The sequence below is a fragment of the Methylosinus sp. DMC45 genome (assembly GCF_056313885.1).
The window spans coordinates 1-57671 of the sequence record NZ_JBQUZK010000061.1 but is presented as its reverse complement, the minus strand read 5'-3'; the positions used below and the strand labels follow the sequence as shown (position 1 = coordinate 57671).

At 63.3% G+C, this 57671-nt stretch carries 33 protein-coding genes and 1 pseudogene (1 of these 34 running past the window's edge); 11 read left to right on the top strand and 23 right to left on the bottom strand.

Annotation, left to right across the window (positions count from 1 at the left end; translation table 11 throughout):
• Both ACT53T_RS23030 and ACT53T_RS23025 read left to right on the top strand, forming a co-directional pair.
• Positions 1 to 303 carry the 3' portion of a sensor histidine kinase gene (locus tag ACT53T_RS23030; RefSeq protein ID WP_476163026.1) on the top strand. The gene continues 768 nt to the left of window position 1, outside the view, so only the last 303 of its 1071 coding nucleotides appear in the window; the start codon falls outside the window, past its left edge; the stop codon is at positions 301 to 303.
• 2 nt (positions 304 to 305) lie between these two features.
• Positions 306 to 959 carry a response regulator transcription factor gene (locus tag ACT53T_RS23025; RefSeq protein WP_476163025.1) on the top strand — a complete coding sequence of 218 codons (654 nt, stop codon included), beginning with the start codon at positions 306 to 308 and terminating at the stop codon, positions 957 to 959.
• A gap of 179 nt (positions 960 to 1138) precedes the next feature.
• Here the strand turns inward: ACT53T_RS23025 and ACT53T_RS23020 are convergent, their stop codons facing one another.
• From ACT53T_RS23020 to ACT53T_RS23010, 3 genes are all read right to left on the bottom strand, one after another.
• On the bottom strand, positions 1139 to 2902 hold the full coding sequence (locus ACT53T_RS23020) for a DEAD/DEAH box helicase (RefSeq protein WP_476163024.1): 1764 nt from the start codon (positions 2900 to 2902) through the stop codon (positions 1139 to 1141).
• 257 nt (positions 2903 to 3159) lie between these two features.
• Positions 3160 to 3504, bottom strand: coding sequence for a TIGR02300 family protein (locus ACT53T_RS23015; protein ID WP_476163023.1), 345 nt, complete (start codon positions 3502 to 3504; stop codon positions 3160 to 3162).
• 31 nt (positions 3505 to 3535) lie between these two features.
• On the bottom strand, positions 3536 to 3712 hold the full coding sequence (locus ACT53T_RS23010) for a cold-shock protein (RefSeq protein WP_476163022.1): 177 nt from the start codon (positions 3710 to 3712) through the stop codon (positions 3536 to 3538).
• A gap of 386 nt (positions 3713 to 4098) precedes the next feature.
• Between ACT53T_RS23010 and ACT53T_RS23005 the strand changes: the two genes are divergently transcribed.
• Positions 4099 to 4614 (top strand): YchJ family protein, encoded by a 516-nt coding sequence (locus ACT53T_RS23005; protein WP_476163021.1) that lies wholly within the window; start codon positions 4099 to 4101, stop codon positions 4612 to 4614.
• A gap of 117 nt (positions 4615 to 4731) precedes the next feature.
• Positions 4732 to 6669, top strand: a complete 1938-nt coding sequence (locus ACT53T_RS23000) for a CHASE2 domain-containing protein (protein ID WP_476163020.1) — start codon at positions 4732 to 4734, stop codon at positions 6667 to 6669.
• 9 nt (positions 6670 to 6678) lie between these two features.
• Here ACT53T_RS23000 and ACT53T_RS22995 read toward each other — a convergent pair whose 3' ends face one another.
• On the bottom strand, positions 6679 to 7452 hold the full coding sequence (locus ACT53T_RS22995) for a FecR family protein (RefSeq protein ID WP_476163019.1): 774 nt from the start codon (positions 7450 to 7452) through the stop codon (positions 6679 to 6681).
• Positions 7453 to 7495: 43 nt separating this feature from the next.
• On the opposite strand from ACT53T_RS22995, the gene ACT53T_RS22990 reads away from it, so the two are divergent.
• A complete protein-coding gene (locus ACT53T_RS22990) occupies positions 7496 to 8569 on the top strand; it encodes an aminotransferase class III-fold pyridoxal phosphate-dependent enzyme (RefSeq protein ID WP_476163018.1) in 1074 nt (357 codons plus the stop codon).
• Positions 8570 to 8578: 9 nt separating this feature from the next.
• Here the strand turns inward: ACT53T_RS22990 and ACT53T_RS22985 are convergent, their stop codons facing one another.
• Complete coding sequence (locus ACT53T_RS22985) at positions 8579 to 10042, bottom strand: sensor histidine kinase (RefSeq protein ID WP_476163017.1); 1464 nt, start codon at positions 10040 to 10042, stop codon at positions 8579 to 8581.
• Positions 10039 to 10716, bottom strand: coding sequence for a response regulator transcription factor (locus tag ACT53T_RS22980; protein WP_476163016.1), 678 nt, complete (start codon positions 10714 to 10716; stop codon positions 10039 to 10041). Before ACT53T_RS22980 ends, ACT53T_RS22985 begins: the two co-directional genes overlap by 4 nt.
• Positions 10717 to 11578: 862 nt before the next feature.
• On the opposite strand from ACT53T_RS22980, the gene ACT53T_RS22975 reads away from it, so the two are divergent.
• Positions 11579 to 13822: a TonB-dependent siderophore receptor gene (locus ACT53T_RS22975; RefSeq protein WP_476163015.1), complete on the top strand. Its 2244-nt coding sequence runs from the start codon at positions 11579 to 11581 to the stop codon at positions 13820 to 13822.
• Between the two features lie 37 nt (positions 13823 to 13859).
• Positions 13860 to 15101 carry a PepSY-associated TM helix domain-containing protein gene (locus ACT53T_RS22970; RefSeq protein WP_476163014.1) on the top strand — a complete coding sequence of 414 codons (1242 nt, stop codon included), beginning with the start codon at positions 13860 to 13862 and terminating at the stop codon, positions 15099 to 15101.
• A 574-nt stretch (positions 15102 to 15675) separates the two neighbouring features.
• Here ACT53T_RS22970 and ACT53T_RS22965 read toward each other — a convergent pair.
• The 7 genes from ACT53T_RS22965 to ACT53T_RS22935 form a co-directional block, all read right to left on the bottom strand.
• On the bottom strand, positions 15676 to 16182 hold the full coding sequence (locus ACT53T_RS22965) for an RNA polymerase sigma factor (protein ID WP_476163013.1): 507 nt from the start codon (positions 16180 to 16182) through the stop codon (positions 15676 to 15678).
• 758 nt (positions 16183 to 16940) lie between these two features.
• Entirely contained in the window at positions 16941 to 20228 is a 3288-nt protein-coding gene (locus ACT53T_RS22960; RefSeq protein ID WP_476163012.1) for an efflux RND transporter permease subunit, read from the bottom strand.
• The gene (locus ACT53T_RS22955) at positions 20225 to 23347 is read right to left on the bottom strand and encodes an efflux RND transporter permease subunit (RefSeq protein WP_476163011.1); all 3123 of its coding nucleotides are present in this window, start codon (positions 23345 to 23347) and stop codon (positions 20225 to 20227) included. Before ACT53T_RS22955 ends, ACT53T_RS22960 begins: the two co-directional genes overlap by 4 nt.
• Positions 23344 to 24534 carry an MdtA/MuxA family multidrug efflux RND transporter periplasmic adaptor subunit gene (locus ACT53T_RS22950; RefSeq protein WP_476163010.1) on the bottom strand — a complete coding sequence of 397 codons (1191 nt, stop codon included), beginning with the start codon at positions 24532 to 24534 and terminating at the stop codon, positions 23344 to 23346. The genes ACT53T_RS22955 and ACT53T_RS22950 overlap by 4 nt, the downstream gene beginning before the upstream one ends.
• Positions 24535 to 24771: 237 nt before the next feature.
• Positions 24772 to 25101, bottom strand: coding sequence for a PepSY domain-containing protein (locus tag ACT53T_RS22945; RefSeq protein WP_476163037.1), 330 nt, complete (start codon positions 25099 to 25101; stop codon positions 24772 to 24774).
• A 100-nt stretch (positions 25102 to 25201) separates the two neighbouring features.
• Positions 25202 to 27403, bottom strand: coding sequence for a TonB-dependent siderophore receptor (locus ACT53T_RS22940; protein ID WP_476163009.1), 2202 nt, complete (start codon positions 27401 to 27403; stop codon positions 25202 to 25204).
• A 166-nt stretch (positions 27404 to 27569) separates the two neighbouring features.
• A complete protein-coding gene (locus ACT53T_RS22935) occupies positions 27570 to 27983 on the bottom strand; it encodes a hypothetical protein (RefSeq protein ID WP_476163008.1) in 414 nt (137 codons plus the stop codon).
• A gap of 405 nt (positions 27984 to 28388) precedes the next feature.
• Between ACT53T_RS22935 and ACT53T_RS22930 the strand changes: the two genes are divergently transcribed.
• The 4 genes and pseudogenes from ACT53T_RS22930 to ACT53T_RS22915 all read left to right on the top strand — a co-directional run bounded on the left by ACT53T_RS22930 (position 28389) and on the right by ACT53T_RS22915 (position 31352).
• On the top strand, positions 28389 to 28862 hold the full coding sequence (locus tag ACT53T_RS22930; protein ID WP_476163007.1) for an adenylyl-sulfate kinase: 474 nt from the start codon (positions 28389 to 28391) through the stop codon (positions 28860 to 28862).
• 47 nt (positions 28863 to 28909) lie between these two features.
• Positions 28910 to 29908, top strand: a complete 999-nt coding sequence (locus ACT53T_RS22925) for a sulfotransferase domain-containing protein (protein WP_476163006.1) — start codon at positions 28910 to 28912, stop codon at positions 29906 to 29908.
• Positions 29901 to 30512 (top strand): annotated as a pseudogene (locus ACT53T_RS22920) (FAD/NAD(P)-binding protein); the annotation flags it as partial. The gene ACT53T_RS22925 and the pseudogene ACT53T_RS22920, both read left to right, overlap by 8 nt.
• 225 nt (positions 30513 to 30737) lie before the next feature.
• Positions 30738 to 31352, top strand: a complete 615-nt coding sequence (locus ACT53T_RS22915) for an FAD/NAD(P)-binding protein (protein WP_476163039.1) — start codon at positions 30738 to 30740, stop codon at positions 31350 to 31352.
• Between the two features lie 41 nt (positions 31353 to 31393).
• On the opposite strand, the gene pvdQ is transcribed toward ACT53T_RS22915, so the two are convergent.
• The 10 genes from pvdQ to ACT53T_RS22865 form a co-directional block, all read right to left on the bottom strand.
• A complete protein-coding gene (gene pvdQ, locus ACT53T_RS22910; RefSeq protein WP_476163005.1) occupies positions 31394 to 33781 on the bottom strand; it encodes a bifunctional acylase PvdQ in 2388 nt (795 codons plus the stop codon).
• 20 nt (positions 33782 to 33801) lie between these two features.
• A complete protein-coding gene (locus ACT53T_RS22905) occupies positions 33802 to 35469 on the bottom strand; it encodes a cyclic peptide export ABC transporter (protein ID WP_476163004.1) in 1668 nt (555 codons plus the stop codon).
• 48 nt (positions 35470 to 35517) lie between these two features.
• Entirely contained in the window at positions 35518 to 42711 is a 7194-nt protein-coding gene (locus ACT53T_RS22900) for an amino acid adenylation domain-containing protein (protein ID WP_476163003.1), read from the bottom strand.
• Entirely contained in the window at positions 42711 to 43769 is a 1059-nt protein-coding gene (locus tag ACT53T_RS22895; protein ID WP_476163002.1) for a TauD/TfdA family dioxygenase, read from the bottom strand. The genes ACT53T_RS22900 and ACT53T_RS22895 overlap by 1 nt, the downstream gene beginning before the upstream one ends.
• Before the next feature lie 49 nt (positions 43770 to 43818).
• Positions 43819 to 53889 carry an amino acid adenylation domain-containing protein gene (locus ACT53T_RS22890; protein WP_476163001.1) on the bottom strand — a complete coding sequence of 3357 codons (10071 nt, stop codon included), beginning with the start codon at positions 53887 to 53889 and terminating at the stop codon, positions 43819 to 43821.
• A gap of 40 nt (positions 53890 to 53929) precedes the next feature.
• Entirely contained in the window at positions 53930 to 54826 is an 897-nt protein-coding gene (locus ACT53T_RS22885; protein WP_476163000.1) for a cupin-like domain-containing protein, read from the bottom strand.
• A 136-nt stretch (positions 54827 to 54962) separates the two neighbouring features.
• Positions 54963 to 55187: an MbtH family protein gene (locus ACT53T_RS22880; protein WP_476162999.1), complete on the bottom strand. Its 225-nt coding sequence runs from the start codon at positions 55185 to 55187 to the stop codon at positions 54963 to 54965.
• Positions 55188 to 55197: 10 nt separating this feature from the next.
• Positions 55198 to 56589 (bottom strand): diaminobutyrate--2-oxoglutarate transaminase, encoded by a 1392-nt coding sequence (locus ACT53T_RS22875; RefSeq protein WP_476162998.1) that lies wholly within the window; start codon positions 56587 to 56589, stop codon positions 55198 to 55200.
• A 372-nt stretch (positions 56590 to 56961) separates the two neighbouring features.
• Positions 56962 to 57162 (bottom strand): hypothetical protein, encoded by a 201-nt coding sequence (locus ACT53T_RS22870; RefSeq protein ID WP_476162997.1) that lies wholly within the window; start codon positions 57160 to 57162, stop codon positions 56962 to 56964.
• Positions 57159 to 57515, bottom strand: coding sequence for a hypothetical protein (locus ACT53T_RS22865; protein ID WP_476162996.1), 357 nt, complete (start codon positions 57513 to 57515; stop codon positions 57159 to 57161). The genes ACT53T_RS22870 and ACT53T_RS22865 overlap by 4 nt, the downstream gene beginning before the upstream one ends.
• Positions 57516 to 57671: the final 156 nt, after the last annotated feature.

Genomic DNA, 57671 nt, shown 5'->3' with positions numbered 1-57671 from the left:
AACGCCATAGACTCCGTCGCACGAGCGCGCGCTGAGCCGCGCGTGTCGATAGAGGCGCGGCTCGCGGACGAAAAGCGCGTCGAGCTCATCGTCAGCGATTCCGGCCATGGCGTCGCGCCGGATCGGCTCGAGACGATTTTCGAAGCCTTTTACACGACGAAAGCGGATGGAACCGGCATTGGCCTCGCGATCAGCCGCTCGATCGTCGAAGCGCATGGCGGTCGGATTTGGGCCGCCGCCAACGCGGAGGGAGGCGCCGAATTTCATTTCCTCCTGCCGGGACGGAAGAAGAAGGGCGCGTGAATATGGCCGCCGATACGCGAGAAGCAGAGTCGCCGATCGTCTATGTCGTGGATGACGACCAGTCGATTCGAGAGTCTCTCGAGGATCTGCTGGCGTCCATCGGGCTGCGCGCCGCGACCTTCGCGTCGCCGAAGGAATTCTCACAGAGCGAAAGGCCGGATGCGTCGTCCTGTCTCGTGCTCGATGTGCGCATGCCCGGCGTGAGCGGCCTCGAGTTTCAGGAAGAGCTGACGAGGTCGGGAATAAGGATGTCGATCATTTTCATCACCGCGCATGGCGACGTGCCGATGTCCGTCAAAGCGATGAAAGCCGGCGCCGTCGATTTCTTGACCAAGCCGTTTCGTGAGCAAGACTTGGTCGATGCGATACAAAGTGGCCTCGCGCGCGATCTGGCGCGCCGGCGAGCGGAGCGCGTGCAGACCGAGCTGCGTCGGCGATACGCGAGCCTGTCCGACGGCGAGAAGGAGGTGATGAAGCTCGCCGTATCGGGACTCTTGAACAAGCAGATCGCGGCGCAGCTCGGCCTCAGCGAGGTGACGATAAAGATGCGACGTGGTCAGGTCATGCGAAAAATGCGGGCGGATTCGTTCGCCGACCTCGTGCGATTCTACCATCGTATCGATGGATCAGAGGAAGACGTCATCGAATTGAAGTGACGACGAGCCTCGCGCGACGCCCGCTCCCGCTCCATCGATGCGCGCGCTCAGCGGCTCGCGGCGGAAGCCGTCGCCGACCCTTGCGGGGACTCTGGCGACGAGGCGCGGCTCACCCGCGCGACAATGAGGAGATCATCTGCATGATCGGCTTGATTTCTGCCCGCGGCGCGCAGGCGTGGTCAGCCTCGCGGCTGCTTTTCCCGCCGCGGCTTCTGCTTGTGCTTCGGCGGCGAGTCTCTCCGCGGCGGCTTGACCTGTCTCGGCTCGGAATAGCCGTCGAGGCGATCCACGCGAATATTGTCGCCGCCGGGCCGGCGCATGTCCACGATGAATTGCGCAGCCGCCGGCTCGGCGATCTCGACCTGCGTCTCATGCTCGAAAATCTGGATCGCGCCAATGTCTTGCCGCGTGAGATTTCCCTTGCGGCAGAGCATGGGCAGCAGCCATTTCGGATCGGCGTTCTTCGCGCGGCCGATGTCGAGACGAAACCAGACGGCGCCGCCGGGCAAGCGGGACGGGCGCGGCTCCTTGGCGGGCCGCGTGCCTACCGCCCGGGAGGGGCGGGGCTCTCGCGGCTCCCGAGACTCCCTGGGTTCCCGAGATTCGCGGGGCTCCCGACGCGCGGGCTCCTGCCCGGGGTCGATGACGGCCTCGGTCGCGGGAAGCCGCGCACGGTAGAGCCGAACGAGCATGGCGCCGAGCTGCTCGGGCGATCGCTCCGCGAGAAGCAGCTTCGCCGCCTCGAAATCCTCCTCGCTCGGCGGCTCCAGCAGCAGCGGATCGCGCATCATGCGCTTGCGATCCAGCTCGTCGATCTCCTCGGCGGAGGGCGGTCCGCTCCAAAATGCGTGAACGCCGGCGTCGCGCAGCAGCCGCTCGGCGCGATGGCGCCGCGCCGAAGGAATCAGCAGCGCGCTGACGCCTTTGCGCCCGGCGCGGCCGGTCCGCCCGCTGCGGTGCTGCAGAGCCTCCGCGTCATGCGGAAGATCGGCGTGAATGACGAGGTCGAGATTTGGCAGATCGATGCCGCGCGCCGCGACGTCGGTAGCGACGCAGACGCGCGCGCGCCCGTCGCGAAGCGCCTGCATGGAATGGTTGCGCTCGTGCTGGCCGAGCTCGCCCGAGAGGAGCACGGCCGCAAATCCGCGCTCGAGCAAGGTCGCGTGCAGATGACGCACGGACTCGCGCGTGTTGCAGAACACGATCGCCGTCGGCGCCTCGAAATAGCGCAAGAGATTGACGGTCGCGAGCTCTATCTCCTTCGGCGCGACGCGAACCGCGCGATAGTCGATGTCGACATGGCCGCGCTCCCCGCGCGCCACGTCGATCCGCCGCGCGTCGCGCTGATAGCGCTTGGCCAGAGCGGCGATGCCTTTCGGCATTGTGGCGGAGAAGAGCAGCGTGCGCCGATCCTGCGGCGTGGCCTCGAGAATGAACTCGAGATCCTCGCGAAAGCCGAGATCGAGCATTTCGTCGGCTTCGTCGAGAATGGCCGCGACGATGTGGGCCGTGTCCAGCCCGCCGCGCTCTATGTGATCGCGAAGACGTCCGGGCGTTCCCACCACTATATGGGCGCCCTCGGTCAATTTGCGGCGCTCGAGGCGCGCATCCATGCCGCCGACGCAAGCGACGATTCGCGCCCCCGCATGCTCGTAGAGCCACCCCAGCTCGCGCTCCACCTGCAAGGCGAGCTCGCGCGTCGGCGCGACGACGAGCGCGAGGGGCGCGCGCGGCTCCGGCAGACGATCGGCCTCTCCCAGAAGCGTCGAGGCGATGGCCAAGCCATAGGCGACCGTCTTTCCCGATCCGGTCTGAGCGGAAACGAGAATGTCGCCGCCTTGCGCATCGGCGGACAGAACCGCAGCCTGGACCGGCGTGGGCGAATTGTAATTGCGCTCCGCCAAGGCTTTGGCGAGCGGGGCGCGGGCGTTCAGAAAGGTCACGGGTCAGCTTGCCTGGCGAGTGGGCGATGCAGAGAGTGGGCGAGAGATACGCGCTCGATCGGGTCTCGTCGAGCCATCCGCTCGTCGGAAGGCGGGAGCCGCCGAAACGAGCTTGGTCGGAACACTATTATTTGCTTCGCGCAGATCCCGCTAGTGATCTGCGTCTGCGTGGGAGAGGGGCGGCGACGTTCCGCGAGCCTTCGATGGAGCGCCGAATCTGCCCGAGAAAGCGGAGGAGGGGAGGGGGCTCGAGGACTCTAGAGGAGATCGTCGATCTCCTCGATCTTATCGTCGTCGTCGATCGGCGGCGGGACGCTGTCGTCGGCTTCCGCTTCTTCTTCGTCCGCCTCCTCGGCGTCGATCTCCGCTTCCGCTTCCTCCGTCGACGAGACTTCCTCGCTCGAAGGCTGGTCGCCGATGCGCGACTCGCTCGGCATGGAGCGATACGGCGGAGCGCCCCTCCGCGGAATCGAGCGCGGCAGCTCCACGACTTGGAAGATCGCGGCGCATTTCGGACAAGCGATCGGCTCGCGATTGAGATCGAAAAACGCGGCGCCACAGCTCAGGCATCGGCGCTTCGCGCCAAGTTCGGCTTTCGCCACGGCCTTCTCCTCTTGGTCGAGAATTCTGGCGTCAGGCGACCTGCAGCTGGTCGGCCGAAGATTTGCCGCTGCGCTTGTCGATGACGGTCTCGTGGGAAATCTTCTGGCCTTCCGCGAGGCCGCGAAGCCCTGCGCGCTCCACCACGCCGATATGCACGAAGCCGAAGCCCTTTTGCGCGTTGAACCACTTCACGACGCCGGTTTGCATGCGTCTTCCTTTCCCTCGAGAGGAGGTCTGACGGCCGCGGTCTCGCGGTCGCATGAGATCGAAGCTCTTGGAGGAAAGTCGCACGCCGACGCGCCAAAAGGCGGGAAAGCTCGTTCGTTCGGCCGAAACTCGATGAGGGAGATATAGGGCGTCGGGACGAAAATGCAACAGACCGGCTTTTCGTGACGCTATGGCGCCGGGATTGCGGGCGCTGAAAAAAAGAGTTGAACCTCGAGACACAGGCTGCTTACTGCTCGCAGATTCCGCTTCCAGAGCGCTATCCGAACCATCGAATAGCGCTCTCGATTCTCTCTTCGAACGCGAATTTCGGGACGCGAATTTCGCCGATCGGAACGCGCCAACGCAAACGAACGAGCCGTCCTCCAATGACCGATCAGCCCTGTCCCTGCCGCGCCCAGGACGCCGAGCCGGCGTCTCTTTCCGCTTGCTGCGGTCCTCATGTCGAAGGGGCGACGCCCGCGCCGACAGCCGAGGCGCTGATGCGCTCGCGCTACACGGCCTATGTTCTCGGCCGCATCGATTATCTGGAGGCCACTCTCGCGCCGGAGCGGCGGGCGAGCTTCCACCGCGCGGCGGCGACCGACTGGTCCAAAAAATCGCAATGGCTCGGCCTCGACATAGAAGCGACGGAGGCGGGTCAGCCCGGCGACGCCACTGGCCATGTGGAATTCACCGCGCATTATATTTCGGAAGGCCTGCGTCTCACCCATCGCGAAAAATCCCTGTTTCGCTTCGACGAGGCCGATCAGCGCTGGTATTTCGTCGAGGGCGAGGGCCGCAAGAGCGCGCCGGTCATCCGGCAGCCGAGACCGGGACGCAATGACCCTTGCTCTTGCGGCTCGGGCAAAAAATACAAGAAATGCTGTGGCGCGGCGGCGTGAAGGCGGCCGCGACGACCTGCTCGGCGCCGCTGGATTGACCTTTTCGCCGGCGCCGTAGCAAAAGGCGTCGGCGCGCGCTCTCTTCCGCAGTCGGCGCCGAAGGCTCGTATCGCATTCATGATCGACCGGCGTCGTCAGCTCATACGCCTCCTCACGGCGCCGGCCGCCGTCGGCGGCGTCGGCGCGCTGCTCTTCGCCGCGCTCTGGGCGGCGGATTTTCACGGCGTCGCGGGCATGCTGCGCGAGCGGGCGATCGACGCGATTCAGCGGATCGCCCCGCGCGAGGCCGGGCGCGGCGGCGTGCTGGTCGTCGATATCGACGCGGCGAGCGTCGCCCGCGCCGGCGGCTGGCCGCTCCCGCGCGAGGATATGGCGCGGCTCGCGGCGCGCATTCTCGACGGGCGTCCCGCGGCGCTCGCTTTCGATATTTTCTTCGACGGATCGGATCGGCAGTCCCTGCGGGCTCGCATCGAGGGCGCGTCCGATCCGAAATTGCGCGAAGCACTCGCGCCGATTCTCGCGCAGGCGCCCGATCCAGATCATGAATTCGGCGAGACGCTCGAGCGCGGCCAGACGATTCTGGCGGCGCTGGCGGGCGGCGCCGCGCCGCCCGCCGCGTTCAATTTCGTGCGGCTCGAGGAACCGGCCGGCGCGCGGTGGGCGCGGCCGATCCCCGGCGCGCTGGCGCCTCACGAGCCGTTGGCGGCGGCGGCGCTCGGTCTCGGCGTGTCGTCGCTGTTCGGCGAGGAGGGCGGGGTGGTGCGCAGGGCGCCGCTGCTATTCTCGGTCGGCGATCGGCTCATTCCCGGCCTCGCGCTGGAGGCGACGCGCGTCGCCGAAAATGTCGCCATGCTCTCTGTCGAGGACGGTCGGCTGGAGACGGGAGCGCGCAGCATGCAGCTCGGCGAAGGCGGCGCGCTGCGCCTGCGATGGTCCGATCCCGCCCATTGGGCGCAGCGCACGATCTCCGCCGCCGAGCTTCTCGAAGGGCGCGTGGCGTCCGAGCGCTTCGCGGGACAATTGGTCATCGTGGGCGCCAGCGCGCCGCAGGCCGGAGCGCTGCGCCCCACTCCGCTCGGCCCGCTGACCCCCAGCGTTCAGATTCATGCCGAAGCGGCGGAGCAGCTCCGCGCTGGAATGGTCCCGCTGCGTCCGGGGCGCGCGCTCTCGGGGGAAATCGGCGCGGCCCTCGTCCTCGCCGGCGTCGCGGCCGCCGGCGCCGCGCGGGTCGGCCCCTCGGCGGCCTTCGCCCTGCAGGCGGCCTTGTCCGTGCTCTGGATCGCCGTCGCCGCCTCGGCGCTGATCGTTCAGAATGTCGTCCTCGATCCCGCCGGCCCGCCGCTCATCGTCCTGCTCTCCGGCAATATGGCCGCGGCGGCGTCCTTCGCCCGCACGCGCCGGATGAAGGCGTTCATCTCGCGCAAGTTCGAGCAATATCTTTCTGCCGATGTGGTGCGCGAGATCATCGCCCACCCGGAGCGGCTGCGGCGCGAGGGCGAGATGCGCATCGTCACGGCGCTCTTCACCGATATCGAGAATTTCACCCCCATGACGCAACGTCTCGCGCCGCGCGACCTCATCGCTCTGCTCGACGTCTATCTCGGCGGGCTGGAGCGCATCGTCACCGATCACGGCGGCATGGTGGACGGCGTGACCGGCGACGCCATTCACGCCTTTTTCAATGTGCCGCTGGAGCGCGCCGATCATGTCGACGCCGCCCTCGACTGCGCCGCGGCCATCGTCGAATTTTCGGAGAGCTTCCGCCGGGAGCCGCTGGCGGCGCAGGCCGGCTTCGGGCGCACGCGGGTCGGCGTCGAGACGGGGCCGGCCATCGTCGGCGATGTCGGCGGCGCGCGCCGATTGAACTACACCGCCTATGGCGACGCGGTGATCGTCGCGGCGCGGCTGGAGCAGGCGAGCAAGCAGCTCGAGTCGCAAATCTGCATCGGACCGGGCGCGGCGGCGGCGGCGCGGCGCGATCTGGTCCCGCTCGGCGCGCTGCGTCTCAAAGGCCTGCCGGAGGACACGATGATCTTCACGCTCGCCAGCGAATGACGCGCCGCGTCAGCGGACAGAGTCCAACGCCTCCTCGATGCGCTTCGCCCCCCATTTCGTCACCGGGCCGGGCGCCGAGGGCTCAGCTTCGAGCAGTCCGGGAAGGACGACCACGCGCGGCGGCGGGAAATCGACGCCTTCTCCCGCCGTCAGCCGCACGGAGCCCGACCGGGTGACGACGTCGACGGCGCCTTTCTGGACGAAAACGCCGAAAACCCCTCGGCTGGGGCCGGCGAAAAACACCGTGCCGCGCGCCGACAAAAGCCCGTAGGGCGTCTCGAGGTCGAAGCTTTTTTCGGCCCCGGCAGCGCGGTCGATCACAACCGCCCCCTCTTCCAGAGTGGTCCTCGCGGACAATTTTCCGATGAATTTGTCGACCTTCAGCGACGCATTGGCGCCGAGCCGCAGGCGAGTCGCCGCGCCGAGCCGGAGGTCGAGCCGGGAGGCCTCGCCGGTCGTGGCGCGATCATTCAGCAGGACGGCCGCGCCCGCCTCCGCCGGCGAACGCCCGTCGGCGCGCTCCAGCGCCGCCTCCCCACGCGCCGCGACTACCGAGCCGACCGGCTCCGCGCGCGCGAGCCCGAGGGAGCCGACCATGGCGACGGCCGCGGCGATGATAGCAAGGTGACGATTGGACATGACGCAGCTTCCCTTTCGCCGCACTTTGGTGCGGCGACGCTGGCGGCGCAAGCCCGCCTGCGGCGCGCGGGCCGCTGCCGGGCGATGCGGCGTCTGGCTCCATCCTTGCTTGCCGATTTGGCGCAGGAGCCGGGCGCCGTGCACGGCGCCTCCCCCGAGGCGTCGCCTCGCCTTCGAGCAGCGGAACATGTCCGGCGCATCGTCTGATCCGGCCACCGAGCCCAATGGCCAAATCGAATCCGTGATCGGCGGCGAGGCGGCCGCGGCGCCGCCGCCGCTCGACTTTTCGGGCGCCGCGCCGGAGGATTTCGCCGGATCGCCGGAACTGGACGAGCCTTTGGAGGCGGACGCGCTCTCCGACGCTCTCTGCGCTCAAATCGAGCCGCTGTCGTTCGGCGATCACGTCTTCTTGTTTCAGTCCGAGGCGGAGGCTTGGCGCTATGCGGTCGAGACGATGCGGCGGCGCCATCGGATCGTCGGTCGCCCGAAGCGGCGACGGCTCATCGTCTGCGCCGGCGCCGCGGATGGAACTGGAGGCCTGCCCCCGGGCTTGGAAGCCGATGGCGAGGTCGTGCTGCTCCAAACCGATGATCCGGGCGCATTGGCCGCGGCGATCGACAATCGAACGGCGGGAATTCTCGTCGCTCCCGTGAGGACGAAAGCGGGTTTCGAGATTGTTCCGGGAGCGCTGCTCACGCGTCTGCGCGAGACCGCGGACGAATATGGGCTCGTCCTCGCTTATGACGAAAGCTCGAGCGGCTTCGGCCGCTCCGGCATGATGTGGGCGCATGAATGGACGGGCGTGACCCCGGATGTGATGGTCGCCCTTCATCGCCCGGGAAACGCCCCGCCATTGGCGGCGCTGGTCGTCACACAAAAATTGGCGCGCGGGGCGCCGGACCGGCCGCGCCTCGTCGATCGGGAGACGCTCGTCAGCGGGCGCGCCTTGATGAGCGCGCTCGCGGCGCCCGGCTTTCTGGAACGGGTGCAGAATCGCGGCTGGCGCCTCGAAGACCGGCTCACGGAACTGTTCTACAAGCGCCGCGGCGCGTTTGCGACGCTGGGCGGCATCGGCCTTCTGCAAGGCTTGGCGTGCTCGGGAGAGGCGGAGCCGATGCGCGCGACGCTGGCCGAGCGCGGGCTCCTCACCCGCGCCATGGGATCGTTCATCGGCCTATTTCCTCCGCTCATCGTCGAGGAAGCGGAAATCGACGCGGCGGCGTCCATCATCGACGCGGCTTGCGCGCCAGAGACGGAATGAAGCCCGACCTCATCGCGGGAGCGGCTTTTTCGCCGGCCATTCGCCATCGCCCGAATTTCGGGGCGCAGGCTCGCAATTGGCTCCGTCTCGATCTCGCGGCGGCCGCCGAAAAGCGAGCTCGAATGTCGCGCCTCCTCCTTCGGTGTCGCCGACCATGATTCGGCCGCCGAGGCGCGTCATCACCTCTTTTGCAATCGCCAAGCCGAGGCCCGTTCCCGGCGGCGCCTCGCTCTTGCGCCAGAACGGCTCGAAAATGAGCTCGCGATCCGCTTCGGCGATTCCCTCGCCATGGTCGATGACCGCGACCACGGCGCCGTCGCCGGCGTCGGCGCCGACACGGACGATCACAGATCCGCCTTCGGGCTCGGCGCGCAGCGCATTGTCGACGAGATTGGACAGAACGGATTCGATGGCCGCGCGATTTCCGCGGACAAAGACCGCGGAATCGGGCGCCTCGAATTCGATTTGACGACCTCTCTGAACGGCGAGCAGCAGCGCATCGGCCGCCACGCGCCGGCTCGAGGCCACGAGATCGACCGCTTCATCCGTGCGCGCAGGGCTGTCCGAAAGGCGGGTCGTCGCCAACAATTGCTCGACGATGTTGCGAATGCGGTGCGCGTCGCCTTGCAGATCGACGAGAAAGCTCGGCTGCTTCGGCGCGTCGAGGCGCGCGGTCAAAATCGCGACGGGCGTGCGCAATTCATGAGCGGCGTTGGCGGTGAAGCGGCGCAGCCGCGCGGCTCCCGCGTCGAGGCGCTCCAGCGCCTGATTGAAGGCGACGACCAGCGGCCGAACTTCCGCGGGCGTCTTCGCGTCGGGAAGCCGCTGCTCGAGGGTGTCCACGTCGATCCGCGCGGCTTCGGCGGCCATGTCGCGCAGCGGCGCGAGCCCGTGGCGCACGGCGAACCAGCTCGTGACAATGGAAAAGAGAATGGCGGGGCCGAAATAGGCGCTCATCCATTTGGCGTCGTAGAACATGGACACGAATATGTCCGGCCAGCGAAACGCGAAGCCGTGAACGCCGACCGACACCGCGCCATAGGGCGTCTCGCGCGATTGCAGATAGCCGGTCGGCCGGCTGCGCGGATGCGGATCGAGCGAGAAATGGATCCAGCTCGGATGAAGCGAGCGCAGGCTCGTCAAGGCGGTCACGAGCTCTGGCGCGGAGCCGCGCGCCGGGCGCATCTCCTCGGGCTCGAACACCGCATATTTCAATTTCGGGTTCCGCGCCAATTCGGCGCGCAGCGCCGACGTGGGCTCCACTCGCAGCGCCCCGTCCGCGTCGCGCGTGAGAGAAGCCATGATCAGCTCGCGCGTGCGCGGATAGGCGATCTCATCGAGGGAGGTCGCAAAATCCTCGAGCCCGAACAGGCCGAGGACGAGCGCGCAAATCCACCCACCGCCCACCGCGACGAGCTGCGCGGCCAGGAGATAGGTCGCCACCCGCAGCGCCAGCGAAGGGCCTTCGCTCATCGCGCGGCTTCCGTCAGCATATAGCCGATGCCGCGCGCGAGATGAATCGTGACGCCGGCGCCCAGCGATTCGAGCCGCTTGCGCAATCGCCAGACGAGCGTGTCGAGCGTATGCGGCTGGACCTCGGCGTAGAGGCCGTAAACCTCGTCCAGCAAGGCTTCGCGCGCCACGACGCGATCGGCGCGCCGCATCAGCGCTTCGAGCAGCGCGAGCTCGCGCCGATGCAGGCCGACGGGGCGGCCGCCGATCGTGACCTCGCGGCTGGCGAGATCGAGCGCGAGGCCGGCGACGGAGAGCGATGGCTGCGGCTCGGCGCCCGGGCGCCTCATGCAGGCCCGGATCCGCGCCATCAGCTCCGGGCCGCGAAACGGCTTGGAGAGATAGTCGTCCGCGCCCGCGTCGAGCCCGCAGATCGTGTCGTCCAGCGAGTCCAGCGCCGTCAAAATTATGATCCGCACGCCGGGCCGCAGCTTGCGCAGATCGGGGACGATCGACAGGCCGTCGCCGTCCGGGAGGCGCCGGTCGAGAAGGATGAGGCCATAGTCGGCCCGCGTCGCGGCTTCGATCGTCTCCTCGAGCGAGCCGCTGCGATCGACGATGAATTGGGCTTCCGCGACGAGCGAGGCGATCAGACGCCCCATCTCCGGCTCGTCCTCGACGAGGAGAATACGCATGACCTCACCCTTCTTATGGGGAAAATTTTCTCGAAGAGCGCCTTCTGATCTCGCGATCGATCCGAATTCGCTCCCGAGCAGAGAATCTATAGCGTGAGCATAGCCGATCGGTTGTGGTCACGCTGCAGCTCGCGGCCGGCCCGGGACGCCGAGGCCGAAGCCACATCGATCTGACGAAAACTTTACGATAAATCAATGGCGGGCGCTGTCGGTCGACCGGCGCTCTGTTGCTCGGAAGATACAGTGAGCCTTTCTTCGTCGCCTCCGCTCGATATGTGAGACTAAGGGGAGGGTCGATACGTATTTTGCCGGAATCGATCGGCGGCGACAAATCGAGATGCGGAGGCTCGGCGCCATGACGGCGGCTGAAACTCACCCGAAGGGATTGGCGAGAAGGCTCCGTTGGCTTTTCATGAGCTTGGCGGCGCTCTGTTTCGCCCTCCAGGCCTTCGCCGCGATCGGCGGCGGCAGGTCGCCGCATTCGATGACGACGGAGTTCGGCGCATCGACGCCTTCCGTCGCTTGTGTCGCGCAGAAGCCGGACGCTCATCGGCGCGCTCCCGGCCACGACGAGCCGCCCTGTTGTCTGCTCTTTGGAGCCTGCGACCGCAATTGCGATGCGGCGCCGCCGGCGTTCGACCTCCTCCATGCCTCTCTCGCCGGGCCCGCGGCTTTCGACGCGCCGCGCGGCGGCGTTAGGCCCCCGGTCGACAAGCGCAGCGGCCGGCCGAGCGGTTGGGCGAGCTCCTGGTCGCCTCGCGCGCCGCCCCTTTTCTCCTGAGCCCGAGCAGCGGCTCCGCCGCATCTTCCTTCCTTTCGGCTTTCGCGCGGCCAATGTCGTCGCGCCAGGAGAAATTCAGCTATGAAAGACTCGATCCTCTTGCGGGGCGTTTCCGCATTGGTCCTCATGCTTCCGTCCGTCGCCGCGCTCGCGCAGGAGGCGCTCCCGACGATCGATGTCGCCGGGGAAGCCAAGCCGGGTCCCGCCCGCGACGCCTTTCGTCCTGGCGACAAGGAGACCGGCTACGCTCGCTCCTCGGCTTTCACCGCCACCAAAACCGACGCACCTCTCCTCGACACCCCGGTGGCGGTGCAGATCGTCCCACATGAGGTGATCGTCGACGAGCAGGCGCTGAACACGATGGAGGCGGTCAAGAATGTCAGCGGCGTGCAATCGTCGCCCGGCACATATTATGACGCCTATCTCATTCGCGGCTTCGGCATGAACTCGACCTGGCGCAATGGCCTGAGGCTCCAGAAGCTCATCGGCGGGGAGGAGATCGCTTTCACCGATCGGGTCGAAATCGTCAAAGGGCCGGCCTCCGTGCTCTATGGGCGCCTCGAGCCCGGCGGATTCGTCAATGTCGTGACCAAGCGCCCACAGGAGGAATTCAAGGCGGAGGCGGAGACGAGGTTCGGCAGCTGGGGATTGTCGCGCACCACGGTGGATATAACCGGCCCGTTGAATGAGGAAAAAACGCTGCTCTATCGAGTCATGGGCGCATATGATCACGGCGACTCCTTCACCGATTTCGAACACCATGACAATGGCGCGGCGGCGCTCTTTTTGACCTTTCGGCCGACGCAGAACTTCGAGTTCAACACTCAGGTCGAGCACTATCAGAAGAAGCAAGCGCAGCCGGACGGACTCGGCAAAATTCCCGTCAACACGCTTTTCGACGACAATGGTCGGCCCGTGGTCATTCCGGGCTTCAACGATCGTCCGCTGAATCTGTCGAGGCGGTTCTCGATCGGCGACCCGGCCCTCTGGAGCGACTTTCCCTATGTCGTGCATCGAACCGTCGTCGGCTACGACTGGACCTACAAATTCGACGACAAATGGAAGATCACCAATCGCTTCCATTTCGTCACGAATGATGAAAATCAAACCGGCTTCTTTGCCTATGGCGGGTTCGACGGCGTCAATGTCGCGAGGAATTTCAGCAATTACAGCTATCAGCGACGCATTGTCGCGACCAACCTCGATTTGACGGGAGAAGTCCAGACGGGGCCTATCAAGCACAAGCCCTTGATCGGGGTCGACTGGTATTCCTACCAAGACGATTCATTCGGCATCGACGCCTCCGGGACGCCGACATTGCCGCTGAACGTATATGCGCCGACCTATGGCAATTTGACCGGCTATTTACATTATCTCGCCGATACGGGACGAGGTAATGCGTTGTTTCGATCCCGCGAGCGAGACTTCGGCGTCTATGCGCAGGACCAGATCTCTTTCTGGGACGATCGCATTCACGTCCTGCTCGGCGGCCGCTGGGACAAGGCCGAGGCCAATTATTCGCACGTATATGGCGAGGCGGACGCGCCATGCTTCCCGGCTTGCACCGCCTATCCGCTGGACCACTTCCCCGATAAGCCCAAGCTATCGCCGCGCGTCGGCGTCCTGTTCAAGCTCGACGAAGAGACATCGATATTCGGCAGCTATGTCCGGTCGTTCGGCACGAATAATGGCGTATCGAGCGCCGGGACCATCTACCCGCCGGAAGAAGCCCTGCAATGGGAGGCCGGGATCAAGAAGCTGTGGCTCGATGGGAGGATCACGACGAGCGTCTCCTTGTTCGACATCACCAAGACGAATGTTCTGGAGCCGGATCCCGCCAATCCAAACTTCAGCCGCGCCGCCGGCACGGTCGCCAGTCGAGGTATCGAGGTCGATGTGGCCGGAAACCTGACCGAGAATCTGAGCGTCATCGCTAGCTATACGTTCGATTCCGCGAAGATCGTCGACGACCTCGGCAATGGCGCCGCCGGCAAGCGCTTCAACAGCGTCGCGCCCCATGTCGGAAATATCTGGGCGAAATGGGACACGGCGCCGGGCGCGCCGGAGGGGTGGGAGTTCGGAGGCGGCGTCTACGCCTCGGACGATCGCTGGGGCAATGACGCCAATACCTGGAAGCTGCCCGGCTATGTCAAGCTGGACGCGATGGGCGCCTATCGTACCGTGATCGACGGACATAAAATCAAGTTTCAGCTCAATATCAAAAATCTGACGGACGCACGGTATTTCGAATATAGCGATCGCGTCCAATCCGCCTATTACGCCGCGCCGCGCACCTTTATCGGGTCGGTGAATTTTCAGTGGTGACGAGCGCTGTCCGGCTCTCGAAAAGGGAGGAAGAGGCTTGCGCGGCTTTTTCGTTTTCCTGCATCGCTGGGCCGGGCTGGCCATGGCGGCGTTTCTCGTCGTCGTCGGCCTGACCGGCAGTCTGCTCGCCTTCAACACGGAGCTGGAGCGCGTCTTCGCGCCCCAGCTCTTCGCGACGCCGCGGATCGATGCGCCGCCGCTCGGACTCGCGGCTCTGGCGTCACGCGCCGAGGCGCAAGTCCCGCAGGGCCGCGTGGTCTCCGTCACCTATGCGGAGCCCGATCAAGTCTCGATCTCCTTCGTCCCGCGGCAGAATCCGCAGACGCAGGCGCCATATGATCTCGGCTTCACGGAATTCTTCGTGGATCCATGGACCGGCGCGGAGCTCGGCCGACGCAGGCGCGCCGATCTCTCCGAAGGCCTCGTCAATCTCATGCCCTTCATCTACGATCTGCACTGGCGCCTCATGCTGGGCGTCGCCGGCCAGCTGATATTGGGGATCGTCGCGACGATCTGGACGCTCGATTGCTTCGTGGCCTTCTATCTGACCTTTCCGCCCACGACGAAATTCTTTCTGCGGCGCTGGAAGCCGGCTTGGCTCTTCAAGCGCAACGCCGGCTTCTATCGCCTGAATTTCGATCTCCACCGCGCGGGCGGCCTCTGGCTATGGGCGGCGCTGTTCGTCTTCGCCTGGTCGAGCGTGATGATGAACTTGCGGCCCTTCGTCTATGAGCCGGTGATGCGGTCTCTGTTCGACTTCCACTCGTCGCTCGATCTCTATCTGGCCTTGCCGAAACGCGCCTACCAGCCGCCCATGCTCGACTGGCGCGCGGCGCAGCAGACCGGCGAGCGGCTCATCGCCGAGCAATCGGCCATTCGCGGCTTCGCGATCGGCAAAGCCTTGGCGCTGTCCTATCTGGAAGAGGCGAACGCCTATATTTACGAGGTCCGCGGCAGCCGGGATCTCTTCGAGCGCTCGCCCAAAGGCGGCGGAACGTCGGTGATGCTCGACGGCGACGACGGCCATTTGATCGAGGCGTCCGAGCCCACGGGCGAGCATATCGGCAACACGATCGAGAGCTGGCTCTACGCGCTGCATATGGCGCGCATATTCGGCCTGCCTTACAGGCTCTTCGTTTGCGCGCTCGGCCTTGCGCTCACGGCGCTGTCGGCGACGGGCGTCTATATCTGGTGGAAAAAGCGAGGAGCCCGCCGCTTTCATGCGCGACGCGATTCGGCCGAGGCGCCGAAATCCGCCGCGCTCCGGTCCTCGGAATAGCGCGCCTCGCGAGCTGCGCATCGGCAGGCTCGGCGATCGTGAGCGGGCGTTTGGGGCCCAAGAGCGCGGTTTTTGGTCGGATGTGTCGAGCGAGGTTTTGAACACGCTCTTCGACGATAGCGTGACATTCCAAGACATGCTGGGCCGCCTGCATATCGATGCGCTCACCGCAGATTTGAGCGTGTGGTGAGCCTCCAAATCGTTCGGCGCATCGCATCGCCGTTGATCGATCTGCGGGGAGCGCGCTAGCGACGCCGAAAGCTTGGGACGGGGGCGCAGAAGGATGCTCCTGCGCCGTAATTCTATTTTGGATTCCGCAAGGTCTGGTTGCGGGGACCCGCAAGACCTGATTCTTGCGATTGGCGCAAAGCTCGATTCCTGAGCTCGCTGCGTAACCCTCCCGAGCCTGAGTTTACCGGTGCAAATCCCGTTGTCTGCAACTCGACGATCTCGCCCCAAGCCCCGGAGGGCAGGTGTTTTTTCGACAAGGACCTCGACGAATCCAGGCTTCGGTCGGAACTCTGCCGACCGATCGGAAAGGTCCCGGCGTCACAGACCTCTGCGTCATATCTGGTCATCCTCCGCGACCGAGATGTCTGCAGAGATAATCCGACGCCTTTGTCATATTTCGGTTTACGGTACGTACAGACACGCCGAGACGGATGGCGATCTCGGGATAGCTCAGCCCGTCGAGACGACTGAGCAGAAAAATCGCCCGACAAAGCGGCGACAGCCTGCCGAGGCAGATTTGGAGTCGAATGACATCCATGACGCCTTCCGCGCCCGATTCCGAATTTGTTTCGAACGAGCTCGACCTTTCGATCTCCCCGTCCTCGATGACGTATTGCGAGCGGAGCCGCGTCTTGCGCTTCAAATCCACGGTCAGATTGGAGGCGACGCGAAAGAGATAAGCGCGCGGATGTTGTAGCGAGGCGAGCCTGTCCTCCTGGAGCAGATGCAGATAGGCGTCCTGCACGATATCTTCGGCCTCTTGCGGACCGACTCGACGGCGGGCGAAACCGTTCAGCTCCCGATTATGGCTTCTGAACAGATCGACGATGAGCTTTTCAGACGACGACATCGCTCCCTCCATACGAGAGAGAGACCGCGAGCGAAGCGCTGGTGAATGCCGGATTCCCGCCGATCGTAGAGTCGTCCAATGCAGATTTTTTCGGCTCGAGGCCGGACGTGATCTGAATCTGAGGCATGAAAAATCTCCCTCATCGCCCGTTACGGCGACGTGCTTCGAACAGCCCGGCAGAGTTCCGTCACACCTATGGAAAAGCTTCCGGGGTCATGGAGCGGAAACGTCAGGGAGATATCGGCGGAGCGCGCGCTCGATGAGCACGTCGATCGCAGGACGAAATCGAAGCTTTCTCGACCGACCGACACGCACGCGCCATGCGCCATTCAGGCGTGATCGTATTGCCGGCATGCTGCGCCCCCTCCAATGGGGGACTGCGCCAATCGCCATGACAGACGAGGCAGACGTCGCAATCTCGATGACTGGACGCCGGCGCCTTACGGCTATCCTCGACCGACGCGCCTCCGATGGCGGAACAGATTTTATCTCGCGAAAAATAGACGCTGGCGATCGACGGCGCGAACGCTTGCAACATCAACGCCGATACAACTAGAAAGCTTGCAAGGAGCTCCCGTCGCATTCCACGGGCCTGCGATAGCGAAACGCACGGCATCCGCTCTCGAATAATTCTGAGAATGTATTCGACCGCATGCATTATCTCGCGCAGACTATGACGTGTGCAAGATCGACCGTAGATATTCGGTCGAGAAGGTGACGATCGCTTTGGCGCTCGCAGCAGAAAAAGCGTGCATCCGTCATTGTCCGGCCTCGCTCACCGGAACGCCGGCTGCTTCGTCGCTCCGACGTGTTCCACGCCGAACCAGCCGATCGAGATACAGATAGACCACCGGACTCGTATAGAGCGTCAGCGCCTGGCTGACGATGAGCCCACCGATGACGGCTATCCCGAGCGGCTGCCGAAATTCGGCGCCATCGCCCCCGCCGACGGCGAGCGGCGCGGCCCCGAAAATCGTCGCGACCGTCGTCATCATGATAGGCCTGAAACGTAATAGGCATGCTTGGTGAATGGCGTTCCGCGTCGGCAAGCCGTATTCGCGTTGCGCTCGGATCGCTACATCGATCATCATGATCGCATTCTTTTTGACGATTCCTGTCAACAAGATCACGCCAATGAAGGCGACCACGGTAAACTCTATGCGCAACGCCATCAGCGTCAGAATCGCGCCCAAGCCGGCCGACGGCAAAGTCGACAGAACCGTCACCGGATGGATGAAGCTCTCATAGAGGATGCCCAGAATTACATAGATCGCGGCGACCGCGACGATGACCAGAATCCACTCCTGCACAATCACCTTCTGGAAAGCCGCAGCGGCTCCAGAGAAACTGGATTGAATCGAGCCCGGCATATGAATCTCGGCCGCCGTTCGCTCGATCGCCGCAACAGCGTCGCCGAGCGCGACTTTCGGCGCCAGATTAAACGAAATCGACACCGCGGCCGAGCCGCCGACATGGGCGACGACGAGAGGCGCCGCTTTCTGCTCGAAGCGCGCGATCGAAGAAAACGGAATCATCCTGTCGATCTGTGTGCTGACCGCGGCGCCCGTAGACACAGCGCCACCCGTTCGATTGGCAATTGCGTTGGAGCGCTGATTGCGCGCCGCGTCGGCCGTCGCGGAAGCGCTTCCTGGGTCTGCGGCCCCATTCTGCTCCGCAGAGACCGTTCCGATCGGCGCATTGGTGAATTGCACGCCGCCGACGAGGCCCCGTGCGGGGCTGACATAGATCCTGTTCAGAATGTCTGGACTTTCCCGAAAGCGCGGCGCCGCCTCCATCACGATATGATATTGGTTCAGAGGTCCGTAGATGGTCGAGACTTGCCGTTGGCCGAAAGCGTCGTAGAGCACATTGTCGACTTGCCTCATGTCGATCCCCAGACGCTCGGCTTTGTCCCTGTCGATTGTCACAATGGTCTCGAGCGCGTGCGGCCGGGGATCGACATCCGCATCGCGGATCTCCGGCGCGCGGGCGATGGCTGCTGTCAAACGAAGCGCCCATGCCCGAAGCTCCGCGAGATCGTCGCCGCGCAAGTCGTAATGATATTCTCCGCCTCTGTTGGCCGGCGCGGAAAAGGCGGCGATATCCTGCGGAGCGACGAGGCGCAATGTGGCGCCGGCTATCTTGCCGACAGCCTCGGTCAGTCTCGCGTTGACATCCTGACAGCTCTCGTCGCGCGTCGGTCGCGGCTTCAGCTCGACATAGAGCTCGGCGCTGTTGCGCCTTGCGCCGTCCTCGATTACGGCGGCGAAACTGGCCACGGACGGATCGGCGGAAATAAGTTCCGCGGCGCGTTCCAACATTCGTCGCATCTCGGCGACGGAAATATTCTGGTCCGCGAGCAAGGCGCCGTAGAGCCGGCCCGGGTCCTGTTGTGGCAGCAGCCCTTTGGGGGCGATGGCGTAGAGATAGACGTTCAGGCCGAGAGTCGCGAAAAACGCCGCTAGCGTCCACCGCGAATGACGAAGGGCGAAATCCAGCGTCTTGTCGTAGCGCGCCAGCACACGCTGAAAGATCGCTTCGAAGGCCACGCCCACGCGCCCCGGCTGCTTTCGTGAAAGCACAATCGAGCAGAGCATCGGCGTCGTCGTGAGAGAGACGACGAGTGAAATCAGGACCGCCGCCGAGAGCGTCACGGCGAATTCGGCGAGCACGCGCCCCATGAGGCCGCCCATGAACAGAAACGGAATAAAGATCGCGACGAGCGAGAGACTGATTGCGACGACGGTGAATCCGACTTCGCGGACGCCTCTCAGAACAGCGCGCAACAGCGGCGTTCCCTCCTCGAAGTGGCGCGATATGTTTTCGAGGACAATCACGGAATCGTCGATGACCAGGCCGACAGCGATGATCAGCGCCATGAGCGACACGCTGTCCAAGCTGTAGCGCATCACATACATGACGGTGCCCGTCCCGAGCAGCGAGACGATCGCCGCGATGGCCGGCGGAAATGTCGCGCGAAGGCTGCGAAGAAAGGCGAGCACCACGAGCGTGACGAGAATGGCGCCGATGACGAGACTGTGCTCGAGATCGCGCAGTGAGGCGCGAATGGTGGCCGTGCGGTCCGACGCCATATCAATGGCGATCGCCGGCGGCAACGCAGATCTGATCTGCTCGAGCCTCGCCTTGATGCGATCGACGGTCTCGACGACATTGGCGCCCGATGTTCGATACACGCGGATCAGGACGGAAGGCTGTCGGCCGGTGATCGCGAACGGACGGAAGTCCTCGACCGAGTCGATCACCTCGGCGACTTCGGACAATCTGATCGTCTGACCTTCGCGATAGGCGATGATGAGATCGCGCAGCTCGACGGCGTTGCTCACGCGGTCATTCGCGTAGATCTGAAATCTTCGGCCGTCGCTCTCGATGACGCCTTTCGGACTGTTGGCGTTGGCGGCGGCCAGCGCTGCGCGAACGCTCTCCAATTCGACGCCGTATTTCGATAGGGCGTCCGGGTCGATTTCGACGCGCACCGCGAGAGGTGAGGAGCCGAGAACGACGACCTCCCCTACTCCCTGGATCGAGGCGAGCAGCGGCTGTAGCAACGTCGAAGCGACGTCATAGACCCGATCGAGGCTCATCGTCGTCGAGGTCAAAGACAGGTATGTGATCGGCCAGAAGGCCGAGTTCGATTTGAAAATAAGCGGGTTCGATCGCAACGAGCTCGGAAGATCGGCACGCGCGGCGGCAACCGCCGCCTGCACGTCGCGCGCGGCGCCGTTTATGTTGCGGCCAATGCCGAATGTGAGAGCGATGGTGGACGAGCCGGAGCTGCTGAATGAACGTATTTCCGAGATGTCGGCGATCATTCCGAGCCGTCGCTCGAGCGGCGCGGCCACAGTCGTCGCCATGATTTCGGGGCTGGCGCCCGGCATTTGCGCCCTCACGCTGATCGCCGGGTAGTCGAACTCCGGCATGGGCGCCGCAGGCAGATGGAGAACGGCCAATACGCCCGCGAGCGCGACGGCGATGGTGAGCAGCGCCGTCGCGACAGGCCGCGCGACGAAGGGGGCGGAGATATTCATCCGCCCGCCGCCTCGTAGACGGCCCCTCGCCTCCGCACGGAGACGCCGCCTCCCCACCGGTTCGCCAAGCGCTCGAAAGCCAGATAGACGACCGGGGTGGTGAATAGTGTGAGGATCTGGCTCACGGCGAGCCCGCCGACGATGGCGACCCCGAGTGGCTGTCTCAGCTCGGCCCCTGCCCCGGAGCCGAACATCAAAGGCAGAGCGCCGAACATCGCCACGAATGTCGTCATCAGGATCGGCCGCAAGCGCAGGAGGCAGGCGCGGCGGATCGCGGCATGCGGGTCGAGGCCCTGGTCGCGCTGGGCGGCGAGCGCGAAATCGATCATCATGATCGCGTTTTTCTTGACGATTCCGATCAGCAGGACGATGCCGATGACGCCGATGACGCCGAGCTCGTGACCTGTGAGCATCAAGGCGAGCAGCGCGCCGACGCCGGCCGAGGGCAAGGTCGAAATTATAGTGATCGGATGAATGAAGCTCTCGTAGAGGACGCCGAGCACGATATAGACGCAGACGAGCGCTGCGAGAATGAGCAACGGCTCACTGTCGAGCGAGGCTTCGAAGGCGAGCGCGGCGCCTTGAAAATGCGTGCGGACGTCGGAGGTCGACGCGACCTCCCGTTCGGCTCGGCGGACGGCTCGCACGGCTTCGTCGAGCGCGACGCCCGGACGCGGATCGAAGGAGATCGAAGCCGCGGGAAACGGACCGAAATGTTCGATCTGCAAAGGCGCAGGCTTTATCTCGACGCGCGCGATCGCCGACAAGGGCGCCTGACCGCCGCGCGCGATAGACGATGGGAGGTAAAGTCGAGCGAGCGCATCCGGCGCCCGCGCGAATGAAGGATCGGCCGTCAATATGACGCGCCGCTGATTGGACTGGCTGAAGATCGTCGAAACGATCCGCTGCCCGAAGGCGTCGTAGAGCGCATTGTCGATCGTCGCCGATGTGACGCCGAAGCGCGCAGCGGTGTCGCGATCGACCTCGAGGTAGGCGCCGATCCCTGCAGCTTGCGAGGCGCTGCTCACATTGTCGAGCTCTGGCTGACGCCGCAAACGCTCGATCAGCGCAGCGACGTAACGCCCCAACGAGCGAGGATCGGCGGACTCGGAGACGAAGCGGAATTGCGCGCGGCCAACGGCGGCGTCGATGGAGAGATCCTGAATTGGCTGTAGGTAGAGCGCCGCTCCGGCGGCTCCATCGCATCGCGCCGCAATGCGCCGCGCAATGTCGGCGGCGCTCGCCACGCGGCGTTCATGCGGCTTCAAATTGATTAGAAAGCGTCCCGAATTCAATGCCATATTCACGCCGTCGACGCCGACGAAGGACGACAGGCCGGCGACGTCCGGATCCGCGAGAATGATCCTCGCGAGCGCCTGCTGGCGCTCGGCCATCGCGGCGAAGGAGACGTCTCCCGGCGCGACGGAGACGCCGTAAAGGACTCCCGTGTCTTGAACCGGAAAGAAGCCTTTCGGGATGACGACGTAGAGAATAACGGCGACGATGAGCGTCGCCCCCGTGGCCAGGAGCGCAAGGCCCTGTCGTTCGAGCACGCGATCGAGGAGCAGGGCGTAAAATCGAACGACGGCGTCGAACGCTCGACCAGGCCTGCGCTCGAACGAATCGGCTCCGTCGCTGGCGCTCCGCCGCAAGAGTCGCGCGCAGAGCATCGGCGCCAGGCTGAGAGACACGCCGGCCGAGACGACAATCGTCAACGCGAGGGTGACGGCGAATTCTCGGAACAAGCGACCGATCACGTCGCCCATGAAGAGGAGCGGGATCAGCACGGCGATCAACGAAACCGTCAATGAGAGAATGGTGAAGCCGATCTGCCGCGAGCCGATGAGCGCCGCGTCGAACGGCGATCGCCCCTCTTCGACATGGCGGGCGATATTCTCGATCATGACGATCGAATCATCGACCACGAAGCCGGTCGCGATCGTCAGCGCGAGCAGCGTCAGATTATTGACGCTGAAGCCGAGCAGAAACATGCCGGCGAAAGCGCCGACCAAGGAGAGCGGCGCCGAGAGGCTCGGAATCAGCGTCGCGCGGCCGTCCCGCAGGAATAGGAAGATCACCAGAACGACGAGCGCCATTGCTAGAAGGAGATCGCATTCGACGCCGCGGACCGACGCGCGGATCGACGCCGTACGATCCGTCAGCACCGCGACGTCGGCGCCGGGCGGTAGGCCAGCCTTCAGGCTCGACAACAACGACTGGATGGCGTCCACGACAGCGATGACATTGGCGCCGGGTTGTCGACGAATGTCGAGAATGATGGCGGGCGTCGTATCCGACCAAGCGGAGACATATTCGTTTTCCGCGCCCTCGACGATCGTCGCGACGTCTGACAGGCGCACAGGCGCTCCGTTACGAAAGGCGACGATGATTCGCTCGTAATCCTCGACGCTTTTCAGTTGATCATTAGCGTTGATCGCATAAGCGCGCTTTTGTCCCTCGAAACTTCCTTTCGGCATGTCGACATTGGCGCCGCCGATCGTCGCGCGCAGGTCGTCGAGGTCGATGCCATAGGCCGAAGCAGCGTCAGGATTGACTCCGATCCTGATGGCTGGACGCTTGCCGCCGCCGATCTCGACGAATCCGACCCCAGGCACTTGCGAGATCTTCTGCGCGAGACGTACGTCGGCGATTTCCTGGATGCGTTCGAGCGGCAAGGTTCTGGAGGTGACGGCGAGCGTCAGGATCGGCGCGTCGCCCGGATTGATCTTCGCATAGGCCGGCGGCGCCGGCAGATCGTTCGGCAGCAGGCTCTGAGCGGCGTTGATCGCCGCTTGCGCTTCCTGCTCGGCGACGTCGAGCGGAATGTCGAGAGAAAAACGAAGCGTGATGACCGACGCCCCGCTGGAGCTCGTCGAGCTCATCTGCTCGAGGCCGGGCATCTGACCGAGCTGCCGCTCGAGCGGAGCGGTGACGGCGCTCGTCATCACCTCGGGACTGGCTCCCGGATAGAAGGTCCTGACTTCGATGATCGGATAATCGACCGCGGGTAGCGCGGAGACGGGAAGAAAGGCGAAGCCGATCGCTCCACACAGCGTCAGGGCGACCATCGTCAACGTGGTCGCAACCGGCCGCCGAATGAAAAACGCCGACGGATTCATTCTTCCATCGCCTTCACTTTGGCGCCGTCGCGCAGGCGATCGGCGCCGGCGACCACGAGGCGCTCGCCGGGCGCGAGGCCGGATAGAACCACAGTGGTCCCCCCTTCCGCCGGTCCGAGCTCTATCTGTCTTGCGATCGCCGTCTCCTCATCGGAGAGGACGAAGGCGAATGCGCCATTCGGGCCATATTGCACGCCTTCGCTCGGAACGACCGTGACCTGGCGAAGCGTATCGACGAGCAGACGCACATTGACGAATTGATTGGGAAAGAGCGCCGAGTCGCGGTTGTCGAGCTCCGCCTTGAATTTCACTGTGCCCGTCGCAGTGTCGACCTGCGCGTCGAGACTCACGAGCGCCCCTCGTGCGATCAGCTTCCTGCCGGAGCGATCATACACAGCGACGGGAAGTTTCCTATCCGCCTCGATCTGCTTCAAAACCTTCGGCAGATGATCTTCGGCTAAGGGGAAAACCACGGTGATCGGTTGCAATTTCGTGAGGACGACGATCCCCTCGCCGCCCGCCTGCACATAATTCCCCAAATCGACCTGGCGCAGACCGACGCGGCCGGCCACCGGAGCCGTGATGCGGCAGTAATCCAGATTGAGCGCAGCGTTCGCGACATTTCCTTCGTCGATCTCCACCGCGCCCTCATATTGACGCACGAGCGACTCTTGCGTGTCGAGCTGCTGACGAGAGATCGAATTCTGCTTGACCAACCGCTGATATCGCTCGCGATCGAGGCGCGCGTTTTCGAGCAGCGCGCGATCGCGCATGAGCTGCCCTTGCGCCTGACGCAATGCATGTCGATAGGGCCGAGGATCGATTTCCGCGAGGAAGTCGCCCTCCTTGACCATCTGCCCTTCTTCGAAACCGATTTGCGTCAGCCGGCCGGAAATTTGCGTCTTCACGGACACGGTGGCGAGGGGTTTGACCGTTCCGAGCGCCGCGAGAGTAATCTGGAAGTCGCCTTTCGTCGCTGTCGCCACTCCGACCGGAACGGGCGGGGGCGCCTTGTCGTGAGCGGATTGGACGCCGTTCGACGACCTCGAGACGGCCCAGGCGAACCCGACGATCAACAGCAGCGCAATCGCAGCCTTCCGAGCGAGGCGGCGGCGTTCGGACTCGCCGGCGGCGCGCGCCTCATCTTCGACGCGAAACGGCACGTCGGCGGTCGGATCCGAGCTCATTTTCCGCCCCGGCAACCGCACGAAGATCGTGCGGCGTGCGTTGGCGTCGGCGTGTCTCCAACCCATCCGGTGCAATGTCGCAGCTCGCGCATGTCGCTTCCCTCATCGAGAGCCTTGTTTCGATCGACGGCTCTCAGAGCGCCGCCGCTCGGTAGGCTGCTCCGACGTCGCTCGTGCGTCGGCGCGCCTCGAAAAATGCGGCGCCGCGATCGGCGGCGCGTGACCATGCAATCGATTTCAATAGATTTTAAAATGGCTCCTTCGCTTCGTGCGCGCGAATTCGTGAGCTCGGCGCTTCAGGAGCCAGCGAAGAACTCCGGTTGCGAGCAGGGGCGGCCAGCCCAGACCGAATAGAATAACCATGATACGGCCGGGCCAGCCAAAGACATAACCGATGTGCATTGGCCATCGCCATTGGACGAAGCCGTCGCCGGCCGCTCGTCCCTGCGGCGGCGCAGCGACGATCCGCAGTTGCGGATCGAGCGCCTCGTCGATCTCCTGCAAGAAGACGAGGGCCGAGCCCGTGATCCCGATCAGCCACAAAAGCAGGCCGACCGCTAGGTCCAGCCAAAGATATCCCTTCAGCCAGACCTTGCGCCAGTTCCATATCGCAACCTGCCGCGGCGCGCAGAGCCAAGTCGACGCCGCTCATGGGCTCCTCCGCTAGTTAGAATTCGACCTTGATCGATCCGATCGCCGAGAAGGGCGCGCCCGGATAAATGCCGTAGCGCGGATCGACATTGGATTCAGGGTCGGTCGACTCGTAGTATCTCGTGTTCGTCAGGTTCCGAACATTGAGTTGCGCCGTGACCTTTGTCGGCCCGACATTCCAACGATAGCCGGCGAGCGCATCGAGGCGCACATAGCCCGGAAGCTGGAACGAGCTCGTTCGATCGCCCTGACGACTTCCGACGACATAAGCGCCGAGGCCGAAAAAGGCGCCGTCCAGCTCGACGAACTCTTTGACGTCCCATTTGAGCCACAGGCTGCCGGAATAACGCGGAACATTCGGCAGACGATGCCCCAGATAGAGCGGAACGCCCTGAGCGTTCAAGTTATTATCCTTTATGACGCGGGCGTCCATATAGGTGAAGCTGCCGATGGCGTTGAGACTGTCGGTAATCTTTCCGACCGTGTCGAGTTCCACGCCCTTGCTGCGCTGCTGGCCGATCGCGATGCTGTCATTGGGATCTGGAGTGCTCAGATCCGGCGTCGGCAGATTCTTCTTGGTCAGATTGTAGAAGGCCAGAGTCGTGGTCAATCGGCTGTCGAACAGCTCGGTCTTGACGCCCACCTCGAACTGCGTGCCCTCCTGCGGAGGCAGCGGCCGGTTATTCGCGTCCACGCCATTATTGGAGCCGAACGAATTGGTCCAGCTGCCATAGACGCTGATCCAAGGGAAAGCCTGATACAGCACTCCGACGCGCGGACTGAAAGCGTCGTCCCGCCGCAGCACACTCGGACTGGCGTAAATCAGATTGGCCTGCGCGGCGTCGAAGCTCGCGCCACGACCGCGCCCGACCTCCGACCAATCATATCTGCCGCCGCCGATAATGTGGAGCTTGTCCAGAAACGTGATGTGGTCCTGGAAATAGACCCCTTTCTGCTCCTCGTGGAAGACGCTGTGGTCTCGCGTGATCTGCGGCCTATTGTAGACCGCCGCGTCGAACGCCCCGCGAGGAATGCCGTAGCTCGGCCAAGGAAAGTAGATGTTGATGTCGTACGCCGGGTTCGGCGTATTGGAATTGCCCCAGGTATTGTACGCGGTGCTGGAGCGCAGATAGTCGAAGCCCACGAGCGTCTCGTGGTGAGTTCCCAATATGTCGAACTTGCCGAGCAGATCCAGATTGGTCGTGTAGACCTCCGCGTCGGACGCTTGACCGAAAACATTGCGTCGCAGGACGCCGCTCGGCTGCAGGGCGGTGGTTCCAAACGCCGGCGCCGGGTTCAGAAAATCATCGTGGCCGTGCAGGAAAGCCGCGAGGAAGCGGTTACGGAACGTCCAATTTTCATTGAGGCGGTGGGTGAGCTCGGAGCCGACGTAGAACTTGCGCATATTGTCCTTCGGATCGTTCGGATCGGCGAAGGAGCGGTTGATGGGAATGGGCGCAGGCCGGTTGCCCAACGCCGGAAGTCCGTAATCGGCGAGGTAATTCTCCTCGAGATATTCGAAATCGGCGGTGAACTCCGTGTCGGGCGAAATCCGCGCCGTGACGCTCGGATTGAGCACGATCCGCTCGCCGTGCTGGAAGTCACGGAAAGACCCGCTGTTCTCATATGCCCCGGAGAAGCGGTACAATAGTGAATTGTTGTTCTGGTAGATGGGACCGGTGGCGTCCCAAACCGTGCGATAATGATCATAGGAACCGAAGCGCTGCTCGATCGAATGATAAGCAATGTCGGATGGCCGCTTGGTGACGACATTGATGAGACCTCCGGGCTCCATGCGCCCGAACAGCATCGCAGCCGGTCCCTTGAGCACCTCGATCCGCTCGATATTGCTGGAATCGAATTCGGTCCGGAATGTCGATGGGGATGTGGCGAGCAACCCGTTGCGGAACATCTTGCGGCTGTCGGAGAAGCCGCGGATGAGGAAGCCCGTTCCGCTGCCGATCGATTGGTTCGGCCGCACGCCGCTGACATTTTCGAGCGCCTCCTCGACGCGCGTCACCTTCTGATCCTCGATAACCGCCCGCGGAATGACCTGCACCGACGCAGGCAATTGCATAAGCGGGATGTCGATCTTTGTCGCAGAGGACGCGTCGTGAACCACATAGCTCGGCGTCCGGGGATCGCGATCGCCCCCACTGGCGCTGGACGCGCCCAGGGACGCGGCGCCCCGGTCGGCGCCGACGTCGATCGTGGGCAAGGCCTCCTGCGCACGAGCCGGAAAATTCATGAACGCGAACACGAACGCGCCGGCGGAAATCCCGCGCAATAAAGCTGGACGAAGCATATCGAATCTCCTGAGACGGCTCAGCAGGCCGTCGGGACCGGGAATAGAAATGCGGCGCTAGACACCGCGTTTTGGTCGGTCAGGAGAAAAAGGGAGGCGCCCGGGAAGACCACGAACTCGAGAACCCGCTCGCTGGCGCGGCGACCTCGTCCAGAAAACGCCATCCGACAGCGACACTGTCGTGTGTCGAAAAGACGATGATGTCGAAAAGGGCCGCCGCGAAACGGATCAGCCCGCCGTCCACGCTCGGCGAGCACAGTATGCAGCACTGAGAATGATCATGGTGCGGAGCCGGCGCGCTTTGGTCGCCCACCATGTCCGCTCCGCACCGTCCGGCCTCGACATAGGCCGCTGTTTGAGAGCCGAACCCGGAGAGTCCATCCCTCTCGTGCGAGACCACGGAAGCGACACCTTGCAGGACGAACACGCATGCGAGAACAAGCGCGACGAAAGCGCTCGTCAAAAATCCTCGCTCGGGTTGCTCGTTCTTCATGAATCGCCGGATGCTTTGCGCGAATAAGCTGTACCGAAACTGTGCGTTCGTCGGTCTTTGGAGTCAATAGCCCGTTTTGAATCGATCCAAAAATTATGCGCGATGAACGACGCCGGCCCGGAATCCGACCATTACAAAACACACTCCACTTCGAATATCCGGCTGTCTTGCGGACGATCCGGTCTGCGCTCGACATCGGAATGTGAATGGTCGTGCGTAAGCGATGATCGGCCGTAGCACGTTTGGTTTTTCAAATCCGATTTTTTTGGCGTCTTTCTCTACGCTCGAACGTCTTAGCGAGAAAAGACGCATCGACCGGTCGCTCGACAGAGCCGCGCAGCGATTTCGTGCGCCGCGGGCGACGCTTCTCTATTCGACCAACGCACGCGAAGGGGAGAGCGCGCCATGCGCAAAAAGATTTTGGTCATGGGCTTGCCGGGCGCAGGAAAATCCACCCTTACGCGCGCGCTCGCGCCGCTTTTGACGGCCGTCGTCTTCAACGCCGACGACATCCGCGCAAATATATCCAAAGACTTGGGATTTTCGCTGGGGGACCGGATCGAGCATGCGCGCCGAATGGGATGGCTGTGCGATCGGGTCGTCGAAGCGGGAGGCGTAGCGATCGCCGATTTCATATGCCCGACGCCGGAGACGCGCGCCGCGTTCGGAGCCGATTTCGTTATTTGGGTGGATCGCATTCGTGAAGGCCGATTCGAGGACACCAACCGTCTCTTCGTTCCGCCCGAGAGATACGACCTCCGCATCGAGGCGGAAGGCGACCCTCGCTTTTGGGCCGAGCGCATCCGGTCGGTCCTGCGCCCGGCCTTCGGTCCTAGGACGCCGGCGCCAATGAAGGCCGAACGAGCCGCGACGCCCTGAGCGTCGAACGGACGAGCCCCGCAGACAGCGATCAAAGGCAAATCGGCATGCAGCAGAATCCAGCGCCACCAACGACCGCGGCCTCATCCGCCGTAGACCCGAGAAAAGTTCACAAGCTGCAAGCGCCATACGAAGACTTCAGACAACAATTTTCTCCTCACTCTCGATTGAGGCGGTTTGAATTCGCTCTCAAACACCAGTTCAGAGATTTCTATTTCATCAAACCGCCGAGATGGCGCGTTCTGCTGAGGACGTTCATCGGCCACCCACGCATGCGGCCCGCATTCTTGTCCACGGGCGCGGTTCGGTCGGGAACCTCGCTGCTCTCGTCCTACATTTTGCAGCACCCGAATGTGGTTCTCCCGCTCGCCAAGGAGATCTCCCAGCTGCCGCGCATGAAATACATAGAAGCGCAATTTCCGAGCTGGCGCGAGCGCCGTCGCGTCGAACAGCGCTTCGGCCCGGCCATCACCGGCTGCTGCAATCCGATCGCGCCGAACCTGCTGTGGATTTTCGTCGCGAAGGCGATTTGCCCGGACGGCCGCGTGGTGGTCGTGCTTCGAGATCCCGTGGAGCGCGCCTTCTCGCAATGGCGGTGGGATCGAATGAAGAACGGCCATCTGTTCTCGGATCCGCTGTGGCGGTTCCTGCCGGATTTCGAGACGAGCGTGAAAATCGAGCGCGAGTCGATTCACGCCGGAGGCGGCGGACCGAACGCCTTCAGCGGAAGCGAGCAAGGATATCTGCAACAGAGCATCTACCTTCCGTTCCTCCGCCTGCTGTTTCAGCATTTCGAAAAACAACGTATTCACATCGTCGACGCGGCGGAACTCTTTTCCGACCCTGTGAAGACCGCGAAAGAGGTATACCGCTTCCTCGAGCTTCCCATGGTCGATCCGCTCGTCATCGACGAGCGCAACGCCGGTCCCGCGGCCGCGATGCCCGAAAGGCTCCGCCGCGAGTTGTCCGAGTTTTTCAGACCTTACAACGAGGCGCTGTACGAGTTCCTCGGAAGGGACTTGGGCTGGGAACGCGAGCATGTCTGAAGCGTCGGCGCCCAGACCGAAGATCGCGATCATCGGCGGCGGGTTCAGCGGCGCCGCGATCGCCGCCCGATTGCTCCGCTCGCCGTCCGCAGATATCCATGTGATCGAAGATCGTCCACGCTTGGGATTCGGCCTCGCATACGGCGACGCCGAGGACTACCATCTCTTGAACGTGCCGGCCGGCGGCATGAGCTTCTGGTCTGACCGGCCCGATCACTTCCTCGACTGGGCGAGGCGGCGCGGAGCTTCGGCCGGCTGGCCGGAAGCGACGACCGCGTCCGCGGACAGCTACATGCCGCGCCGACTGTTCGGCTGCTATGTCGCCGAGACCGTGGAGGCGGCGGCCAGGGAGGCGACGACCAATGGCGACGGCGAGCTTCTTCACCATCGCGCTAGGGTCGTAGCCCTAGATCGTCTCGATGGCGAATTTCATATCCGACTGAGCGACGGACGAACGCTCGTCGCTGCCGCCGTCGTTCTCGCGACCGGAAACAGTCCGCCGGCGGCCTCCTGGCCGGTTCGAGGCCGAGGGTCGGCTTACGTGAACGATCCATGGTCGGCCGATGTCACCGCCGGCCTCGACCCGACCGGTCCAATTCTCGTCATCGGCGCCGGCCTCACCATGGTCGACGTCGTCCTTCGCCTGAGACGCCACGGGCATCGCGGCCCCATCACCGCTATTTCCCGACATGGCCTGCTTCCTCGCCCGCGAGGCGCCTCCTGTCCCTGCCCACCGGCGATCGACATCGAAGACGCGTCGCGAGGCGCGAGCGCTATGCTCGCCTCTCTCCGAACGGCGATCGATCGACACGACGGCGATTGGCGCACGGTGATCGACGGTCTACGTCCCGTCGCCAATCTCCTGTGGGGGGCGCTGCCGATCGTCGACAAGCGGCGATTGATACGACACGCCCTGCCCTTTTGGGAGGTGCATCGCCACCGAATGCCGGAAACGGCCGCCGAGGCGATCTCGACTCAGACCGCCGCCGGTCTATTGCAGGTGCGTGCGGCATTCATCGACAACGTCGAGATCGACGGCGCGTGCGCCGCCGTGTCGATCCGCTCGCGCGGACGGCAGGGATTGGAAAAGCGCCGTTTCGCCCGGGTCGTCAATTGTACGCCTGGACAATGCGACGTCGCGCGAACGTCCGATCCTCTTCTCGCGGATCTGATGAAAAAGGGCCTGCTGCGTCCCGATAGTCTAGGTCGCGGCGTCTCATGCGACGAAAACGCAGCCCTATGCGACGCTCGAGGAAAATCCGTGAGAGGCCTTTTTGCCCTTGGTCCCCTATTGCGGGGCACGTTATTCGAGTCCAGCGCCGTTCCCGATATTCGTCGACAGGCGGACGCCCTTGCCGAATTCTTGGTCGATTTTTTGAAAAGCCATGAGCGCCTATGTCCCGCATCGCGAAGCCGCGATGACCCCATCCGAACCCGCGCGTGATCGACGGCCGACTAAAACGTCAGATCGCCGACCAAGCTTTTTCAGAAGCGGAGCCTCTGACGACGATTCAGATCCGCTTCGATCTCGCTGTCCAAAAACGGAACCCGCACCCATTCTTTTCTAGAGAACAATTCCGTCTGATCGGCGGAATAAGGCGAATCCGGATCGAACGATTCCGAAAAGGCGAGCAAGGTCTCGGCTCGCGGCCCGTTCGGCTCGAAGGCGACGACCTGAACGTAGCTCGATCCTGAAATCACCTCGCGTCTGCTGCTTCCAGACGGGGTGCTGCGAATGACATTATATACGCCCAACGCGCCGCTGCCTCCGTGAATCGGGATGACTCGGCTGCGTCTCGACGCCACTTGAATATCCCCCCATGACATGTCGGGCGAGAACCCTGCGCTGGTCGCCTCCTGCACCGCGGCGACCAGCGCCGCCTTCAATTTCTCCGCAATGTCTGGAACGTCGACACTCAATCCGCGGGGCGTGTCGAGCGGCTGTAAGGGATCGAAGGCAATTCGCCAAGCGTTCGCGATCTTTCGAGCCCGCTCCATAAATCCTTCAAAATAGACATAGCCGATATTCGCGTCGAGATCCGCCGTTCTATTCCAAGCGCGCAATTTCTCGCAGGCGATCGCGAAATCCTCGTCGCCGGCGCTCGATGCTACCGTCGGCGTCCGATCCGGACAGAGCGTCAGAAGATCGTCCAAGATCAACGAGGCGACATACACATGATTGCGCATGAGAAAACGCTGCAGGTCGCGCGCCTCCAATCCGGCGTCCCGAGATGCGGCGCTCTGCAGCCGGCCCCGCAACCAATCGAGCGTGGATCGAGCTCTAGCGCCGAGCTCGATTTTCTCCCGACTGACGAGCGGCGAAAACCCGGTCAGCGGACGCGCCGGATTGGCGAGCCAGGCGCTGTCGTTGGAATTGATCACGAAGTCGTCGCGCTCGAGAATCGGCAAGCTCGCTCCGGGAACCAGCCCGTCCTGCGCTGCGCCCGTGGCCCGGCTCCGCTCGCACTCTCTCCTCGTTCCGTCGAGAATCGGGAACTCGACGGCTGCGGCCATATCCGCTCCTTTCGGGCTGCAATCCGACAGCTTTCGAGCATCGACGTCGGGAATTGCCGACACGTTCATAAACAAGGCGGTTCCAGCAGAATCGACCGCGATCGTATCGACCCAGGGGATGCCGAGGATTTCCGTGATGCTCGACTGAAGCGCATCGAGCGACGTCGCGCGATTGATCGCGTACCACTGGCGGAGCGCTCTGTCGTTGCGGACATTTGCGTCATCGATCACGAAGGCTCGCCCTTCATCCCAGCGGAACTTGTCGGGAAATGCGAAGACGGGCCCCAATTTCGATTGGTAGAACATGTGCGATCGCTGCGTAACGGACCCATCCTTGTCGCGCACCTCGACGGTGATCGGCGTCCGCGTCATCGGCAAGGATTCGCCGTCCACCAAATATCTCGTCGGATCGGCGGGATCGAGCCGCAATTGGTAAGAAATGAAATGGCTCGAGGCGTCGACGGTGTGCGTCCAGGCCAAATCTTTCGAAAAGCCGATATTGATCATCGGCAATCCTGGCAGAGACGCGCCCATCACATCGAGCTTTCCGGGGATGGTCAGATGCATCTGGTAGAACCGCAATGCGCCGGACCACGGATAGTGCGGATTGGCGAGCAGCAGGCCCTTGCCGTTGCGGGTCGAAGCCTTTCCCAATGCGAGAGCATTGCTCCCATGACTGCTCTGGAAGACGTCCCGATCGAACGCGAAGCTTTCGCCCCCGTCGATCAGCGCGCCGGAACGAGACCCGCCGGCGTCGCTGCGCGCAGGAGGCGCCGCGGTGACGATGGCCTTCGCAAAACGCCCGAGCCCGGTTTGAACGACCAGTCGACGCATGTTCTTCAAGAGGTCGGCGTCAGAAATCGGCCGCACCCAGCCCTTGTCGCGACATGCGGACGGCAGCCCGCCTGCTCCGACGTCGCGCAGATATCGATTATAGCCCGACGCGTAACCGGAGAGCAGCATCCTGATTTCCGGCGGTTGCGACACGAGAATGTCGGCGATCGTCGCGTCATCGTTCAGCCATCGAAAATAGAAGTCACTTTCGAGATTGGTGAGGGTTCCGGGCGCCGTTCCCTCGCCTCCTAGAAATTTCGACCGCACTCCGTTGACGGTGGCGATCTCCTCCGCGAGCAGGCAAAGATTGTCCTCGGCGTAGACGTAGCCCATCCCATAGCCGAGAGCCTTCTCATCGGCGGCTCTTATGTGCGGAATACCGTAGGACGTTCTGCGAATTTCGACGCTCTGGCGCGCGCCGACGTCGTCGGCTCGGCCGAGTGGCGCGCCGCCGGCGATGAACGACGGCAGGACGAAAACGAGCAGACTTGCGCGGACCGCTTCAAATGTCGATTTTGCAGCCATGTTCGATCGTTCCTCGAAGGTCACGCCGACGCCGCGAGCGCTGGCCGAACTTCTTCCAATTGTCCGTTCGTCAATCGCAACAAGCGATCAGACAAATGAAAATAGCGGTCGTCGTGGGTGATGACGATAATCGTCTTGCCCCGCGCCTTGAGCTCCGGCAGCATTCTTTCGTAAAAATACGCGCGAAAATCCGGATCCTGTTCCGCCGCCCACTCGTCGAACAGGAAGAACGGTCGATCGGTGAGATAAGCCGACAGCAAGGCCAGCCGTTTGCGTTGGCCGCGAGACAGATCGACGGTCGAGAAGCGCCCGCCTTCGACCTTCACCTGCTGGTCGAGCCGAAGAATGAGAAGAAATTCTCTGGCCTTCGTCAACGCCTCCTCGCTCGAATAGCCGAGCAGCGTGTCGAAGACGTGAGCGTCGGCAAACACCGCCGCGAAATTTTGTCGATAGGAATCGATATCGTCCTTCCCGACCGATCGGCCGGCCAATCTGATTTCTCCGGCGTCTGGCGTCAGCAGGCCGAGCACGATGAGGGCCATGGTGGTCTTGCCCCCGCCGTTTCCGCCGGTCAGGAAGACGAGTTCGCCGGGTTGGATTTTCAGGCTCAATGGCCCGATCCGATGACCGGCGTCGTCTCCCGTCCCGGGATATCGATGGCGTATGGCGACGAGTTCCAGCGTGGACGGCCGCTCCGCGCCCGCCGCGGCGGGAGCATCCCGCTCGGCGCCCTCCCCCAAGCCCAGCGCTTCGATGTTCCTCAAAGCCGTCGCGCCCATGCCTAGGGCGGGAACGGCGTCGAGGATCGTCGACACGGGGCCGCCGAGGAAAAGGATCGCGAGGGTGAACCCAGTCGAGGTTTCGCGTGAAATCTCGGCATAGTGCGGCAACACGAGCAAGATGACGCCGATCAGGACGAAATAGAGCGATTGGCCCCAGCGGTTCGCGAATACATAGATCAGCCGGGCCTTGTTTCGCCTCTCTCTGAATGTCTCGGCCGCTCGTCTCATTTCATCGTCGATAAAGGCGCGCCTTCGGCGCACGTCCATCTTCAGCTCTTTGAACCCTTCGGTTATCGACCGAAAATGACGGAACAGAATCGTGTCGGCCTCTCGCGCCAGTCGCAGCCAGCGTATCGCCCGCCCTTGCAAAAGCCTGAAGCCGAGGACCCCGAATATGAGGAACGACAAGACGAGAAGCAGCAGTTGCGGCGCCAGGGCGCCTAGGTAGCAGAGGACAGTGACGAGCGTCGCGCTGGCGATGAAGAGCGTTGGGAGCGCATCGAGCGCTTCGACGACCGCCCCGACATCATCTGTCAGGGCGGCCATCAAGCGGTGCGGCCCCAGAGCCTGCAATGTCTCGAACGGCGCCGAAAGAATATGACGGCTGAGGCGCATTCGGAGAGTATAGAGATTGGTCTGGGCCAGACGCGACAGCAAGGTCATCGACAACGCGCCTGAGACGAGGACGAGAACGCAGACTCCGAAGAATGCGACGGCGAAGGTCGTGTCTTTCTCGTCGTCGTGGAGCGATCGGTTGATCAGCATCATCAGCGTGGCGTTGCCGGCGCCGGCGATCGAGCCGATGACGAGAGAAAGAGCGAGCATGCGCTTCGACGGGGCGAAGAGACGCAAAAAGCTCAGTGACGAAACCCCACTCATGACTTTCGACGCGCCGTCCGCTTCCACCGAGACCTCCCCCGCCGCTCGCTATCGAAGAAATGCATCCCCAATTTTCTACGCTGGGACTCGCTCTGCGTCGGAGCGCTCTGTCGCGGCTTGCAGGAGGCGCTCGATCTGCGCGATGACGCCGGCGTCGTCGACGATTTCGTTATGGCCGACATCGATCGTGTGCGTCACGGCGGAGCCGGTCGAGGACGCGCGCCAGTCGAAGCGCTGCGCGTTCTCGCCATCGGCGGTCCGCTCGGCCCACCAGACATGCAGCGGAGCGCGAACGCTCGGAATGCGCATGTCGCGCATTAATCTGCTGGCGTTCTTCGCCTCCGCATAGAGGAAGTCGATCAGATCGGTCGAGACGTCCCTCCATAGCCCTCGCTCCATTCCCCACAGCGCCGCATAGGCGAAGCGCTCTCGCTCGGACATTGCGCCCGAGACCCGCACGAGATGCTCGCGCTCGGACGCGCCGAGCGCCTCATCCGCCGTCCGCCCTTCCATCGCCGTGAATTGCTCGACATAATCCAGCGCCGTCGCCGACGGTCGGATGTCGTCCGAGGCGGCGCGCGGGTCCAAGAGCCCGAGGAAGGCGACGCGTTCCCCTTGTTTTTCGAGGAGAGCGGCCACGGCCGCCGCAATGAAGCCGCCCATGCTCCAACCCAGCAGCAGATACGGGCCATGCGGCCGATGACGGCGAATGAGCTCGACATAGTCGGTCGCCATATCGTCGATCGAGTCGGCTCGATAGCTCGGATCCAGCAGCGTCCGCGACTGAATTCCATAGACCGAACGCGAGCCGAGCGCATCCGCGAGAGCCCGATAACGGATCAGCGTTCCGCCGCTCGGATGGATGCAATACAGAGGCGGAACGCCCTCCGGGCCGCGCCGCAAGAGGACCAGCGGAGAGCGACCCCGATCCGTTTCGCTCGAGATCCAGTCCGCGAGCTGCGCGGCTGTCGGCGCCTGGAAGATCGCCTTGACCGGGAGACCGCTGCTCAAGCTTCTGCGGAGGCGTTCGACGAGCCTGACCCCCGACAGGGAATTGCCGCCGGAACGAAAGAAGTCGTCGTCGACGCCGAGCGATTCTGTTCCCAGAACGTCTTTGAACTCCCGCAGGATGATCCATTCGGCGACGGATCGCGGCGCGACGCGGCCGGTCTGCGTCTGCAGATCGCAGCACGGCGGCGGAAGCTTTTTTCGGTCGACCTTGCCATTGGCGGTGAGCGGCAAGGCGTCCAACCATACGACGGCCGACGGGATCATATAGTCGGGCAGCTCTTTCTCCAACGACGCGCGAATTTGCGCGACCGCCAAATCGGCCTGCGCTTCGGCGACAACATAAGCGACCAGACGCTTGTCGCCCGGACTGTCCTCCCGAACGACCGTCACCGCGGCGCGAACGCCCGCAATTCGGCAGAGCGCCGCCTCGACCTCGCCGAGCTCGACGCGGACGCCCCGGATCTTCACCTGATGATCGATCCGGCCGAGATATTCGATCTCACCATCCTCGCGATAGCGAGCCAGATCGCCTGTGCGATACAGCCTCTCCCCGTCTCCGCCGAACGGGTCCGGGATGAACCGCTCGGCCGTCAGGCCGGCGCGGCCGAGATAGCCGCGCGCCAAACCGACGCCGCCGATGCAGAGTTCGCCGGCCACCCCGACCGGCGCCGGCTCCACATTCCCGTCGAGCAGAAATATCCGCATATTCGAGATCGGGCGGCCGATCGGCACGCGCTTCTCCGCTTCGTCTCGAGGGCATGCATGAGCCGTCACATCGATCGACGCCTCTGTGGGACCATAGAGATTATGCAGCTCGGCTCCGCCGCCGGCGCGGTAGAAACGATCCCGCAACTCGGCGGACAACGCTTCGCCGCTGCAGATGACGCGGCGTAACATGCCGCAGGCCGAAGGGTCGCCGACGTCCAGGAACGCCTGCAACATCGAAGGCACGAAATGCGCCGTCGTCACGCCTTCTCGATCGATGAGCTCCTGCAAGGCTTCTGGATCGCGATGGGCGCCCGGAGGCGCCAGCGCGAGCCGCGCGCCGACGCAGAGCGGCCAGAAAAACTCCCACACCGACACGTCGAATCCGCACGGCGTCTTCTGCAGAACGACGTCCGACGCCGACAGACCATAGCGCGCCTGCATCCATTCCAAACGGTTCACGACCCCGCCATGCTCGACGGCGACGCCCTTCGGCTTTCCCGTGGAGCCGGACGTGTAGATCACATACGCTAGATTGCGAGGCAGAACATGCGCGCTCGGCCCGCCGTCGACGGCCTCGTCGAACGTCGCATTCCGCTCGATCGTCAGCGTTCCGATACCGCCGGGCAGGCGCGCGCGCAGGCGCTCTTGCGTCAGAACCAGCCTCGGTCGCGCATCATCGATCATATGCGCCAGACGCTCGGTCGGATCGTCCGGGTCGAGAGGTAGATAGGCGCCCCCAGCCGCGAGGACGCCGAGCAGCGCCACGACCATTTCCGAGGAGCGCTCCATGCAGACGCCGACGATGACGTCGGGCCCGACGCCCTTCTCGCTCAGAACCCGCGCCAACCCTCGGGCGCGACGACGCAATTGCCCATAGGTAAGGCTCTCGTCGGCGAACCGGACCGCGACCGCGTCCGGCGTGCGCGCCGCCTGCTCTTCGAACAGGTGATGAATGCAGCGCCCCTCCGAGTAAGCAGCCGCCGTCGCGTTCCAGTCGAACAGCAGGCGACGCCCCTCGCTTCGAGGCAGAACGTCGATCGACCGAATATCCGCATCCGGCGTCGTCTCGAGCGCATCGACCAGCCGCTCCAGCGCCACGCGCAGGAAACGACAGACGCGCTCTGGATCGATCCCGCTCTGCGTCTGCGCCGTCAGCTGGAATCCATCTCTGAACTCGTCCACCGACATTGTGAGCGGATAGTTCGTGCGCTCTTCGGCATAGATCGTCGTCACCCCCTCCCAGCTCGCCATATGGCCGCCGGAGGCCTCCGAGGCGGCGCTGTGACGATAGTTGAGCAAGGCCGAGAACAGCGGCGTCGGAGGCGCGACGCCGCTGCAGCGTTGCGCCAAGGCGAGAGACGCATGTTCGTGCCTCAGCATTTCCGTCAGCAATCCATGCACGCCTCGCAGCGCCTCCGCTACGCTTCCACCGCTGAGGCGGACGCGCAGCGGCAGCGTGTTGATGAATAATCCGAGCGCCAGGCCAGCCTCCGCGCCGCCCTGCATGCGCCCGAACAGCACCGTCCCGAACACCACGTCGTCGCGCCCGCAAGCGCGCGCCAGTGTCGAGGCCCAGGCGAGATGACATAGGCTCGCCGCATTCACGCCGAACGTCCGCGCCCGTTCGCGAACACGCCGCGCCAAGGTCGCACCGAGCTCGAGACGAGCTTCTCTTATGTCGGAGCCATCGCCCTGGACGTCCATCAAGCCGAAAGGCGCCGTCGGCTCGGTCACATCCCCGAGCATCGCGGTGAAGAAGGCCTCGTGCTCCGAGCGGCTCACCCCGAGGCGCGCCTGCGCTATGAACCCGCGGTACGGCGACGGCGCGGGAAGGCGTTCGGCCTCGCCGAGAAAATGCGCCCTCGCCTCCCGCACGCATATTTCCAGCGTCGCGTGATCCAGCACGAGATGATGCGCGAGGATCAACAGCAGCCATCGGCCTTCGTCGGGATCGTCGGCAATGAAACCACGCAAAAGGGGCGCGCGCGTGAGATCGATCCGATAGCGCCGCGGATCGAAGCGCATCCGCAATTGCTCTGCGACGTCGCCATCGCCAGGATCGACAAAGGCCTCGTCGATCTCCATCGGCGCTCTGCGCCACACGACCTGCATCGGCTCCGCCAATCCTTCCCAGGCGATCGACGTGCGCAAGATGTCGTGCCTCGCAATCACCGCTTGCAGCGACGTGACGAAAGCATCGAGACGAGAGCGCGTGTCGAAAGCCAATAGGGCGTTGGCGAGATAGGGGTCTCCTCGGGTCGCAAACAGATGGTGAAACAGGATCCCTTCCTGCAGCGGCCCCAAGGGATAGATGTCTTGCACATTCGATGCGCCGCCCGGCACGCCGCCGACGATGAGGTCTATATCGGCCTGCTCCAGACTCGCGAGCGACAGCATCTCGGGAACAATCCGATCGCAGCCCTCGGGGATGAGATTTGCCGGCGCCGCGATCTCCGCGCCGCTCCCCACCGCGGCGGCCAGTCTCGCCGGCGTCGGTTCGGCGAACAGCCGCCGCGCGTCGGTCTTGACTCCATGGCGACGCAGGCGTTCGACCAGCTTCATCGCCAGCAGAGAATGACCGCCGAGCTCGAAAAAATTATCCTCGACGCCAACTCGTTCGAGTTCGAGAACCTCCGCCCAAACCCGGCAGAGGGTCGCCTCGACCGCCGTCCGCGGCGCGACATATCGGCGCTCGGCCTGCCTCGCGAGATCGGGCGCCGGTAGAGCTTTGCGATCGATCTTGCCGTTCGAATTCGTCGGCAACGAGTCGAGGGACACGAACGCCGACGGAATCATGTAATCGGGAAGCTGCTGCGCCAGCGCCGACCGCAGATGCGGCTCCGCCGGCTCTCCAGGCTTCTCGCGCACCACATACGCAACGAGCCGCGTGTCGCCCGGCGCATCCTCACGCGCCGCGACGACGGCGGCGCGCACGCCCGCAATTCGCGATATCTGCGCCTCGATCTCGCCGAGCTCGACGCGAAAGCCGCGGATTTTCACCTGATGGTCGATCCGCCCGAGGAAGTCGATGTCGCCGTCCGCCCGATAACGCGCCAGATCGCCTGTTCGGTACAGCCGCTCGCCGTTTCCGCCCAGCGGGTCGGGAATGAAGCGCTCCGCCGTGAGGCCCGGCCGCCCGAGATAGCCCCGCGCCAGCCCTCCGCCGCCGATGAACAGCTCCCCGGCGACGCCGACCGGAGCCGGCTCCAGCTTGTTGTCCAGGAGAAGCGCGCGCACCCCCTCGATCGGCCGGCCGATGGACGCCGGCCGGAGCGCCGATTGTCCAGCCACGAGTTCCGCCGCCGTGCTCCATACGGTCCCTTCGGTCGGGCCGTATTCGTTGTGGAGACGCGCGCCGGGGAGGCGCTCGTGATGCGCCGAGGGCACGCTCGTCGGGCATGTTTCTCCCGCGACGATCGCCACGCGCAGGCTGCGCAGGGAAGCGGGCTCCTGCTCGATCAGCAGAGCATAGAGCGACGGCAGACAAAGCAGATGCGAAAGGCTGCGTCGCTCGACGAGGCGCGCCAGACCCGCGACGTCCTGGAGTTCGTCGTCCGTCGGCAGACAAAGCACGCCGCCTCCACCGAGCGTCCAGAACAATCCCGCGACCGAACTGTCGAAGGCGAAGGACGAGAGCAGCAAGAACCCGCGCACCGGCTCTCGGTAATATCGAAGTCGCGCCGACGTCGATCGCCAGGCGGTCTCGTGAGTGATCGCCACGCCTTTCGGCTTTCCGGTCGAGCCGGAGGTGTAGATCACATAGGCGAGATTTTGCGGATCGACATACGCAGACGGAAGGTTGCCGCTCGCGCTCAGGCTCTCGCTCCAAGCCCAGTCGGCGTCCAGGCAACGCACGGCGACGGATTTCGTCAGCCGCTCTCGCAGCCCCTCGCGAGTCAGCGCCAGCAATGGATGCGCGTCATCGATCATAAAAGCGATTCGATCGTCTGGATATTCTGGATCGAGCGGCAAATAGGCGCCGCCGGCCTCAAGGATGGCGAGGAGCGCGACCACCATCTCGATCGAACGCTCGAGATAGACGCCCACGACAGACTCGGGTCCGACGCCGAATTCGCGCAAGCGATACGCGAGCTGATCTGCTCTGGCGCCGAGTTCCGAATAGCTCAGAGACTGTTCGCCGAACACGACCGCCGTCGCATCGGGCGTCTTCGCGAGCTGCGACTGGAACAGGTCGTGTAGACGCCCTCCATCGCGATACGCCGCCTCTGGAACGCTCCATTGCGACTCCAGAATGCGCCGTTCGTCCGCACCGAGCAGGTTCAGGCGTTCGATCGGCGTCTCGGGCGCGCTCAGAGCGTCGTCGAGCAAGCTCGTCCATTGCGCGATAAGTCGGTCGACGGCGACCCGCGCGTATAGCGAGCGATCATAATGGAGCTCGACAGAGACTCGGTCGCTGTCGGCGCGGCATCGAAGGTGAAGACCGAATGGCTCAGGAATGGAACGGCTCGACTCGCTCGTCATCGAAACGCCACGCATAAGCAGCAGGCCGTCGATCGTCTCATAGCCGAAGCCGAAAGAGCGGTCGGGCCAGCCGGTCGAACCGGCCACATTCGGCGCGTAATCCTGCCAATGCGAGTGATCGCTCAGTGCGCCGCGCAGCCTCTCGGCGAAATCTGTGAAAGCTTCGCCCGGCTGCACGCTCACGCGCAACGGCAGGCAAAGACGATAGGAGCCGACCGCATCCGCCACTGGCTCGCTGCGACCATCTCGGGCAAGCCGAAGATCGATTTCGAGCGAGCGCGAATGCCGATGTAGCAGCGCCGCCCAGCAAGCCAGCAATATCGCCTCGATCGAGAGGTTGTATCGTCGCGCAACGGCGTCGGCGGACTGAAGCTGGGTGGGCGACAGAAGCCGCGTCGCCATCGCCGGATCAAATCCGCCGCCGATTGTCGTATTCTCGAGGGCCAAAGGCGCGGGCGACGACGCCGACGCCTCGTGCCGGCGCCAATATTCTGCGGCGGAGGCGGAGCCCGTTGCGAGAAGGTCCTCCTGCCAGGCCGCATAGTCGGCATATTGCACGGGCTCCGTCGTCGAAGACGGACCGCTGTTCGGCGCGCCGTAGCCCGCGGCGAGCTCGCGCATGATATTGCGTAAGCTCACGTCGTCCGCGCAAAACGGCGACGCCGCGATCAGCAGATCGTGCCGATCGAAATGCGAGCGAACCAGCTCGGCGTACAGCGGCGCCCCTTCGAGGTGTTCGAATCGACGCTCGCTTTCGATGTCGGCGAGCTCGGCCGCGGCGTCGCCCGACAAAGCCTCGAGATCGCGCAGGCCTAATGTCGCGCCTGTCTCGTCGATCACCTGAACCGGCTGCGTCGTCCCTGGCAACAGCTCGATCCGCGTGCGCAGCGCCTCGTGCCGGCGCACGATTCGATCGAAGACGGTCTGCAGCCGTTCAATGTCCAGGGCGCCATCCAAGCGGATACGCGCCCGCAAAGGCACGACCTCGCCGCCGCTGCGCCGCAGTGATCGCCAAAGCCGTTCCTGCTGTTGCGACAAGCGATATCCGATCGTCTGTTCGTTCTCCATCACGCCGCTCCCGAGCCGATCGCGTGATCCAATGGACTGAACGCCCGCGCCATGGCCAACAGAACGCGCCGGAAGCCAGAATAAGGTCTTCGCCCATGCACCGTGAGAATATTGTCCACGAGCAGCACGTCGCCGCTGCGCCAAGCGAAGGTGCGGGTCGACGCGCGATAGACGTCGCGCAAATGTTCGAGAACCTCGGCCTCGATCGACGCTCCGTCGCCGTAGTACGTCTGAGTCGGAAGGTCGCTCTCGTCGAATTCCGCGAGAACCGAATCTCTCACTTGGGCGGGAAGCGTCGTCACATGGAAAAACGTCGCGTGATTGAACCAGACATGTTCATTGGTGCGCGGATGCCGAATCATCGCCGGCCCGACCTGACGCGTGCATAATCTGTCGTTCGACTTCCATTCCCACTCGACGCCGACGCTCGCGCAGTAGCGCTCGACCTCGGCGCGGTCATCTGTTTGAAACACCGTCGGCCAAGGCAATCCGAATCCCACGCCATAATTGCGCACGTAAAGCACGCCGCGACGCAGGAATCGGTCTCTCACTCTCGGATCGATGCGCTCGGTGATCTCGCGATTGTCGCCGATCGGCGTCTCCCCGCCCTCGCTCGCCGGCGTTTCGCAATAGAGGACCAGATAATTCGGGCAGATCGGCGAATAAGAATGCTCATTGTGAAGGAAAATGCTCTCGTCTGCCGGATAATTGGTCGACGTATAGACGTGGCGGCCGACCTCGGAGCGGGGCGAGGCGCGAAAACGATATTCGAGCGCTCCGCCGCAGATCTTTGCGACGCAATCTTCGAAATCGGCCAAATCCGCGATGACGAATCCGCGAAGGAGCACAGCGCCGTGTCGCGCCGCGAGCCCTTCCAGTTCCTCGCCTCGATCAGCCGCCCAGTCCGAGAGGCGCAGCTTCTCGACCTGGGCTTCGATCACCAGCGGGCAACGCTCCGAGCCCAGGAGCACTCCGCGCCGCGTGACCTTTTCCGCCTGAAGAGCGACGCCGCGTCGTCGAATCTGGCCGAGTGGAGAAGTGTTTCCGATCACGCTCATCTTCGCCTCGTTCAAAGGGTCGAAACATCCGAAAATCACCAATGGCGCTCTACGCGCCGGCCGAGCTTCTTCGCTTGGCCGCACGCAAATGATCGCTGCGCTGCGCGAGCTGCTCCGATCGAGCCGCATCTCGAATGGTTCGATCGGCTTCCGAGACGATGTCGAGCAATGCGCCGAGCGAAATATCCGGCTCCGCCAGCGCGCGGCCGAGCAGCGCGCGAAAGAGCACGGCGTAGCGTTTGATCGTGACGTCGTCGAACAATTCCCTCCGATATTCGAACACCACACGCAAAGAACCCTGCCGCTCGTAGATATGCAGCACGAGGTCCAGTTCGACATGGTTCGTTTCGAGTGGAATCTGCTCGAATTGCAGATCCTCGATGTCGAGTTCCGCTAGCGGCACGTTGTGAAAGGCCAATTTCACCTGGAAGATCGGCGAGCGGGTTCGATCCCGTTGCGGACGAAGCGCCTCGACCAGCCTGTCGAACGGAAAGCTCTGATTATCGTAGGCCGAGAGCGTGACCTCGCGCGCCCGACCGACGAGCTCGTCGAAGCTCGGGACGCCGTCCAATCTCAGCCGGAGGGCGACCTGATTGACGAAGAACCCGATCGAGGATTCGAACTCGCTTCTCGGGCGATTGGCGACATCCGCGCCGATGACGATGTCGGATCGTCCGCTCAGAAATTCGAGCAGCACGGCGAAACCCGACAGGACCGTCATGAACGGCGTGACCGCACGTTGTCGACCGAACGCCTCCACCGGCGCCCGCAATTCGCTCAGATCGATCGCATGAGAGCCGGCGACGCCGGTGGCGGCGTCGCTGCGCGGATGGTCGGTCGGCAGATCGAGGACAGCGGGCGCGCCTTTCAAATGGTCTGTCCAATAGGCGAGCTGGCGCTCGTGGCCGCCGTCGCGCATCTGCTCGTTGCTCCACGCCGTGTAATCGGCGTATTGCCCCGCAGGCAGGGGCAGCTCCCGCTCACGGCCGTCGCGAAGGGCGGAATAATGCGCCGCGAACTCCCTCAGAAAAATGCCGAACGACCAACCGTCGAAAATTATGTGATGGAAACAGAGAGCGATCGCGCCGGTCCTGCGCGCGAGGCCGTCGCCCACGGCAATTCGATAAGATGCGGCCCTGACGAGCGGACCGCACTCCAGATCGAACGGCATCGCGACGAATTCGTGGATCCGTTTCCGCAGTTCGCTCGCCGCCATATCTTCGGCGCTACTCTCGACGGCTTCGCGACTTAGCCTCACTGGCGAGGCCGGCAGAATCTCCTGCCGCGCCTCCTCTCCCGCCTCCACGAACACTGTGCGAAGCGACTCGTGACGTCCGATAACCGCATTAATGCTCTGTTCTAACAAGTCATCGTCCAGAGGACCAGCGACGTGGGCGGCGAGGGCGAAGTGGTAGGCAGTGCTCGTCGGCTCCATCTTCTGCATGAACCACAGTCTTTTCTGGGCGTTGGATAATGGTATGACGCCGTCGCGGATTGTCGATGGAGTTCGCGCTTTCGCTCTCGTCGACGGATGACCGCGAGCTTCGTCGACGCGCGCCGCCAGCTCGGCGAGGTCGGCGGTTTCGAGCAGCAGGCCGAGCGGAATTTCGACGGAAAGAGCCGAGCGAATGCGGGAGACGATGCGGGCGGCGACCAAAGAATGTCCGCCGAGCTCGAAGAAATTGTCATTGGCGCCGACGCGCGGCGCCTCCAGGATCTCCATCCAGATCTGCGCGATCGTTTCTTGGGTCGGCCCCGCGGGAGCGACGTAACGCTGCGACGATGCGGCGTCGAGTTGCGGCGTCGGCAGCGCCTTGCGATCGACTTTCCCATTTGCCGAAAGCGGCAACGCGTCGAGGCGCATGAATATCTCGGGTGTCATATAGTCCGGGAGAGCATGCCGCAAATGTCGGCGGATCGTCTCCGACGCGAAGTCGTCGGCCCCGACCACGACATAGGCGACGAGCCTGTGGACCCCTTTGGAGACCTCCTGCGTCACGACGCAGGCTTGCTGGACGTCGGGACACGTCAGCAGGCGCGCCTCGATCTCGCCGAGCTCGATGCGATTGCCTCTGATCTTGACCTGATGGTCCGCACGACCGAGAAATTCGATGACGCCGTCCGCCCGATAACGGCCGAGATCGCCCGTGCGATACATCCTGCCGCCACCCAGGCCGAACGGGTCTGGGACGAAGGCCGCGGCGGTGAGGTCGGGCCGGTTCAAGTAGCCGCGCCCGACCTGGACGCCCGCCACGCATATTTCGCCGATCGCGCCGATCGGCGCCGGCTCGAGCCACCGATCGAGAATATAGAGCCGCGTGTTGTCCACCGGCCGCCCGATGGGAACGCTGAGATCGTCGCCCTGCGGCGGCGTCTCGATCGGATGATAGGACACATCGTCAGAACATTCGGCCGGACCATAGGCGTTCAACAGACGCACATTCGGATAGCGCTGCATGAAGCGCCGGCAGAGCTCGGGCGCGAACGCCTCGCCGCACGGCATCAGCCATCGTAGACTGGCGAGCTCTCTCCCCGTCTCGGTCGCATCGAGCAATGCGCGAATCATCGACGGCACCGTTTCGAGAATGGTGACGCCGTTCGCCTCGATCGCCGCCGACAGCCTCTGCGGATCGCGGGAAATATCGTCACGGAAAATCTCGACCCGCGCCCCCAGAGCCAGCGCTGTCAAGAATTGCCAGACCGATATGTCGAAACATTGCGACGCAGTCTGCGCGATAGCGTCGGCCGCGGTGAGGCCGAGCGCCGCCTCCTTGGTGATGAGATTGTTGAACATCCCCGCATGCTCGACGACGGCGCCTTTCGGCTTGCCGGTGGAGCCCGAGGTATAGATCACGAAGGCGAGATTTCTTTGCTCCACGCGCGGAAGCGAGCGAGCGCATCGGGCCCCATTCGCCTCCAGCGCCGCGCGCATCATCACACGCGGACTGGATGTCTCGGCGACCGCGATCACGCATTCGGCGCGTTGGCCGTAAGTCTTCCCGACGAGCAGCCACGCGGTCTTCGCCTCGTCGAGAATTCGAGCGATGCGCCCGTCGGGATAGGCCGGATCGAGGGGAAGATAGCCGGCGCCTGCTTTGAATACGGCGAGGATCATCACCAGAAAATCGAGACCGCGCTCGTCGAGCAGCGCGACGATGTCGTCTGGCCTCACGCCTTCGGCAATCAAGCCGAAGGCGACATGTTCCGAGCGCCGATCGAGCTCGGAATAGGTCAATGTCGCGCCCTCGCAACGCGCAGCGATGGAATCGGGCCGTCGTCCGACCTGCTCCCTGAAGCGCCCGAGAATGTCGCGTGGTTCGGCAAACAAACGCCCAGTCTCGTTCCAGCCCTCGAGCAGCTGGCGCCGCTCGTCGCCGTCGAGCAATTTAAACTCCCCGAGCCGCGCGTCTGGATGACGGATCATATCCTCGAGGAGGAGGCGATAGTGGCGAAGAAGCCGCTTCGCCGCATCGGCCTCGATGCGGCCACAGGCGTAAGTGACCTGCAGATGGAGGCGCGTTCCGGGAATGACGACGAAGGTGATCGGATAGTTGGTGTGGGTGCGGTGCCAGCAGTCGGTGAACCGCCAGCGTCCGCCGGCCTGCAGCAGCTCTGGATCGACCGGCGCATTTTCGAAGGTCAGCAGATATTGGAACAGGTCTGTCCCGCGCCGGATCTCGCTCCAATCCTGGACTTGCGTGAGCGATACATATTCATAATCCCTGATCGCGTAGTTTTGCTCGAGCACATTTTGCAGGAACGACATCAATGACTGGCTCGCGTCGATTGCGACGCGCAGCGGTAGGCCATTGATGAATAGGCCGAGAATCGACTCGACCTGCGGAAGATCCGCGGGACGCCCCGAAACCGTGACGCCGAACACGACCTCTGCGCGATTGGTATAATGCGCGAGAAGCAGCGCGACAGCCGCTTGCGCGAAACTGTTCACAGTCACGCGAAAGCGCTGCGCGAGCTGCTTCAATTGCGCCGTATCTTCTTCGGAAAGAAGCTCGACGATATCGTCGACCGCTTCCGCTTCCGCCTCCGGCGCGCCGCCGCCGCTCGCGCGGCTCGCAAAGAACGGCGTCGGCTCGTCGAAGCCTGCGAGATAATCTCGCCAGAACGGCTCGGCGGCAGCGGAATCTTGCTTCTGCAGCCAATCGATATAGTCCTGGAAGCCACGCTGCTTCTGCTCTGGTGGAAGGCCGCCTTCGATCAGAGCCTCATAGTTCGAACGAAGCTCCTTTAGAATGAGCGACGTGCACCATGCGTCGAAGAGGATGTGGTGATGGCTGCGAACCAGCAGATAACGGCGATCCGCCAGCTGGAAGAGCCGAATTCGAGCCAGCGGCGCGCGGCGAAGATCGAATCCATTCGATCGCTCCTGCGCCAGAATATCGTTCAGTCGAGCTTCCTGCTCTGCGCCGTCCAGCATCCGCCAATCCCAATAATCGAAGGGAAGCGCGATGCGCCGATGAACGATTTGCCTCGAGGAAGTCGAATGCTCCCAGACGAACGACGTTCGAAAAATAGGATGGGCGTCGACGATCGCCTGCCATGCGCGCTGGAAAATCTCGACATCTACGTCGCCTTCGATCCAATAGCGATGCTGCATCACATAGACGCCGGAATTGGGCCGGGACAATGTGTGAAACAGCAATCCTTCCTGCAGCGGCGTCAAAGGATAGACGTTTTCGATCATCGTCGCGTGGACGCCGGCTTCGTCGAGCTCGCGACGATCGAGCAACGTCGCGGACTCCTCCGCGACGACGCTCGCGTCGGAAAAGGACCGGTCGGAAACGGAAGCGTTGACGCCTCGCTGCGGTGCGAGCGCCGGCGCCAGTTCTGCGATGCTCTGATATTGGAAAATCTGACGCGGCGTGACGGCGAGACCGATCGCGTGAGCACGACTGGCGGCCTGAATGCTCAGGATCGAATCGCCACCCAGAGCGAAGAAGTTGTCGTCGATCCCGACTCGCTCCAGTCCGAGGAGATCGGCGTAGACGCCGGCGAGCTTGCCCTCGATGTCGTTACGCGGCGCGCGATAGGCGCCCGCGGACGCGAATTCTTCCGTGGGGACAGGGAGGCGCTTGCGATCGATCTTGCCGTTCGACGTGACCGGCAGCGCATCGAGCGGGACGAAGGCCGAGGGGATCATGTAATCCGGCAATGTCCTTTGCAGATGAGCGCGCAACGCGTCAACGGGAAGCTCCGTCCCGCGGCCGACGACATAGGCCGCGAGCCGGCTGCGCCCGGATCCGTCGCGAAACGGCGCCGCCGCCGCCTGGCCCACCTCGGGATGCTCGCGCAGGCGCGCCTCGATCTCGCCGAGCTCGATCCGATAGCCGCGAATCTTGACCTGCTGATCGATGCGGCCCAGGAAGGTCACAACGCCGTCGTCATCCATGCGGCCGAGGTCGCCGGTCCTATACGAGCGATCGCCGGGAGCTCCGAAGGGATCTGGAATAAAACGCTCCGCCGTCAGATCGGGCCGGCCGATATAGCCACGCGCGACGCCCGGCCCGCTCAGACAAATCTCTCCGTTTGCCCCCGGCGGCGACGGCATCAGATCTGGGCCGAGTATATGAACCCTCATATTGCCGATCGGCCTGCCGATCGGCGCGCTCGCGACTCCGGCACGATCCAGCGCCCCTCCGCTCATCGGCAGCATGAGCGCGCCGACGGTCGTTTCCGTCGGACCATAGTGGTTGAACAGTCGACACGACGATCCCGCCGCCAGAAGCCGCTTCGCCAATTGCGGCGGCAAGGCTTCGCCACCGAAGATCAGCGCCTTGCGAGGCAGCGAATCCTGGCCTTCGACCGGCGGCAGCAACGCGCGATAATGGGACGGCACGATCTTCAGCACATCGATCGGATTGTCGGCGAGATAGGCCGAGAACGCCCGAGGATCGGTCGCCTCGTCATAGCTCAGCACATGCAGGCAGCCGCCGCTCGCCAAAGACGGGAAGACGACGGAATGGCCGAGATCCGCGGCGAGCGTCGAAACCAGCGCGAAATGAAGACCGTTTTCATCGCCGAGTCGCGAGAGAAGCGCATGCGTGTAATTGGCGAGGCTCTCATGGGCGATCGCGACGCCTTTCGGCAAGCCGGAGGAGCCAGAGGTGAAAATGACATAAGCGAGATCGAGCGGATGCGTGACGACCGTCGGCGCGACATTCGGCTGCGCGGCGTCCTCCGCCTCACAATCATCGAGAAATACGGCGGCCTCGAACTCGATCTTCGACCGCTCGAACCAGTTCCGACGGCAGAGCAGCGCGCGTGCTCCCGCATCGGCGAGCATCCGGTCTATACGCGCCGGGGGAAGATCCGGGTCGAGTGGAATATAGGCGCCGCCGGCTTTCAGAACCGCGACGATCGCGACGATTGTCTCCGCCGAGCGCGTGACGCAGACACCGACCGGCCCGTTGCGATCTACGCCCCTGCTGCGAAGGATATGCGCCAGCCAATTGGCCCGAGCCTCCAATTCGGAATAGGTGACGTGGCTTCCGTCGCCGACGACGGCGATCGCATGCGGCGTCTTTTCCGCCCACGCAGAGACCAGCCGGCAGATGTTCCAATCTTCGCTCGGGCGCCCCGATTCGCTCGATTGGGCCAGCTCGACCTGCCGCCTAGACTGCCCTGGCGTGAGGAGTGGAAGCTCGCCGATGCGCGTATCCGGCGCGGCCAGGATCGCGTCGAGCAGCGTCTCGAAACATCCGGCGAGGCGAGCGATGGTCGTATCGTCGAAGAGGTCTCGTCGATATTGGAAGGACAGCGCGAGCCCGTCTCCGGACTCGGCGGCCATCAGCTTGAGATCGAAACGCTCGATCCGATCGTCGATCGGAGAGCCGGAGATCGTCACCTCGTCCCAGGCGAGCGGCCCGCTCGCTTCGCCGAGCGCGAGCTCTGCATAGCCGGCGTCGACGTCCGTCTGCGCCTGCTGAAGCGCGAACCACGTCTGGAAAATTGGCCATTGGCCGGCGACGCGTTCCGGCTTCAGACGTTCGACAAGCTCCGAGAACGGAAAATCCTGATGCGCGAGCGCTTCGACGACGACGCAGTGAACGTCGCGCAAATAATCTACGAAGCGCTTGTCCGGTGTGATCCGGGTCCGCAAAGCCAAGGGATTGACGAAATTCCCGACCACGGCCTTGAAGCGGCCCTGGCTACGGCCGCTGCTCGCCGTCCCGACGACCAGCTCCGACTGGTGCGAATAGCGATAGAGAACCACCTTATAGGCCGCGAGCAACACGGAAAACAGCGTGGCGCCGTTCGATCGCGCCAGATTCCGCAAAGCGGCCGTCGGCTTCGCCTCGAGCCGAACGAGCGCGCTCGAACCGATATAGGAAGGTTCGGACGTTCGGGGGCGATCCAACGGAAGATCCAATACCGGAAGCTCGCCCGAAAGCCGATCTCGCCAATAGGCCCAATCCGTCTCGGCCGCTGCGCTCGCGAGATAGCGCCGTTGCCACGCGATGAAATCGCCGTAGTTCGACGCCGGCGCTGGTAGTTCCGCTCTTCGTCCAGAGCGAACAACCTCATAGGCGATCCGCATCTCGTCCAGAACGATCAGCAGCGACCACAGGTCCAGTGCGATGTGATGCGCGCAGAACAACAATGTCGCGCGATCATCGCCGTGACGATACAATATCGCTCGCATCAGCGGGCCCGAGGAAAGGTCGAAGGGACGCGCGGCCTGCGCCCCCATCTCCTCCGGCAGGTGCTCGCGCGTCCTCGAGGTCGCATCGATGATCGAGAAGCACGCATCCGTATTGTGCAATTTCGCCGATCGAATCAAATTATCTCCGTCCCGACGGTAGACGCTGCGCAGAATCGGATGCCGCTCCAAGACTCCGGCGAAGGAGGATTTCAGCGCCTCGACATCCAACCGCCCGCCGATTTCCAGCGCGAGGTGCAGATTATAGGCGATGTTCGATTCCAATCGATCGACGACCCACATGGCGCGTTGCGTGTGCGACAGGCTGGAATCGTCGGCGCCATCGGCCTCGGCCGGCGCCGCCTCGCCCCCCTGTTCAGCGCAGAGCGCATGCGCCGCTTCCGCGAATGTCTTCTCCGAAAATAGCAGGGAAAGCGGAACGTCGGCGCCGAGCAGCGTATCGATCGCATGTTTGAGCTCGACGATGCGCAATGAATCGAGCCCACTGCGCATCACCTGCGTGTCCGCGTGCAAGTCGCTTTCCGGAATGCGCAACAGCTTGGCCGCGGAAGAGAGGAGGAAACGGGCGACGAGCGCTTCCTTTTGCTCGGCGGGGAGCAGTGAAATCGCGTCCCGCAACAGCGAGTCGGCGCTCGTCGCGCTCGACGTCGCCGCACGCTGTCGCACCTCGATCGCTCCCCGCGTCTCGCCTGTCCGCGCCAAAATCTGGAGCTCGCCCTCGAGATAGCTTCGTCGACATTCGGCACGGCGAATCTTGCCGCTCGACGTTTTGGGAACGGAGCCGGGCTGAACCAATACGATCTCGGCGATCGCGACGTCACATGCATTCGCCAAGCGGTCGCGAATCTTGCGAAACAGCCCCTGCCCTCCGCCATCGCGTAGCGTCGACAATTGCGAGCGCTGCGGCTCCACGACCAGGATCAGTTCCTCCTGCTCGTCCTTCGTCACCGAAAAGGCCGCGCTACAGCCGGGCCGCGCCTCTTCAACTTCATCGTCGATCACGCTCTCGAAATCTTGCGGATAGCAATTTCGCCCGCCGATGATGATGAGGTCCTTCAACCGTCCGGTGACGTAGAGCTCGCCTCGATCGAGAAATCCGAGGTCGCCCGTTCGCATGAAGCGCTTCGTTTCGTCGCCGGCAAGTCGTGCGCGAAACGTGTTTTCTGTCGCGTCGGGTCGATTCCAATAGCCTCGCGCCACATTGGGCCCGGCCACCCAGATCTCGCCGATCGTCCCCTCCGCGCGAAGCGTCTTGGTTTGTGGATCGACGATGGATATTTCGTGTTTCGGCCAGACGCGGCCGCAGCCGATGACGGAGACTGCATCCTCGCGCTTCGCCTCCACGGCGCGATTGGCTTCGAGCTCCGTGCGATCCATATGCCGGACGACCGGAGGGCGGCGATCCGTCGGGGCGGTCGCAACCAAGGTCGCCTCGGCCAATCCGTAGCACGGAAAGAAGCTGTCTCGCTCGAAGCCGCAATCTGCGAATGCCGCGACGAAGCGATCGAGCGTCGCTGCCCTCACAGGCTCTGCGCCGCTGAAGGCGATCGTCCAGCAGCTCAAATCGAGTCCGCGCTTCTCTTCCGCCGTGATCTTGCGGGCGCAGAGATCATAGGCGAAATTCGGGCCGCCGCTCGTATGGGCGCGATAGGTCGAAATGGCGCGCAGCCAGCGGATCGGCTTTTCGAGGAAGGCCATTGGCGACATCAAAATCGCTGTGGCGCCGACGTAGAGCGGCTGCAGGATGTTCCCGATCAACCCCATGTCGTGATAGAGCGGCAGCCATCCCACGAGCGTCGATCGCTCGCTATGGCGAAAACTCTCTCTGATCAACGCTTGATTAGCGATCAGATTGGCGTGGCTGACCATGACGCCGCGAGGGTCGTCGGTCGAGCCTGACGTATATTGCAGGAACGCGAGATGATCTGGATCGACCGCGGCAGGCCGCCAATCCCCTTCTCCTCCATCGATGCGGTCCGTCGCCGTCCAACAGAGTTCGCCGAAGCGCAACCGCTCTTCCGCCTCGACGCCGTACCGATCGCGCAGAGCCGCGGTCGTCATGATCGATGCCGGGGTCGCGTCGGAGAAAATCGCCTCGAGCCTATGGAGATGGCGCCCTGACGGAGGATAAGCCGGCACGGCGACGACGCCGGCGTAGAGACATCCGAAAAATGCTTCGATATAGTCGAGCCCCGGCGGGTAGAGAAGCAGAGCGCGCTTCCCCTCCAAATCGTGTCGCTGAAGATGGGCGGCGATCGATTTCGCGCGACGATCGAGTTCGGAAAAGGTCAGCCGAGCACTCTCACTCTGCCCATCTTGGAGAAAGACATAAGCGGTCGCAGTCGGCTGCGAGCCAGCGCGCGTGCGCAGCAGCGACACCAGATCTTTCACATTCTCCAGCGACCATTCTTCGGTGTGGATATGCTCGAGCGTCGAGGTCATGGTCGTTGCTTCCTCTTGCGGCCGGTGCGAGCCGTGTGTCTCAAGAGACGTAGTTCAGATAGGATCGATAGTACGGCAACAGTCGCCTCGTAGAGACGCCACTCCATAATCCGAATGCGATGATCGCATTATAGTAGACGTTCTTTGGCGGCATTCCACGCATGAAGCCCAGCGTCCCCTGCAATGCGCTGTCTTTCGTATGCCAATCCACGTTGAAGGAGAGAGCGCAGTCGAGACTACGCACGTAATGAAGAGTGCCGGGCGGCAGATATAAGATATCGCCGGCGTCGACCACGACTTCCGTCGGACTGGCCATCCGATAGAGCGGATGCCGGTCATAGTCGGGATTTTCGACGTCGACCTCGCACCATCGCCAACTGTAGGGGTAACAATATTCGATCTGCTCATGGGGAATCAGGGTGAATCTCTTCCTGCCCATCACCTGGAAAAACAAGTTATGGGTCATGAGACAATCGAAATGCAGAGGCGTCACGCTTCCAGACGGGCCGAGGAAAAGCTGAGCGAAATTTATCCACTCGCGCCCATACCAGCGTGGAAAAAAGTCGACGGGAAAATGCTGCAGGTCGGCGGCGGCTCGCGGCAATATGCTCGTCAACGGCACATCGTGAAGATAGGCCGGCATCTGCTCCGTCGTCGCATCGTCCTTCGCCCGCCGAGCCTCGAATGACGTGAGACGATCTACGTAATCCGCGAGTCGCGTTTGGCTGAGACGGATTCCCGCATCCCCCCACTGCTTGAGGATAAAGCTCCGATCGCCCGAATGCTGCCGAAGATAGTTCAGGTTCCAGAGTCTTTGGGCGGGGCAGCCGCTCAATCCGCCGCAAACGACGACAGGACGTCGCAGACGAACGTAATGCTCGAAGAAATCTTCAGGCGATAGATGATCCAAGCGATCGATCTGGAATCCCACTGACATAACGCCTTCCGCCATAGTGTCGAAACGCAGAAAAATGCATCGTGCGACGCGACCGTGTCAGCAAAGTCTATCTTTGGCAGTCCTATGAGACGGCGCATAAGAGACAGCGTTCTCCGCGCGGCGCTCGACAGATCGATCAGAAGCTTCGTGACTCGGCTTCTTCCATTTGCTTGCGGAGGCTGAGAGGGCGCATATCGGTCCAGACCTCGCTGATGTAAGCGAGACATTCGGCTTTGGGGCCAATTTTGTCGACAGCACGCCAACCTTGCGGAACTGACTTATAGTCCGGCCAGATCGAATATTGCTCTTCGTGATTGACGACGACCCTATAGATTGCGCTTTCGTCTTCGTCCCAAGCCATGACGGCCTCCCTATCGAATTGCTTCCGCGGCTCTCACTGCCTCTCTAAAGCGATCGACGATCGCGTCGACATCTATTGCCGTCACGATCAGCGGCGGCAGAAAGCGCACCACAGCTCCATGCCGTCCACCCAATTCGAGGATCAGCCCCCGACGCAGACATTCATGCTGGATCTGGCGAGCGAGCTCGGGAAAGGGCAGCGGAACGCCGAACGCATCCCTGTCGACGATCTCGACGCCGATCATCAAGCCGCGCCCGCGAACGTCTCCGATGCAGGGCGCGTCCGCCGCTACGCCTTCGAGCGCCGCCTTCAGCGTTCGACCCATTTCCGCCGCATGGACGTCCAACCGGCCCTCGCAGACCTCGCGGATCGTCGCTGCGCCGGTCGCGAAGGCGAGCTGATTGCCGCGAAACGTTCCGGCGTGCGCACCCGGCTTCCAATCGTCGAGATCGCGATGGTAGACGACGACCGACAACGGGAGACCACCGCCGATCGCCTTTGACAAGACGAGCACGTCGGGCGTAACGCCCGCATGCTCGAAAGCGTAGAGGCGTCCCGTTCGCCCGAGGCCGGTCTGCACCTCGTCAATGATGAGCGGAATGCCTCGACGCTTGGTCAAAACGCGAATTTTGCGCAACCACTCGTCGGGAGCCGGATTGACGCCGCCCTCGCCCTGCACGACCTCGACGATCATTCCTGCCGGAAGCAGCACGCCGCTATTGGGGTCGTCGAGCATCGTCTCGATATATCGCACGCCCAAATCCACGCCTGCGGCGCCGCCCATCCCGAATGGACAATGGTAATCGGAGGGGAAAGGGAGAAATTGAACCTCGGCGGACAATCCGCTGAGCGCGACTTTCGGCACGCTTTCACCGCTGATGCTCAACGCGCCGTGAGTCATGCCGTGATACGCGCCATGAAAGGCGACGATTCCTCTACGCTGGGTCGCCGTTTTAACGAGCTTCAACGCGGCCTCGACGCCGTCCGCGCCCGATGGCCCGCAAAACTGGATCTTGAAATTTTTTTCGAATTCGGGCGGCAGGCTATCGAAAAGATCGCTGATGAACCGATCCTTGAGCGGCGTCGGCAGATCGAGAGTCTGAAATGGGACTTCCTCTCTCAAAGCAGCTCGAACCGCTTCGACGACAGCCGCATGATTGTGACCGAGGGCCAGGGCCCCGGCGCCCGCCAGACAATCGATATATTCCCGCCCTTCGACGTCCCGGACCCTCACGCCACGGCCTGACTTTAGAGCCAGCGGAAGCCGACGCGGATATGTCCGCGCATTGGATTCGATTGCTTCCTGCCGGCCGAGATAAGCATTTCCGAAAGTGGCATAGAACGGACGCCATGCCGCGTTCGCGCCGATCCCATCTGGGTTCCCCGATTTCAGCGCGTCCAAGAGGCCTATCTCGCTCCCGACTGGGCTCGCGCCTGAAACATTCGTGTCCGAACGCAACGATCCTGACGACATTGCCCAAAAATCCCTTTTTCGGCGATGCCGATAGCGGCATTGCTCGGCGCGACGCGATTCAAATCTCGTTCTCGAATCCCTAGACGTTCATCATCGGCGGAAGATGCCAAAAAAAATTCGGTCGGCGACCAAATGGGCGAACGGCGACGCGCGCCGTCGCAATTCGAGGCGCAGCTGCTGATCACGGAAGGCGCGAAGGCGACATCGCCTCGGGTCATCGCTGCGAGTTCCTCGAGGATGCGCATAACGCCGTCCTGGTCGGGGGACCCGAGTCCACGTCAAAATGCTCATCTCTCTATCTTATTGAAAGCTCAAGGGTAAGCTTGACTGATTTTCAGACGACGGGGGGCGCGAGGTCCGTTGTCTTCGTGCGTCGGCCTCTTTGACGACTTCTGCCCGGCGTAAGTCCGCGGTGGCGATCACGAAAGGAGCGCCCTTGCAGTGCTGACTCGCGGGAAGCACGCCGTCAGCGATCAAACGACGGACAGTCGAAGGACTCACGTTGAGCGCTTCGGCAGCTTCATCGAGCGTTGACTCGCCGCGCTCCGCACGCTCCCCTTCGCAATAGACAGCGATGTTGTTGTGATTGCGCAGGGTAGCGACATGGGAACGGGTCCAGGAATTGCCCTTGCCGTCGTCATCCCCGCGCGGTTGAGGATGGCCGCGATCGTAGGGTCGGAAGTCTGACGGGCCAGGGACCGCACCAGCTCCACTACATCGGCGTCGACGCTCAAGCGGTGCTGTCCTGTTCGGTTCTTGCGCATGCGCAACGCTGTGTGATCGTCGCCCGCCCACCTTATGACGAGATCGAGGCTGTCCTCTTCTATCCGCACAATGATCTCTTCGATCAGCATGCGAACGATTCGTTTGCGCGTAGCGATCGTGGCTCCTTCGGCATGCCATGCGCGCTCGACATCGGGACTGTCAGGAATCGGCGATGTCACATTAACGGGTGGGTAAGCCAAGTGGGGCGATCTTCAAGCCATGAGACCGTTGCCCGTGAGCTACAA

Coding starts and splice junctions, on each gene's coding strand:
- ACT53T_RS22960 (WP_476163012.1), bottom strand. CDS start 20,228: ATGAATATCTCCGCCCCCTTCGTCGCGCGGCCTGTCGCGACGGCGCTG.
- ACT53T_RS22990 (WP_476163018.1), top strand. CDS start 7,496: ATGTCCGGCGCATCGTCTGATCCGGCCACCGAGCCCAATGGCCAAATC.
- ACT53T_RS22895 (WP_476163002.1), bottom strand. CDS start 43,769: ATGAGCGTGATCGGAAACACTTCTCCACTCGGCCAGATTCGACGACGC.
- ACT53T_RS23010 (WP_476163022.1), bottom strand. CDS start 3,712: ATGCAAACCGGCGTCGTGAAGTGGTTCAACGCGCAAAAGGGCTTCGGC.
- ACT53T_RS22890 (WP_476163001.1), bottom strand. CDS start 53,889: ATGACCTCGACGCTCGAGCATATCCACACCGAAGAATGGTCGCTGGAG.
- ACT53T_RS22985 (WP_476163017.1), bottom strand. CDS start 10,042: ATGAGCGAAGGCCCTTCGCTGGCGCTGCGGGTGGCGACCTATCTCCTG.
- ACT53T_RS22955 (WP_476163011.1), bottom strand. CDS start 23,347: ATGAATCCGTCGGCGTTTTTCATTCGGCGGCCGGTTGCGACCACGTTG.
- ACT53T_RS23025 (WP_476163025.1), top strand. CDS start 306: ATGGCCGCCGATACGCGAGAAGCAGAGTCGCCGATCGTCTATGTCGTG.
- ACT53T_RS22925 (WP_476163006.1), top strand. CDS start 28,910: ATGCAGCAGAATCCAGCGCCACCAACGACCGCGGCCTCATCCGCCGTA.
- ACT53T_RS22930 (WP_476163007.1), top strand. CDS start 28,389: ATGCGCAAAAAGATTTTGGTCATGGGCTTGCCGGGCGCAGGAAAATCC.
- ACT53T_RS22880 (WP_476162999.1), bottom strand. CDS start 55,187: ATGGCTTGGGACGAAGACGAAAGCGCAATCTATAGGGTCGTCGTCAAT.
- ACT53T_RS22935 (WP_476163008.1), bottom strand. CDS start 27,983: ATGAAGAACGAGCAACCCGAGCGAGGATTTTTGACGAGCGCTTTCGTC.
- ACT53T_RS22900 (WP_476163003.1), bottom strand. CDS start 42,711: ATGGAGAACGAACAGACGATCGGATATCGCTTGTCGCAACAGCAGGAA.
- ACT53T_RS22865 (WP_476162996.1), bottom strand. CDS start 57,515: ATGCTGATCGAAGAGATCATTGTGCGGATAGAAGAGGACAGCCTCGAT.
- ACT53T_RS22980 (WP_476163016.1), bottom strand. CDS start 10,716: ATGCGTATTCTCCTCGTCGAGGACGAGCCGGAGATGGGGCGTCTGATC.
- ACT53T_RS23000 (WP_476163020.1), top strand. CDS start 4,732: ATGATCGACCGGCGTCGTCAGCTCATACGCCTCCTCACGGCGCCGGCC.
- ACT53T_RS22885 (WP_476163000.1), bottom strand. CDS start 54,826: ATGTCAGTGGGATTCCAGATCGATCGCTTGGATCATCTATCGCCTGAA.
- pvdQ (WP_476163005.1), bottom strand. CDS start 33,781: ATGGCTGCAAAATCGACATTTGAAGCGGTCCGCGCAAGTCTGCTCGTT.
- ACT53T_RS22950 (WP_476163010.1), bottom strand. CDS start 24,534: ATGAGCTCGGATCCGACCGCCGACGTGCCGTTTCGCGTCGAAGATGAG.
- ACT53T_RS22975 (WP_476163015.1), top strand. CDS start 11,579: ATGAAAGACTCGATCCTCTTGCGGGGCGTTTCCGCATTGGTCCTCATG.
- ACT53T_RS23005 (WP_476163021.1), top strand. CDS start 4,099: ATGACCGATCAGCCCTGTCCCTGCCGCGCCCAGGACGCCGAGCCGGCG.
- ACT53T_RS22965 (WP_476163013.1), bottom strand. CDS start 16,182: ATGTCGTCGTCTGAAAAGCTCATCGTCGATCTGTTCAGAAGCCATAAT.